Annotated in this window: 45 protein-coding genes and 1 tRNA gene (2 of these 46 running past the window's edge); 27 read left to right on the top strand and 19 right to left on the bottom strand. The window is 64.0% G+C overall.

Translation table 11 applies throughout. The annotated features are described in order from the left end of the window. The 8 genes in view from JJ896_10215 to JJ896_10180 are tightly spaced (at most 41 nt apart) and all read left to right on the top strand, a layout consistent with a single transcriptional unit that may run on beyond the window. Positions 1-1,542, top strand: the 3' end of a protein-coding gene (locus JJ896_10215) for a hypothetical protein (protein ID MBO6780014.1). 1,881 nt of this gene lie to the left of the window's left edge; 1,542 of the gene's 3,423 nt are visible here — the last part of the coding sequence; its start codon lies beyond the left edge, outside the window; it ends in the stop codon at positions 1,540-1,542. Further along, positions 1,539-2,591: a PorV/PorQ family protein gene (locus JJ896_10210; protein MBO6780013.1), complete on the top strand. Its 1,053-nt coding sequence runs from the start codon at positions 1,539-1,541 to the stop codon at positions 2,589-2,591. The genes JJ896_10215 and JJ896_10210 overlap by 4 nt, the downstream gene beginning before the upstream one ends. Further along, positions 2,557-4,533 carry a cellulase family glycosylhydrolase gene (locus JJ896_10205; protein ID MBO6780012.1) on the top strand — a complete coding sequence of 659 codons (1,977 nt, stop codon included), beginning with the start codon at positions 2,557-2,559 and terminating at the stop codon, positions 4,531-4,533. The genes JJ896_10210 and JJ896_10205 overlap by 35 nt, the downstream gene beginning before the upstream one ends. Next, positions 4,530-5,957 (top strand): peptidylprolyl isomerase, encoded by a 1,428-nt coding sequence (locus JJ896_10200; GenBank protein ID MBO6780011.1) that lies wholly within the window; start codon positions 4,530-4,532, stop codon positions 5,955-5,957. The genes JJ896_10205 and JJ896_10200 overlap by 4 nt, the downstream gene beginning before the upstream one ends. A 41-nt stretch (positions 5,958-5,998) precedes the next feature. Further along, positions 5,999-7,600 (top strand): sodium:solute symporter, encoded by a 1,602-nt coding sequence (locus JJ896_10195; GenBank protein MBO6780010.1) that lies wholly within the window; start codon positions 5,999-6,001, stop codon positions 7,598-7,600. A gap of 3 nt (positions 7,601-7,603) precedes the next feature. Further along, a complete protein-coding gene (locus JJ896_10190; protein ID MBO6780009.1) occupies positions 7,604-9,697 on the top strand; it encodes a glycoside hydrolase family 3 C-terminal domain-containing protein in 2,094 nt (697 codons plus the stop codon). Between the two features lie 5 nt (positions 9,698-9,702). Next, positions 9,703-10,548, top strand: coding sequence for a glycoside hydrolase family 16 protein (locus JJ896_10185; protein ID MBO6780008.1), 846 nt, complete (start codon positions 9,703-9,705; stop codon positions 10,546-10,548). Beyond that, positions 10,536-14,372, top strand: coding sequence for a ThuA domain-containing protein (locus JJ896_10180; protein MBO6780007.1), 3,837 nt, complete (start codon positions 10,536-10,538; stop codon positions 14,370-14,372). The genes JJ896_10185 and JJ896_10180 overlap by 13 nt, the downstream gene beginning before the upstream one ends. Here JJ896_10180 and xylB read toward each other — a convergent pair. Next, positions 14,369-15,835: a xylulokinase gene (gene xylB, locus JJ896_10175; GenBank protein ID MBO6780006.1), complete on the bottom strand. Its 1,467-nt coding sequence runs from the start codon at positions 15,833-15,835 to the stop codon at positions 14,369-14,371. The two genes, JJ896_10180 and xylB, sit on opposite strands and share 4 nt — an antisense overlap. Positions 15,836-15,907: 72 nt before the next feature. On the opposite strand from xylB, the gene JJ896_10170 reads away from it, so the two are divergent. Together JJ896_10170 and JJ896_10165 are read left to right on the top strand one after the other, a co-directional pair. Next, positions 15,908-17,317: a sugar porter family MFS transporter gene (locus tag JJ896_10170; protein MBO6780005.1), complete on the top strand. Its 1,410-nt coding sequence runs from the start codon at positions 15,908-15,910 to the stop codon at positions 17,315-17,317. Beyond that, positions 17,317-19,623 (top strand): glycoside hydrolase family 3 C-terminal domain-containing protein, encoded by a 2,307-nt coding sequence (locus tag JJ896_10165; GenBank protein MBO6780004.1) that lies wholly within the window; start codon positions 17,317-17,319, stop codon positions 19,621-19,623. The genes JJ896_10170 and JJ896_10165 overlap by 1 nt, the downstream gene beginning before the upstream one ends. On the opposite strand, the gene JJ896_10160 is transcribed toward JJ896_10165, so the two are convergent. Continuing rightward, the gene (locus tag JJ896_10160) at positions 19,617-20,123 is read right to left on the bottom strand and encodes an HmuY family protein (protein ID MBO6780003.1); all 507 of its coding nucleotides are present in this window, start codon (positions 20,121-20,123) and stop codon (positions 19,617-19,619) included. The two genes, JJ896_10165 and JJ896_10160, sit on opposite strands and share 7 nt — an antisense overlap. A gap of 62 nt (positions 20,124-20,185) precedes the next feature. Between JJ896_10160 and JJ896_10155 the strand changes: the two genes are divergently transcribed. After that, entirely contained in the window at positions 20,186-21,082 is an 897-nt protein-coding gene (locus tag JJ896_10155) for a carbohydrate kinase (GenBank protein ID MBO6780002.1), read from the top strand. On the opposite strand, the gene JJ896_10150 is transcribed toward JJ896_10155, so the two are convergent. The 6 genes from JJ896_10150 to JJ896_10125 all read right to left on the bottom strand — a co-directional run bounded on the left by JJ896_10150 (position 21,079) and on the right by JJ896_10125 (position 28,907). Continuing rightward, positions 21,079-21,534 carry a DUF1801 domain-containing protein gene (locus JJ896_10150; protein ID MBO6780001.1) on the bottom strand — a complete coding sequence of 152 codons (456 nt, stop codon included), beginning with the start codon at positions 21,532-21,534 and terminating at the stop codon, positions 21,079-21,081. The genes JJ896_10155 and JJ896_10150 overlap by 4 nt on opposite strands. Positions 21,535-21,592: 58 nt before the next feature. After that, positions 21,593-24,784: an efflux RND transporter permease subunit gene (locus tag JJ896_10145; GenBank protein ID MBO6780000.1), complete on the bottom strand. Its 3,192-nt coding sequence runs from the start codon at positions 24,782-24,784 to the stop codon at positions 21,593-21,595. Continuing rightward, positions 24,781-25,971 carry an efflux RND transporter periplasmic adaptor subunit gene (locus tag JJ896_10140; protein MBO6779999.1) on the bottom strand — a complete coding sequence of 397 codons (1,191 nt, stop codon included), beginning with the start codon at positions 25,969-25,971 and terminating at the stop codon, positions 24,781-24,783. The genes JJ896_10145 and JJ896_10140 overlap by 4 nt, the downstream gene beginning before the upstream one ends. Before the next feature lie 2 nt (positions 25,972-25,973). Then, positions 25,974-27,404 (bottom strand): efflux transporter outer membrane subunit, encoded by a 1,431-nt coding sequence (locus tag JJ896_10135; GenBank protein MBO6779998.1) that lies wholly within the window; start codon positions 27,402-27,404, stop codon positions 25,974-25,976. Further along, the gene (locus tag JJ896_10130) at positions 27,401-28,006 is read right to left on the bottom strand and encodes a TetR/AcrR family transcriptional regulator (protein MBO6779997.1); all 606 of its coding nucleotides are present in this window, start codon (positions 28,004-28,006) and stop codon (positions 27,401-27,403) included. The genes JJ896_10135 and JJ896_10130 overlap by 4 nt, the downstream gene beginning before the upstream one ends. 112 nt (positions 28,007-28,118) lie before the next feature. Next, positions 28,119-28,907 (bottom strand): SDR family oxidoreductase, encoded by a 789-nt coding sequence (locus JJ896_10125; GenBank protein MBO6779996.1) that lies wholly within the window; start codon positions 28,905-28,907, stop codon positions 28,119-28,121. A gap of 41 nt (positions 28,908-28,948) precedes the next feature. Between JJ896_10125 and mscL the strand changes: the two genes are divergently transcribed. Beyond that, complete coding sequence (gene mscL / locus JJ896_10120) at positions 28,949-29,485, top strand: large conductance mechanosensitive channel protein MscL (GenBank protein ID MBO6779995.1); 537 nt, start codon at positions 28,949-28,951, stop codon at positions 29,483-29,485. 103 nt (positions 29,486-29,588) lie between these two features. Then, a complete protein-coding gene (locus JJ896_10115; protein ID MBO6779994.1) occupies positions 29,589-30,218 on the top strand; it encodes a Uma2 family endonuclease in 630 nt (209 codons plus the stop codon). Positions 30,219-30,248: 30 nt separating this feature from the next. Here the strand turns inward: JJ896_10115 and JJ896_10110 are convergent, their stop codons facing one another. The 4 genes from JJ896_10110 to JJ896_10095 form a co-directional block, all read right to left on the bottom strand. Next, positions 30,249-31,547, bottom strand: coding sequence for a hypothetical protein (locus JJ896_10110; GenBank protein MBO6779993.1), 1,299 nt, complete (start codon positions 31,545-31,547; stop codon positions 30,249-30,251). 528 nt (positions 31,548-32,075) lie between these two features. Beyond that, the gene (locus tag JJ896_10105; GenBank protein ID MBO6779992.1) at positions 32,076-34,391 is read right to left on the bottom strand and encodes a hypothetical protein; all 2,316 of its coding nucleotides are present in this window, start codon (positions 34,389-34,391) and stop codon (positions 32,076-32,078) included. After that, entirely contained in the window at positions 34,388-34,786 is a 399-nt protein-coding gene (locus tag JJ896_10100) for a BlaI/MecI/CopY family transcriptional regulator (GenBank protein ID MBO6779991.1), read from the bottom strand. The genes JJ896_10105 and JJ896_10100 overlap by 4 nt, the downstream gene beginning before the upstream one ends. A gap of 134 nt (positions 34,787-34,920) precedes the next feature. After that, a tRNA-Asn gene (locus JJ896_10095) sits at positions 34,921-34,992 on the bottom strand. 187 nt (positions 34,993-35,179) lie between these two features. On the opposite strand from JJ896_10095, the gene JJ896_10090 reads away from it, so the two are divergent. Next, positions 35,180-36,073: a hypothetical protein gene (locus tag JJ896_10090; GenBank protein MBO6779990.1), complete on the top strand. Its 894-nt coding sequence runs from the start codon at positions 35,180-35,182 to the stop codon at positions 36,071-36,073. On the opposite strand, the gene JJ896_10085 is transcribed toward JJ896_10090, so the two are convergent. Beyond that, complete coding sequence (locus JJ896_10085; GenBank protein MBO6779989.1) at positions 36,070-36,339, bottom strand: hypothetical protein; 270 nt, start codon at positions 36,337-36,339, stop codon at positions 36,070-36,072. The genes JJ896_10090 and JJ896_10085 overlap by 4 nt on opposite strands. A gap of 69 nt (positions 36,340-36,408) precedes the next feature. Here JJ896_10085 and JJ896_10080 point away from each other — a divergent pair, with 69 nt between their 5' ends. Continuing rightward, the gene (locus JJ896_10080; GenBank protein MBO6779988.1) at positions 36,409-37,248 is read left to right on the top strand and encodes a hypothetical protein; all 840 of its coding nucleotides are present in this window, start codon (positions 36,409-36,411) and stop codon (positions 37,246-37,248) included. On the opposite strand, the gene JJ896_10075 is transcribed toward JJ896_10080, so the two are convergent. Continuing rightward, on the bottom strand, positions 37,235-38,008 hold the full coding sequence (locus JJ896_10075) for a DNA alkylation repair protein (protein ID MBO6779987.1): 774 nt from the start codon (positions 38,006-38,008) through the stop codon (positions 37,235-37,237). The two genes, JJ896_10080 and JJ896_10075, sit on opposite strands and share 14 nt — an antisense overlap. 4 nt (positions 38,009-38,012) lie before the next feature. After that, positions 38,013-38,573 carry a hypothetical protein gene (locus tag JJ896_10070; protein MBO6779986.1) on the bottom strand — a complete coding sequence of 187 codons (561 nt, stop codon included), beginning with the start codon at positions 38,571-38,573 and terminating at the stop codon, positions 38,013-38,015. Between the two features lie 118 nt (positions 38,574-38,691). Here JJ896_10070 and JJ896_10065 point away from each other — a divergent pair, with 118 nt between their 5' ends. From JJ896_10065 to JJ896_10055, 3 genes are all read left to right on the top strand, one after another. Next, a complete protein-coding gene (locus JJ896_10065) occupies positions 38,692-39,942 on the top strand; it encodes a cysteate synthase (protein MBO6779985.1) in 1,251 nt (416 codons plus the stop codon). 122 nt (positions 39,943-40,064) lie between these two features. Beyond that, positions 40,065-41,603 (top strand): DUF1800 domain-containing protein, encoded by a 1,539-nt coding sequence (locus JJ896_10060; GenBank protein MBO6779984.1) that lies wholly within the window; start codon positions 40,065-40,067, stop codon positions 41,601-41,603. A 2-nt stretch (positions 41,604-41,605) separates the two neighbouring features. After that, positions 41,606-43,192 carry a DUF1501 domain-containing protein gene (locus JJ896_10055; GenBank protein ID MBO6779983.1) on the top strand — a complete coding sequence of 529 codons (1,587 nt, stop codon included), beginning with the start codon at positions 41,606-41,608 and terminating at the stop codon, positions 43,190-43,192. Positions 43,193-43,206: 14 nt separating this feature from the next. On the opposite strand, the gene JJ896_10050 is transcribed toward JJ896_10055, so the two are convergent. Next, positions 43,207-43,860 carry a CDGSH iron-sulfur domain-containing protein gene (locus JJ896_10050; protein ID MBO6779982.1) on the bottom strand — a complete coding sequence of 218 codons (654 nt, stop codon included), beginning with the start codon at positions 43,858-43,860 and terminating at the stop codon, positions 43,207-43,209. A 58-nt stretch (positions 43,861-43,918) separates the two neighbouring features. Here JJ896_10050 and JJ896_10045 point away from each other — a divergent pair, with 58 nt between their 5' ends. From JJ896_10045 to JJ896_10035, 3 genes are read left to right on the top strand one after another with little or no spacing between them, the layout of a single operon-like run. Continuing rightward, positions 43,919-44,185, top strand: coding sequence for a DUF4212 domain-containing protein (locus JJ896_10045; protein MBO6779981.1), 267 nt, complete (start codon positions 43,919-43,921; stop codon positions 44,183-44,185). Further along, positions 44,182-46,002 carry a cation acetate symporter gene (locus tag JJ896_10040; GenBank protein MBO6779980.1) on the top strand — a complete coding sequence of 607 codons (1,821 nt, stop codon included), beginning with the start codon at positions 44,182-44,184 and terminating at the stop codon, positions 46,000-46,002. Before JJ896_10045 ends, JJ896_10040 begins: the two co-directional genes overlap by 4 nt. After that, positions 46,002-47,417 (top strand): DASS family sodium-coupled anion symporter, encoded by a 1,416-nt coding sequence (locus tag JJ896_10035; protein MBO6779979.1) that lies wholly within the window; start codon positions 46,002-46,004, stop codon positions 47,415-47,417. Before JJ896_10040 ends, JJ896_10035 begins: the two co-directional genes overlap by 1 nt. 23 nt (positions 47,418-47,440) lie before the next feature. Here JJ896_10035 and JJ896_10030 read toward each other — a convergent pair whose 3' ends face one another. The 3 genes from JJ896_10030 to JJ896_10020 form a co-directional block, all read right to left on the bottom strand. Next, complete coding sequence (locus tag JJ896_10030; protein ID MBO6779978.1) at positions 47,441-48,700, bottom strand: Gfo/Idh/MocA family oxidoreductase; 1,260 nt, start codon at positions 48,698-48,700, stop codon at positions 47,441-47,443. Continuing rightward, positions 48,697-49,608 (bottom strand): FAD:protein FMN transferase, encoded by a 912-nt coding sequence (locus JJ896_10025; GenBank protein ID MBO6779977.1) that lies wholly within the window; start codon positions 49,606-49,608, stop codon positions 48,697-48,699. Before JJ896_10025 ends, JJ896_10030 begins: the two co-directional genes overlap by 4 nt. A 133-nt stretch (positions 49,609-49,741) precedes the next feature. Further along, positions 49,742-49,900 (bottom strand): hypothetical protein, encoded by a 159-nt coding sequence (locus tag JJ896_10020; protein MBO6779976.1) that lies wholly within the window; start codon positions 49,898-49,900, stop codon positions 49,742-49,744. Between the two features lie 161 nt (positions 49,901-50,061). Here JJ896_10020 and JJ896_10015 point away from each other — a divergent pair, with 161 nt between their 5' ends. The 6 genes from JJ896_10015 to JJ896_09990 form a co-directional block, all read left to right on the top strand. Then, positions 50,062-53,373, top strand: coding sequence for a PD40 domain-containing protein (locus JJ896_10015; protein MBO6779975.1), 3,312 nt, complete (start codon positions 50,062-50,064; stop codon positions 53,371-53,373). Continuing rightward, the gene (locus JJ896_10010) at positions 53,370-54,653 is read left to right on the top strand and encodes a Zn-dependent hydrolase (GenBank protein ID MBO6779974.1); all 1,284 of its coding nucleotides are present in this window, start codon (positions 53,370-53,372) and stop codon (positions 54,651-54,653) included. Before JJ896_10015 ends, JJ896_10010 begins: the two co-directional genes overlap by 4 nt. Before the next feature lie 112 nt (positions 54,654-54,765). Then, positions 54,766-55,584 carry a mechanosensitive ion channel gene (locus JJ896_10005; protein ID MBO6779973.1) on the top strand — a complete coding sequence of 273 codons (819 nt, stop codon included), beginning with the start codon at positions 54,766-54,768 and terminating at the stop codon, positions 55,582-55,584. A gap of 82 nt (positions 55,585-55,666) precedes the next feature. Continuing rightward, positions 55,667-56,710, top strand: coding sequence for a hypothetical protein (locus JJ896_10000; GenBank protein MBO6779972.1), 1,044 nt, complete (start codon positions 55,667-55,669; stop codon positions 56,708-56,710). Further along, positions 56,710-57,465 (top strand): polyphosphate polymerase domain-containing protein, encoded by a 756-nt coding sequence (locus tag JJ896_09995; protein MBO6779971.1) that lies wholly within the window; start codon positions 56,710-56,712, stop codon positions 57,463-57,465. The genes JJ896_10000 and JJ896_09995 overlap by 1 nt, the downstream gene beginning before the upstream one ends. After that, positions 57,465-57,671 carry the 5' end (the start) of a DUF4956 domain-containing protein gene (locus tag JJ896_09990; GenBank protein MBO6779970.1) on the top strand. 474 nt of this gene lie beyond the right edge of the window, so only the first 207 of its 681 coding nucleotides appear in the window; its start codon is at positions 57,465-57,467; its stop codon lies off the right edge, out of view. Before JJ896_09995 ends, JJ896_09990 begins: the two co-directional genes overlap by 1 nt.

Raw genomic sequence — 57,671 nt, 5'->3', positions numbered from 1 at the left:
GAGGGCTATCGTTTGTACAAGGGCACAGACCCGCTGCTTTCGGACTCGCGCCTGATTTCCGACCTGAACGGTACGCCGACCTTCTACAAGCCCATCGCCCAGTGGGACCTGGACAACGGCCTGCGCGGCCCGGTCACGGTGCTGGGCGGGGAATCGGTGTACAACCTGGGCTCCGACTCGGGACTCAGCTACTTCTACATCGACGAAGACGTCACCAACGGTCTGACGTATTACTACGCGCTGGTCGCCTACGACCGCGGCGTGTATGCGGATGACGGCACCACCGAATTCGATCCGCAGGAGAACGTGTTCAACATCTCGGTGGACCTGGCAGGAAACGTGGTCGGCGTGTCCCAGAACGCGGCCATTGTGATTCCGAGATCGCGGCCGGCCGGACTGGTGGATGCAGCGACCAACGAAGACCTGTCCAAGCCCACAGAGGGCATTGGCTCGGGGAGCATTGATGTACGCATCGTGGTGCCGGACCTCGTCAAGCCGGAGAATCCGTACCAGATGCGGTTCTTCTCAGGCCCGTCTGACGTGCCCGGCAACGACCTCTACGACACGGTGGCCTACGAGTTGTATGACGCGGGCACCGGTCAAACGGTGATCTCGCGCAGCCCGCTGGTAGGGGTGACGCCGATGATCGATGGCTTTGTGGTCGAGATCAACAACTTCGAGGTCATCCCGAACCAGATCACGTATGACCTGGACCGTACCGGCTTCCTGGCCAACCCCGGTACCGCAAACGAGATCTATGGGCTGGATCCGCGCAGCCTGGACGGCTACGACTCGAACTGGGTGGTGGATGTCAAACGGGACTCGACCACGCTGTTCACCCACTCGCCGTTCGACTACGAGCTAGTCTGGGTGAATCCTGCCGACTCGGTCTACACGCCGCCGCGCTTCGGATTCACGTTCCTGCGGGACGACTATCCCTTCTTTGCCCGCAACGCGACGACGGGGGAGACCATCGATCTCTTTGTCGAGGACAAGAACCGGAGCCAGGATTTCGATTCAGGCGATGAGATCATCATCGTGGAGAGCGAAGGCCGCACGCGGAAATTCCGCTATCGCGTCAAGGTGAACATTCCCGAGGGGGAGAACTCCAACCCACCCGAGCCCGGGCAGAGTCTGCGCATCACCACGCTCAAAGAGTTCTTTGACGGGGACATGTTCCAGTTCACGATCCGGGACTCGTTCATTGATCCGGAGATCGCCAAGTCCGAGCTGGACGACATCGCCGTGGTGCCGAATCCCTACGTGGGTGCATCCGGCTACGAGCAGCGCTCGCAAATCTCCGGAAGGGGTGATCGTCTGATCAGGTTCACGAACCTGCCCCGGACCTGCACCATCAGCATCTTCAACATCCGCGGTGAACTGGTGAAGACCCTGCGCCATGACGGTGTCGGCTCCGACGGTGCGCTGTTCTGGGACATGAAGACCGAGGGTCTGCAGGACATCGCCTACGGCGTGTACATCTACCACGTGAAAGCTGAGGGCATCGGCGAGCATGTGGGCAAGTTTGCGGTGATCAAATGACGAACGCTCGATTCAACTTCCGGCCGGCGCTTCTCATTGCTGCGCTCCTGCTGATGGCCGCTCACGACGCGACGGCACAGAGTCGTGTCGGTACGACGGCGGCTCCTTTCCTGACGCTCGGAACCGGGGCTCGCGGACAGGCCCTTGGTCACGCGTACACCGCGCTGGCCCGCGGACCGGACGCCCTGTTCTGGAACCCCGGCGCGGCCTCCCGTCGCCTTTCCTCAGGTCAGCTGGGCGGTGCCTACTTCACCCACCATGACTGGATCGCAGGCATCAGCTATGACGGTGCCGGTGTGGTCGTTCCGGCGTTCGGATCATCCGTTCTGGGGCTCTCGATGGCCGTCGTGAACTACGGCGACATGGAGGTGCGCACGGTCGCAAGCCCCGAGGGCACGGGCGCCACGTTCTCCGCGGCCGACCTCAGCCTGGGACTGACGTATTCCGCACCGCTTACCGACGCCTTCCACTTCGGGAGCACGGTGAAGTATGTGCACCAGCGCATCCGTGACATGCGCGCCAGCACCATCGCTTTCGACTTCGGCTTCCTGCTCGTGACGGAGTACTTCCGCGGCTTGCAGGTGGCGGCTTCCATCAGCAACTTCGGCGGCAAGATGCAGATGGACGGCATCAATTCGGAGCGCAACATCGACATCGACGAGAACAATACGGGCTCCTCCGAGAGCATCCCGGCCCGCCTCCGCATGGATCGGTGGGATCTGCCGCTCTCGTTCCGATTTGGAGTCGCCATGCCCGTCGTGCAAACCGGGCCTGTCTCCGTGATGGCAGTCGCAGACGCACACCAGACCAACGACAACAACCTGAACTCGGACGTGGGCGCCGAACTGCGCTATCAGACTCGCACCGTCACGTTTGACGCCCGCGCGGGCTATCGCGACGGCTTCCTGGACAACGTGGACAGCCACCTGTCGCTGGGAACGGGCATTGAGGTGCAGGTGGCCCAGGTAAGGTTCGGCTTTGACTTCGCCTATGTCCCGCACGACCTGCTTGACGATGTGCGGATGTTCGATTTCCGCATCCATTTCTAGGGCGCTTGCCATCGGCCTCTTGCTGAGCCTCGGGGCTGTCCCCGGGGCCAGCGGCCAGTTGACGCCGCAGGAAGCGGCGTCGGCCATGTTGCGTGGCATCAACATGGGCAACACGCTGGAGCCGCCGCTGGAAGGCGGGTGGAATAACCCACCGGCGGAGGAGTACTACTTCGACGACTACCTCGCAGAAGGCTATGCCACGGTGAGGGTGCCTGTGCGCTGGGATCAGCATACCGCCACCTCCGCCCCGTATGATGTCGATGCGGCCTGGATGGACCGGGTGGAGCAGGTGGTCGACTGGGGACTGTCTCGTGGCCTGTTCGTGATCATCAATGCCCATCACGACGACTGGATCAAGCAGAATTACGCGGATGCTTCGCAGCGAGCCCGGTTCGACGCCATCTGGACGCAGATCAGCGAACGTTTCCGGTTGAAGTCGGATAGCCTCTTCTTCGAGATCATCAACGAGCCGAAGGGACTGACGCGCGAAGAGGTGGACGACCTCAATGACAGGGTGCTGCGTATCATTCGGCGCACGAACCCCACGCGCATCGTCATTTTCTCCGGAAACGAGTGGTCAAACGCCGCAGAGCTGGTGGCGGCCGCCGTGCCAAGTGATCCCTGGCTGATGGGCTACTTCCACTCGTACGATCCCTGGGCATTCGCGGGTCAGGCGACCGGGACCTGGGGCACCGAGTCCGACAAGGCAGAGCTCGGCGCCCGCTTCCAGATGGTAGCTGACTGGTCGGCCACTCATGGCATTCCGGTCTTGATCTCGGAGTTCGGTGCGCTGCGCATTGCCGACTACAACAGTCGCATGGCTTTTTACTCAGCGTATGTGGAGCAGGCCATCCGTCATGGCATGCCGTTCCAGGCGTGGGACGACGGGGGCGACTTCCGCATCTACGAGCGCCAGGATCGCATCTGGCCTGAGGTGAGCGACATCCTGCTTCATGGACACCCTGAGGCGCCGACCAACCTGGCGGCCACGCAGCAGGACAGCCTGATCCACCTCTCCTGGACCCACCGAAGCACCATGCTGTCCGAGGTGCGTGTCGAGAGGCGCCGGCGGGACGGTTCGTTTTCGACCATCGCCACCCTCGACGGCAGCGCCGACACGGTGACCGACTCGACCGCCGTGGGCGGCTACGCCTACGACTACCGACTGTGGGTTCGCCATGCCCTGGGTGGCGAAGAGTACGTCACGTATCCGATTCGGGTAGACATCGCGCCAACGGCCCGCGCTCCGTTCTTTGGGACTCCGCACGTCATCCCCGGCGTGATTGAGGCCGAAGACTATGATGAGGGTGGTCAGGGGCTCACGTACTTCGACACGACCCCGGACAACATCCCCGGCGGTTACCGGGAAGGCGGCGTGGACATTGAGCCGGCCACCGGTGGCGGGTGGCATGTGGCCTACGTCGAGAGCGGGGAGTGGCTGGAGTACACGGTCGATGTGCAGCAGGGCGGTCCGTACGATATCACTGCCAGGTCTGCTTCCCTGAGTGGTCGAGGCCGGTTTCGGGTTCAGGTCGGCGACAGTGTCAGTACCCTCATCCGAGCTCCTCGCACGAATGACTGGCAGGTATTCGAAGACGTTCAGGCTACCATCAACCTGGTGCCTGGAGAGCAGGTGATGCGGCTGGAAATGCTGCTTGCGCAGCCTTTCAATGTGGATCGGCTGACCTTTACCCCGGCCGGTGCTACCAGTGTGGAAGACGGGCCGCGCGAACAACCATGGCAGCTCTATCCCAACCCGACCAGTGGGCGGGTGCACATGGGTGCGGGCGCATACACCGTCTGGGATCTGTTGGGCCGAGAGGTGGCTCGCAGCGAGTCTTCGGCTCCCACAACCCTTGACCTTTCCCACCTGGCGCCCGGCGTGTATTTCGTTCGGGAGGCGCAGAGGTCGGAGAGTTTGGCCCTGGTTGTCACCCAATGAGGGTACTTCTGCTCCCGGCCCTGATCTCCCTGGGGGTGCTGACCGCCGCTTGTGGCCCCGAGCCCGAGCAAACCCGCTTTGATCAGCGTCCGGTTGCGGTCGCCAACGAGGATTCGGTGACCGCCGCGGAGTTCACGAGCAGCTTCGTCACGTTCCTGATCGGCACCGGGCTGAACGACGACCTGCAGACGCGTCGCATCCACCTGGAAAACATGATCGACGCCGAACTGCTTGCCCAGGAGGCGCGGCGCCGTGGTCTGGCCGGAGATTCCCTTGGCCTGCTGCGAGCAGACCTGGAGCGCAGACGGGCGGTGGGCGCGCGCTTTTTCGAGGAGGCGTTTGTCGAAACACTCCCTCCGCCTACCGAGGAGGAAATCCGGCAGACGTTCGCGCGTTACAAGGCTCAGGTCGTCGTTCGACATCTGTACTTCACCGACCCGGACGAAGCCCGGGCCTCCTGGGAACGGCTGGAAGAGGGGGAGGACTTTCTCGTGGAGGCCGCCCGTGTCTACGGACTGGCGGACGTCGACTCGGCCGCCGGATTCCTGGGCCCGATTCGATACTTCCAGATGGATGACGCCTTTGCCGAAGCGGCGTTCGAACTGGAGCCGGGAGCCTACTCGACGCCGGTGCGCTCCCGGTTCGGCTGGCACATCATCCGCGCCGAGGACATCTGGCAGAGTCCGCTCTTGACCGAGTCCGAGTTCCAGGTGCGGCAGGGCGGCCTGTCGAGCCAGTTCCGATTGCGCCGCCGGCGTCTGGAGGGCGACCGCTTTGTGCGCGGCTTCATGGAATCCCTGGAAGTGCAGGCGGAAGGCCCGGCCATTACAGCCCTCGGATCCATGCTGCGCGACCTGTCTCCGGACCCCGGCCCGGTTGCCGGCCCTGTGCTTGCGCCCGAGGTCGGAGATCGCATTCCAGCCTCGGAGCTGCGCGCCATGATTGAGCCTTCGACTCCACTGGCCACCTACCGATACCGCGGGGCAGAACGCGCATTCACGGCCGCCGACTATCTGGCTTGGCTGCCTTTCCTGCCGTTTCAGGAGGCGCGCAACCGGACGGCCGCGTCCGTAGGCCGCGCGCTGCGCAACGAAGTGTTCTACCTGGAGGGCCTGCGCCGCGGGCTCAACGATCAGGAAGCGTCAATCATAGTCGACGACGCGCTGACCAAGTGGCTTGCCTCCCGCATGCGAGACTCCCTGCGCGCAAATCCCATCGACCCGACTGCGGAGCAGCTGCGCATGGCCCTCGAGCGACTTGCTCCGCGTGCCGACTACAGCGTCTTGCCAGAGGATTCGCTCCGTCTGTTGGTCGCCCCGGCGGTGGCCGAGGTGGACTTGCTGACCCGTTTGCGGCAGGACGCGTCGATTCGGGTGGATGAGGCCCTGTTTGATTCCCTGGCGTGCTGGCATGGGGACTGCTGAGACCCATATCCTCCGCCCACCCTTCATCTGAGCCCACTTTCATGTCTGGCTTCCAACTATCCGGCCTCGACCTCTTCATGGTCGCGGCCTATACGGTCCTGATCATTGTGATCGGGGTCTGGGTTGGGCGCAAGACGGAGACATCCGAGGACTACTTTCTCGCTGGCCGATCACTGATCTGGCCGATTGTCGGATTCTCTCTGTTCGCGTCCAATATCTCGTCGAGCACGCTCATCGGTCTGTCCGGTGCAGCCTACTCCACCGGCATCGCAGTCTACAACTACGAGTGGATGGCGGTGATCGTACTGATCCTGTTCATCTTCGTCTTCCTGCCGTTCTACCTGCGCAGTAAGGTGTACACGATGCCGGAATTCCTGGAGCGTCGCTTCGACCAGCGCTCCCGGTACTACATGGCCTCGATCGTCATCGTCGGCAACGTGCTCCTGGAGACTGCAGGCGGATTGTATGCAGCCGCGCTGGTAGTCCAGCTCGCGTACCCGGGCATCGAACTCTGGCAATCCATCGTGGTGCTGGCGGTTCTTGCCGGTGCCTACACGGCGGTCGGCGGACTCAAGGCGGTTGTGTACACGGATACCATTCAGGCGGTGCTGCTGCTGATCGGCTCGGTGGTGATTTCCGTCATCGCGTTCAACCAAATCGGATCATGGGCCGAAGTCACAGCCGCGGTGCCTGCGGAGAAGCTGAGCCTCGTGCGTCCGCTTGACGATCCGAACCTGCCCTGGCTCGGCCTCATCACGGGCGTGCCGCTCCTCGGCATCTATTTCTGGTGCAACAACCAGTTTATGGTGCAGCGAACGCTGGGCTCAAAGTCCCTGGATCACGGGCGATGGGGTGGTCTCTTTGCAGGCCTGCTCAAGGTGCCGGTGCTGTTCATCATGGTGCTGCCCGGCACGTTTGCCATCCTGCTGTACCCGACGCTCGACAATCCGGATCTGGTCTTCCCGACGCTGCTCTTTGACCTGCTACCCACCGGGATCCGCGGACTGATGCTGGTCGCCCTGGTGGCGGCCATCATGTCGAGTATCGACTCGACGCTCAACGCAGTGTCCACCATGGTCACCATCGACTTCGTCAAGAAGCTTCGGCCCGAGACTCCGGACGCGCGCCTGGTACGAGTCGGCCAGATTGCCACGATCGTCGTGATGGTGCTCGGTGTGCTCTGGGCACCCCAGATCGCTCGATTCGAGAACCTCTGGGACTACCTCCAGGAGGTGCTGGCCTATATCTCGCCGCCCATTGTAGCCTGTTTCCTCATCGGTATCTTCTGGAAACGTGCCAACGGCACCGGGGCGTTTGCGGGTTTGCTGTTCGGCTTCTTCGTAGGCATGCCGGCGTTCGCCTTCCGGGTCATGACCCGCCTGGACATGAACCCGATTATCGAGGTGACCATGCCGTTCCTGTACGTGGCACCGCTGCTGTTCCTCGCGTGCTCGGCCGTCATCATCGTGGTCTCGCTGATGACTGCTCCACCATCGGCTGAGGCTCAGGAGCTGGTCTGGACCACCGACGTGTACCGTCAGGACACCGAGGCGCTGAAGGGCGTGGCCTGGTACAAGAACTACCGGATCCTGTCCGTCATGCTGCTTGTGCTCACCCTGGCTGTCGTGTTCTGGTTCCGGTAGAGGGTGATCGCAACGGAGCACAGCACACGGGTTGAGGATCTCCTCCAGCGTATGACGCTGGAGGAGAAGGTGGGGCAGATGACGCAGATGTCCCTGCACGTACTCTGTGACCCGGATCAGACTACGGACGATGGGCCCCAGCTCGATCAGATGCTGCTTCGGCAGGTTCTGGTGGAGGTGGGAGTGGGCTCGCTGTTCAACGTGGCCAAGGGGCCGCTGTTGCCTGGAGCCTGGCGCGACCTGATTGCGGGCATCCAGGACATAGCCACGAGCGAGACCCGTCTCGGTATCCCCATCGTATTCGGTCTGGATGCCGTGCACGGTTCCGGCTACACCGCCGGCGGCACGCTATTCCCGCACAATCTGACACTGGCAGCCTCCTGGCAGCCTGAACTGGCCCGCGAAGCGGGTCGAATAACCGCAGCCGAACTCGCTGCGTGCGGGGTATCCTGGAATTTCGCGCCGGTGCTCGACGTGGGGCGACAGCCTATCTGGTCCCGATTCTTCGAGACGTTCGGCGAGGACGTAGTGTTGGCTTCCACGTTCGGAGAAGCCGCGGTGCGCGGCCATCATGATGTGCCTGGTATCGCAGCCTGCGGGAAACACTTCGTAGGCTACTCGGCCCCCGCCAGCGGTCGGGATCGCACCACGGCCTGGATCCCCGATACGCTGCTCAGGGACGTGTACCTGCCCCCCTTCCAGGCAGCCATCCGGGCCGGGCTCGCTACCGTGATGGTCAATTCGGGCGATGTGAATCGTGAGCCCGTGCACGCGAGTCGATTCCTGCTTACCGAGGTGCTGCGGGACGAACTCGGATTCCGGGGCGTGGTCGTGTCTGACTGGGAAGACGTGGTCAAGCTGCATACCGTGCATCGAGCGGCGCCTTCCCTGCGAGACGCCGTGCGCGTGGCCGTGGAGGCAGGCGTCGACATGAGCATGACGCCCTATGACACGGACTTCGCGCCGCTTCTGGTGGACCTGGTAAAGGCGGGCGACGTCGGGGAGGATCTGGTGGACCGGTCTGTGCGCAGGATCCTGACCCTGAAGGAAGATCTGGGCCTGTTCGCGAATCCGCTGCCTCCGCAACCCCTGGAGAGCGCATCGCAAGAATCCATCATGGTCTCAGGAGACGCTGCCGCCGCCGGGCTGGTGCTCCTCGAAAATGACGGCGTGCTCCCCCTGGCCGAAGACGCGCGCGTCCGGGTGACCGGCCAGGGAGGTGACTCGCGGGCAGCGCTGTGCGGATCATGGAGCTACACGTGGCAGGGTGCCGATGAAGGGACCTTTCCCGATGACATCATCACGCTCAAGGGGGCGCTGGCAGACCTGATTTCGGAGGAGCGGCCGGATGTCGAGGTGGTGGTTCTGACAGAGACCCCATCGGTGGAGAAGCCTGGAGACATCGATGACCTGCACCTGTCTGCCGCCGAAGCGGAGGTGCTGGATGTAGCGGTGGCGACGGGAAGGCCGGTTGTCGCGGTGCTGCTGTTCGACAGACCGCGTCTGCTTCCGGCTTCCATCGATGCGTGTTCCGCCGTGGTGTGGGCGGGCAGGCCTGGCCCGCACGGGGCCGGGGCTGTTCGGCGATTGCTTTCGGGGGAGACCGAGGCTCAGGGCCGGCTCCCGTTCACGTACCCGCGGCATCACGCGGAGCTCGTGGCCTACGACCACCCGTCGACCGATCTCGTATCGCCTGACTACGGGCTGACCCGGGAATACGGCATGACCGGGCTGAACCCCCGGTGGTCGTTCGGGCACGGCCTCTCGTACACGCAGTTTGCGGTATCCGGGCTCCAGGTAGCCTGGCACCCCGGCGGCGGGGCGGCGTTGACGTGTCTCGTGAAGAATGCCGGCGAGCGGGCGGGCCGGTACGTCGTTCAGGCCTATGTCACCGACGAATACGCGCGCTACGCGCCGGCCGTGCGCAAGCTGGCCGGCTTTCTGTCTCTGGAATTGCGGCCCGGAGAAGAGAAAACCATCGACATGACACTGCCTCAACGCGCGTTTGGGTATCACACGCGGGACGGCTTCGTGGTGGAACCGGGGGACTTCCGGATTCAGGTCGGTGATTGTATCAGCACACTTACACTCGCTTGAGAGGGATGAAAGGTTTTACGAGCCGGCTGCTGCCGGCCATGCTGCTGCTTCTGGCGGCAGGGTGCGACTCCGGGGACGAATCGGTGGTCGACGATCCGGCCGACGACGGCCTGGTCTGGTCCGACGAATTCAACTATGAAGGTGCGCCGGACCCCAGCAAATGGGACTATGACACCGGGGCCGGGGGATGGGGCAACAACGAGGCCCAATTCTATACCAACAATCTGGACAACGCTCGGGTAGACGGGGAGCACCTGATTATCGAGGCCCACAAGGAGGATCTGGGCGGCTCATCCTACACCTCCGCGCGCCTGGTGAGTCGCGGCAAGGCGGCGTTCCTGTACGGCCGGGTCGAGGCCCGAGCGCGGATTCCCGCCGGCGTCGGTACATGGCCAGCCATCTGGATGCTGCCCGAGGACTGGGAGTACGGAGGATGGCCGGACAGCGGCGAGATCGACATCATGGAGCATGTGGGCAAGGACGAGGGGCGCGTGCATGCGTCCCTTCACATGGGAGAATTGAATCACCTCCGGGGCAACCCCGTGTCGGGCTCGATCTCCGTTCCCGATGCGACGACCGCCTTTCATGTGTACGCGGTTGAGTGGGAGCCGGACGAAATCCGCTTCTACATAGACGGCACGCAGGTGCCCCTGCAGACGTCGGCAGTCCCAGGTGTAGGCCGGTACCAGAATCCGGAACGGGGATCGGGCTATTGGCCCTTTGACAAACGATTTCACCTGCTCATGAACATTGCCATCGGTGGCAACTGGGGCGGTCCCGACATCGATGACACCATGTTTCCGGTGCGCATGGAGGTGGACTACGTGAGGGTGTACGCGTGGTCCGAGTAACGCTTCTCCTCCTTGCGCTCTGCACAGGAGCCGCGCCGGTGTTTGCGAGCCCCGAAGATGAGCGGACCAAGCCGGCGCAGGGCCCGGCAAAGGCGGTCTCGCCCGAGTTTGCACACGGATTCGCCGCCCTCGTGTTTTCCCGGACCACCGGTTTCCGCCACGACTCCATCGAAACCGGAATCCAGGCGATCCAGGCGCTGGCGACCGAACACGATTTTGACGTCACAGCCACCGAGGATCCGGCTGTCTTCACGGACTCGGGGCTGGCACCCTTTGATGTGGTGATTTTTCTGAACACCACAGGTGACGTGCTGAACGGCGCGCAGCAGTCCGCCCTGGAGCGGTTCATAGCCGCCGGCAACGGGTTTGTAGGCGTGCATTCGGCCGCAGATACCGAATACAACTGGCCGTGGTACGGGGGACTGGTCGGCGCCTGGTTTGCCAGCCACCCGGCCATTCAGCAGGCCACCGTGCAGGTCATGGACCGGGTGCACCCCAGTTCTGCAGGACTGAGCGAGCGCTGGGTGCGTACCGATGAGTGGTACGACTTCCGGTCCAACCCGCGCGACAGTGTGCACGTGCTGGCGACCATGGATACCGACACGTACAGCGGACATACGATGGGGCACGATCACCCCATCGCCTGGTGTCGCCCCTATCAGGGAGGCCGCAGCTGGTACACGGGCATGGGACATACGCGCGAAACGTATGCCGAGCCCGACTTCCGGGAGCACCTGGTGAACGGCATCGAATGGGCAGCCGGCGTCATTGAGGGCGACTGCTCAGCGACCATCGGTGCCTCTTTCGACTACGAAATTCTCGAGCGCACGGTGGACAGTCCCATGGATCTGGCCGTGCTTCCGGACGGATCGGTGCTATTCACCGAGCTTGAGGGGGCCCTGCGACTGTATGACGCGTCGACGCGCACCACGCAGACGGTCAACACGTTTTCTGTCTTCCGCCAGTCCGAAGACGGATTGCTCGGCATCGAACTGGACCCGGACTTCGAGACCAACAGCTGGGTGTACCTGTTCTATTCCCCATCAGGTTCGGAGGCCAAGCAGCACGTCTCCCGATTCACCTGGACGGGCGCAGCCCTGGACATGAGTTCGGAGGTGGTCCTGCTGGAGATCCCGACACAGCGGCAGGAGTGCTGCCACTCAGGCGGCAGCCTGGAGTTTGGACCGGACGGCAGCCTGTTCATTGCGACCGGCGACAATACCAATCCCTTCGCGAGTGACGGCTACGCGCCCATCGACGAGCAGCCGGGCCGGGAGCCGTGGGATGCACAGCGCTCCTCCGGCAATACGCAGGACCTGCGCGGCAAGGTCTTGCGCATCGTGCCGCAGACCGACGGCACGTACACCATACCCGAGGGCAATCTGTTCGAGGACCCCGCGGACGGGCTCCCCGAGATCTACGTGATGGGTGCGCGCAATCCCTTTCGCATTTCCGTGGATCCGGCCACCGGATGGCTGTACTTCGGCGAGGTCGGTCCCGACGCCCGGGCGGACAATGCGTCGCTGGGTCCGCGGGGCTTCGACGAGTGGAATCAAGTGCGTGCCGCGGGCAACTACGGTTGGCCATTCTGCTCGGGCCCCAACCTGCCGTACGGAGATCGTGACTTCGCCACGGGGATCGTTTCGGGCACATTCGACTGCTCCGCTCCGCGCAACACGTCCGTGAACAACACCGGAGCGGAGCTGCTGCCGCCGGCGCAACCCGCTTGGATCTGGTATCCCTACGACACGTCCAGCGAGTTTCCCGGTATCCCGGACGGTGGCGGACGCACCGCCATGGCCGGCCCTGTGTTTCAGTACGACGAGAGTCGTGTCGGGGAAGGCGGTTTGCCCGCGTATTTCCAGGATCGCGTGCTGCTCTATGAGTGGTCGCGCAGCTATATCCTGGTCGCCTCTCTGGATGCCGATGGAGACCTGCTGGCCCTGGACCGGTTGCCGGGAGAGCGGGACCTGCGACAGCCGATTTCCATGGAGCAGGGGCCGGACGGCGCGCTGTACCTGCTGGAGTGGGGCACGGGGTTCGGTACCGGGAACGATGACGCGCGACTCTCTCGCATCAGCTTCACCGGCGGCGAGCGCAAACCCGTAGCCCGGCTCGCGGCAGATCCGCAGTCCGGGCCCGTGCCTTTGGAAGTCAGCTTCAGCGCCGCGGGGTCGTTTGATCCGGACGGCGATCCGCTGACCTACGCATGGGACTTCGACGGCGACGGATCGGCGGATGCCAACACGGCTGAAGGCACGTTCACGTACACGACGCCCGGCGACTATCTGGCCCGTCTCACGGTTACCGATTCCAACGGCAATCTGACCGAGGCCACCATCACCATCACGGCCGGAAATACGCGTCCGGTCCTCGAAGTTGACAACCCCGTCGATCGCGGTCTTGTCGCCTGGGGCGCCACGGTGCCGTTCCGTGTCACGGTCAGTGACGCGGAGGACGGCTCCAGCGAAGACGGAAGCATCGACTGCTCCAACGTGGAGGTCCTGCTTTTTCTGGGACACGATGCCCATACGCACCCGCTCGGCACCACGTCCGGCTGCGAGGGTGAGTTGCGACTGGCGCCTGGTCACGGCGATTCCGGCGACAAGCTGTTCCACGTCATCGAATTCCGATACACGGATGGGGGCGCGGGCTCGGCGGGCCCGATCACCGTGACCGAAGAACGGGTGCTGCTGCCCACACTGGTTGAAGCCGAGCACTACGATGCGGAAAACGGCATTCAGACGGAGACCACTAGCGATGTGCTCGGAGGCGGGATAAACATCGGCTGGATCGATCACGGGGACTGGATCCGGTTTGATGAGATGGACCTGACCGCGCTGGACTTTGTGACATTTCGTGTGGCGTCGGCGGGCACGGGCGGCTGGCTGCGCATGCGGCGCGGGGAGCTCGACGGTCCGATTGTCGCGGAGGTCTACGTAGTGCCGACCGGAGGCTGGCAGGAATGGCGCGACCTCATTGTGCCGCTCAATGACGTGTCGCAGGAGGGCCCCCTGTACCTGGAGTTCTCGAACTCCGTGGGAGACTCGGGCCTCTTCAACATCAACTACCTGAAATTCCATGGGGCTGGTCTGGGTGATGCCCCGGACGTGCCAGAAGGCCTGGAGGCGGTTTACCTGGCGCGCTCCGGTCAGTCGCGCCTTGAGCGCCAGGAGCCCGGCGTGGCCTTCGACTGGCGGGACGGAGGTCCGGTATTCGGCGCCCCGCCGTTCACGTCCACGTGGATCGGCACATTCGATCCACCTTCTGATGGGGTATACACGGTTCACCTCCGCACGCAGGGTACCGCAGATGTCTCGTTGGGTGGCATCGTGGTGGCCGACCTCGACAGTCCGGGCTCGGAGCGGGTCACCCGGAGTCGCGGCACCAGGCTGAACCCGAGCCAGCCGGTGGACGTGGTTGTTACCTATGCGAGCGGCACCGGACGATCGGCGCTGTGGGTGGAAATGGAGGGTCCTGGCGTGCCCCGCCAGACGCTGGGCGGCGGCCTTACCACGCCAGGCAGTTCGGTCTCGTCTGCTGCCGGACCCGAGTTGCCCGCGAGCCTGGAGGTTTCGGCAGCGTACCCGAACCCAACGTCCGACCGCGCGAAGCTCGAACTCCTGATCCCATCACCGGAGCCGGTGGACATCGTAGTGCATGACCTTCTGGGCCGCGAGGTTCAGCGTCATCGCTACGAGACAGTGCGCCCCGGCGCGTGGCGGTCCGAGCTCGACCTTCGGGGGCTGGCAGCCGGCGTTTATCAGGTGGTCATTCGACAGGGTGCCTTTTGGCGCTCACAGGCAGTGCTGAAAGTGCGCTAGGCATGGAGAGCCGGATACAGGGCCCGGAATCTCGCCAACGGCTCCGCATAGTCTCCCGGTGAGTCTGGTGAGACGGTTGAGTCGGTCGAAACGGACTGTTCGACGCCGCTTTTTACATCCGGCCAGAGTCCGCCGGCCGGGCCGGCCAGAAGCGCCGCCCCCAGGGCGCCGCCCTCGAGATCCGTCATGCGGACGAGGTCCGTTTCCAGCACATCGGCCAGGATCTGGCTCCAGAGCGGGCTCTTCATGGCGCCCCCGCTGGCGCGCAACTGACTCGGACGGTCGAGGCCGACTTTGGCCAGCAAGTCAAGGTTGTCTCGTAGTCCGAACGCGACGCCCTCCAGCACGGCGCGGGTGAGGTGGCCCCTCCGGTGGCGGCGGGTAAGGCCCACGAAGGCACCCGTCGCGTCCGGATTGGCATGGGGGGTGCGCTCTCCGCTCAGGTAAGGAAGAAACGAGAGGCCCTCACATCCGGCCGGAATACCCGCAGCCTCCTCAAGCAACTGAGCGAAGGGTACATCCGCTGCCAGGGTGTCCCGATACCACGCAAGGCTGCCACCGGCGGACAGCATCACGCCCATGAGGTGCCACATTCCGGGAAGGGCGTGGGGAAACGCGTGTACGCTACCGGTCGGATCCGTGCGTGGAGTCGCCGAAGGGGCAAACACAACGCCGGAGGTGCCAATGGTCAGGGCAAAGGTCTGCGGGTCCACGGCCCCCACACCCACGGCTTGAGCGGCCTGATCCCCGGCGCCGGCCACGACCGGGATTCCTGCAGGAAGCCCGGACTCCCGAGATGCGTCTGCCTTCACAACGCCGGTCACCTCCGGGCCCTCGTGCACGGGGGGCAACCAGTCCCCAGGTACATCCAGCAGGCGGAGCAGCTCGGCGCTCCAGTTTCGGGCGGTCAGATCCAGAAACAGCGTGCCGCCCGCGCCGGCGAGGTCGGTGGCGATGCGGCCTGTGAGGCGGAAGCGGAGGTAGTCCTTCGGAAGCAGGACCCGGCGCACGCGTGCCAGGACCTCTGGTTCATGCCGTCGCACCCACAGGAGCTTGGGAGCCGAGAATCCCGCGAACGCATCGTTGCCGGTAATGGCGACAAGACGTTCCAGTCCCACGGCTTCTCTGATTTCCGCGCACTCCGCCGACGCCCGCTGATCGTTCCAGAGCATGGCGGGCCGGAGCACGTCTCCCCGCTCGTCCAGCAGAACGAGCCCGTGCATCTGGCCGGTCAATCCGACTGCCTTCACATCGCCCGGGTCAACTCCGGACTGGTCCAGCACACCGCGGATGGCCAGGCAGGATGCGGCCCACCAGTCCTCCGGGTCTTGCTCGCTCCAGAGCGGCTGCGGGGTGTGCAGTGGGTGCGGCGAGGCGCTCACTGCCAGGACGCGTTCGCTTTCGTGCAACAGGAGCGCCTTGCATGCCGTCGTGGACACGTCCAGTCCGAGAACGAAGCCCATGTTTTTCTTATCTTGTAAACGTTTTCATACCGAAGGCAACCCGACCCTCCTACGTCCTCCCAGACCCGAGCCATGAGCCAGCCCAACCAGGAGCAGAATACGCTGCTGATCACCTTGATCAGTATAGTCGCCACCATTGGCGGTTTTCTGTTTGGATTCGACAGCGGAGTCATCAACGGCACCGTTGATGGACTGCAGGCGGCATTCGACTCCGACTCCGTGGGCACCGGGTTCAACGTGGCCTCGATGCTGCTGGGCTGCGCAGTCGGCGCCTTCTTCGCAGGCAGACTCGCCGACCGGTTCGGTAGACGCTCCCTTCTGATTGTTGCGGCCGTGTTCTTTACGATCAGCGCGTGGGGCTCCGGCGTTTCGGACGGATCGCTGGAGTTCGTGATCTACCGCGTTCTGGGCGGGCTGGCGGTCGGTGCAGCGTCGGTCATGGCGCCCGCCTATATCAGTGAAATTGCACCGGCGGAGATTCGCGGGCGATTGGCCACGATCCAGCAGATCGCCATCATCACGGGCCTCTTCGCAGCGTTCGTGAGCAACTACCTGCTGGCGAACGCGGCAGGTGCATCGACGGCTGAGTTCTGGGGCGGGTATCAGGCGTGGCGCTGGATGTTCTGGATCGAGGTGGCTCCGGCCATCATCTTCTTCGGCACGCTGCTCGCGATCCCCGAAAGTCCCCGCTTCCTGGTCATGAGCGGAAAGAAGGAGCAGGCCCGCGCCGTGCTGACCAGGTTGTTTGGTGCCACGTCCGCGGATGCCAAAGTCGCCGAAATCGATGCATCCCTGGCAGCCGACCATCATCGTCCACGCCTTTCGGACATCATCGACAAGCAGTCGGGACGCATCCGCAAGATCGTCTGGGTCGGCATCGGACTCGCGACCTTCCAGCAACTCGTAGGGATCAACGTCATTTTCTACTACGGCGCCGTGCTCTGGCAGGCCGTCGGGTTTACCGAGAGCGATGCGCTCATGATCAACGTGCTGTCGGGTGCCATTTCCATTGCCGCCTGCACGTTTACCCTGCTGCTCATCGACAAGTGGGGCCGCAAGCCGTTCCTGTGGGTCGGCTCGGCCGGCATGGCCGTGACACTTGGCCTGGTCGCAGTCGCGTTTTCGACGGGCACCCTCGACGCGTCGGGCACCTTGCAATTGTCGGACGGCATGGGCGTGCTGGCGCTCATCGCGGCCAACGCCTACGTGGTCTTCTTCAATGCCTCCTGGGGCCCGGTGATGTGGGTGATGCTGGGCGAGATGTTCCCAAACCAGATTCGCGGATCCGGGCTTGCCGTTGCCGGCCTGTTCCAGTGGGGGTCAAACTTCGCCATCACCATGACCTTCCCGATTCTGCTGGCGGGAATTGGTCTGGCTGCAGCCTACAGCATCTACGCCTTCTTTGCCGTCGTGTCCGTGTGGTTCGTGCTTCGCTTTGTGCACGAGACCAAAGGGGTCGAACTGGAGGACATGCAGGGTTGATGCGGAGTATTGGTCTGTTGCTGCTTCTGGGCGTAGCTGTGGAAGCCGGCGCACAACCCTACCAGGACGCTTCATTGCCCATCGCCGAGCGGGTTGAAGACCTGCTCGCACGCATGACCCTGGAGGAGAAGGCCGCGCAGGTGGTTTGCGTGTGGCAGGGGAAGAGCGTGCTCTTTGATGCGGAAGGCGCGTTCGATGCGGGGGCCGCTCAGAAAGCCTTTCCGCACGGGGTAGGCTGCATTGCGCGGCCGTCAGACTATAGTGGCCTTGCCGGCGGGCCGTCGGACTACAAGGGTGCCTACGACACCACGGTGCTCACCAACGCGCTGCAGCGCTGGGCCATGGAGGATACACGGCTCGGCATTCCGGTCCTTTTTCACGAGGAGGGTCTGCATGGGCTGCAGGCGCGTGACGGCACTCATTTTCCGCAGGCCATCGCCCTGGCGGGCACATTCGACACCGAACTGGTGGAGCGGGTGTACCGACGCGTGGGTCGCGAAATCAGAGCCCGTGGGGTGCATCATGTCCTGTCTCCGGTGGTGGACGTGGCTCGCGACGCGCGATGGGGACGCATCGAAGAGACCTACGGCGAGGACCCGTTTCTAGTGTCCCGCATGGGCGTGGCCGCCGTTCGGGGCTTCCAGGGCACCCAACTGCCCATCGGTCCCGAGCATGTCATGGCGACGCTCAAACACATGACCGGACACGGGCAGCCAGAGTCCGGAATGAACGTGGGTCCGGCCCAGATTGCCGAGCGCACGCTGCGTGAGGTCTTTTTCCCGCCGTTTGAGACTGCTATTCGGGAGGCGGGCGCCCAGGCTGTCATGGCCTCCTACAACGAGATCGATGGGGTGCCGTCACACGCAAATCGCTGGCTGCTGACTGATGTACTGCGGCACGAGTGGGGATTTGACGGCCTGGTGGTTGCCGACTACGGTGGCATCGGCGAGTTGGTGCGTCGGCACTCGGTGGCGGCGGAAGTCGAGGATGCGGCGCGGCAGGCGCTTGCGGCTGGTGTCGACATCGAGCTGCCCGACGGCGAGGCGTACCTAACGCTTGTGGGGCAGGTGCGGCGTGGAGATCTGTCCGAAGCCGTGTTGGACGTGGCCGCGCGCCGCGTACTGGCGTTCAAGTTCCAGGCCGGCCTGTTCGAACACCCGATGGCCGACCCGGAACAGGCGGAGCGCATAACGGGCGATGCGGCCGCGCGCGAGCTGGCCCTGGAGGCCGCCCGGAAGGCCATCGTGCTTCTGAAGAATGACGGAGTGCTGCCCCTGAGTCGCAATCCCGGCCGGATTGCAGTCATCGGGCCCCATGCAGATGACGTGGTGCTGGGCGGTTACTCCCACGAGCCGAGGCAGACGGTCAGCATCCTTGAGGGTATTCGGGCCCTGGCTGACGATGTGGTCTACACAGAGGGTGCGCGCATCACCGACACCAGAGGCTGGTTTGCTGACGAAGTACGACTGCCCGACCCGGCCGAGGATGCTCGCCGTGTGGACGAGGCCGTGGCCGTCGCGGCAGAGTCCGACGTTGCTGTTCTGGTCATCGGCGAGAACGAGCAAGTCAGCCGGGAGGCGTGGGTTGAAAGCCATCTGGGCGACCGGGCGTCGTTGCAGTTGATCGGGAATCAGCAAGAGATGGTCGAACGCATTGTGGCCACCGGCACGCCCACCGTGGTGGTTCTCAACCACGGGCGTCCGCTTGCCGTTACCTGGATTGCGGAGCATGTGCCGGCCATCCTGGACACGTGGTATCTGGGGCAGGAAACTGGCACCGCGGTGGCGGAGGCGCTGTTCGGTATCGTCAATCCCGGTGCCAGACTGCCGGTGACGGTCCCTCGGGAGGTCGGGCAGCTTCCCATGTTCTACAACCACAAGCCGACCGCGCGCAGAGGGTATCTGTTCGATAGTGCCGAGCCACTCTGGCCGTTCGGCTTCGGCCTCTCGTACACCACGTTCTCCTATTCGGAGCCGTCTCTGAGCGCCGACACGATCGCCCCGGACGGTTCCGTGATTGCCAGCGTAGCCGTGACGAACACCGGAGAACGCGCCGGCGACGAGGTTGTGCAGTTGTACCTGCGGGACGACGTGTCCAGCGTCACCCGTCCGGTGCTGGAATTGCGCGGATTTGAGCGCATCACGCTCGAGGCCGGCGAAACCCGGACCGTCTCCTTCGAGCTAGGCCCCGAGGACTGGCGCTTCTACGACCGTGCCATGCAGCGCGTCGTGGAGCCCGGCACGTTCAGCATCCTGATTGGTCCGGACTCAGAAAACCTGCAGCGCGTGACGCTGACTGTTCAGTGACCGGGGCCGTCCGCACCGAATACCGGCGAGCCGTCATCGGCAATCGTATACCGGAACGTCAGGTACCGGGGGTCTTCCGTAACCCGGTGGTAGTAGCTGTCGACCACCAGCTTGGCGTAGGAGTCGTCGGCCAACATGAGCACGAAGGTGTGGCCCTCCTTGGGCGTCACGACGTGGGTACTCATGTCGTAGCTGTACCACTGCTCGCCGTCAGCGGTCTTGACGAGCCCGCGCTTCATGCCCTCGACGGGAGACTCGGCCACGTCGTCGAACGCAGCTACCAGCAGCTGTCCGCCCCGGTTGGCGTGGATCTCGACACCGTTGATGAGGATGTCCCAGTTGGTTTCCGTCTTTTCGGCAGCCGGTACGGCCTCCCCGGTGCGCAGGTTGAAGTAGACCAGGCCGTCCGCCACGAACAGGTTGTCGACGGAGCGCACGTCCTGCGCTGTTGCGGGGAGCGTGGCGGCAAGCACCATCAGGAGAAGGAGCACGAAACGCATCGCAATCGGGGATTGGTTTCCATCCCCAACCTCCGCCACTGCACCCGGATCCAACCGAGCCTGTGAACCGACAACGAAACACTGCGAACGGTGCGGCTCCGGTCGTCTGCATAGGCGAGGTCCTTTGGGACGCCCTGCCGGATGGTCTCTTTCTTGGAGGGGCCGTCTTCAATGTGTCCTATCACCTGAACCGGCTGGGCACGCCCGCGGTCATGGCCTCCCGAGTCGGGACCGACCGACTTGGAACCGAGATTCGGGCCCGCATGGCGGCGCTCGGACAATCTGACAGACTGGTGCAGTGGGACACGCGGCACGAAACGGGATTCGTCCGCGTGTTTCTTGATCGCGAGGGCGTGCCGGGATACGAAATTCTGGGACCGGTCGCCTGGGATTTCATGGAGGCGAGCCGGGACTTGCTCGATGTTGCGCAGGTGGCTCCGGCCGTGGTGTTTGGTACCCTGGCGCAGCGAAGTGTGGACAGTCGAAAGACCATCCGGAGAGTACTGGCCTCCCCCGGCATCAAGGTGCTCGACGTGAACCTGCGTCCGCCTGACGCCGATCCTGACGTGGTCGGGCACGCGCTGGAGGCTGCCGATCTCGCCAAGATGGCCTTTGAGGAGCTCAATCAGTTTGCCGCCTGGTGGCACGGCCCGGAGGACTTCAGCGCGCGCGTGGCCTGGTTGGCCGAGCGTTTCGGTATCCGTCGTGTCTGCGTGACCGCAGGCGGAGACGGCGCATGGTTGCTGGACCCGGAGGGGCTGCACCGTGCCCACGGCATCCCGATCAGGGTGGCCGACACCGTAGGCGCCGGCGATGCCTTCCTCGCCGGCCTCACGCACGCGCTACTGACAGGGAAGGAGGGTCCAGAGGCGCTGGACTATGCCAACCGACTGGGTGCCCTCGTGGCTTCACGCGACGGCGCGACCCCCGACTACGAGCCCGGCGAACTGGTCGCCTAACGTTTGACGTTGGCCTCGTAGCGGGCAACCCAGTCCCGCGGCGTGATCCTGGCCATCAGCTCGCCGATCAGGTCATAGGGGATCTGATCCAGCTTCTTGAAGCGGATGCAACTCTTGCCCATGTCGAGTTTGGTGGGCACCCGTTTGGCGTACTCCCCCCTGAACCACTCAAGCAGCTCGGGATCGGCATAGATCCCCATGTGATACAGCGCTACGAAGTTCTTCTGGCTTGCAATGCTGGCAAAAGGCAGGGGCTCGTCCGGATTGCAGTGATACCCGTCCGGGTAAAGGCTGTGGGGCACCACCCACCCGGGCATCTTGTACTGCAGCTGCTCCTGAAATCCCTCCGGCAGGTTCTCGACAATCACGGCGCGCAGCCGCATCATCGCATCCTGCCTGTCCGGAGGCAGGTTCTGAAAGTACTCGTTGACGTCTGCAGCCGGGATTTGCATGGCATTCGGGCGATGGGGACCGCGGCAAGCTAGCAGTCGCCGCGGACCGCCTCAACTGCTAGCCGTCCTGGGTCACGAAGGAGGTCCGGTTTGCGGAGCGGCTGAACCGCGCCTTGACCCATTCGCTTGCCTCGAACTGCCACATGGTCAGGGCGGGTACAAGGATGAGAATGATGCCCGTAGCGAACACGATGCCGAAGCCGAGTGCCACGGCCATCGGCACCAGGAACTGGGCCTGCACGCTGCGCTCCAGAATGAGCGGCAGCACGCCGAGGAATGTGGTGATTGTGGTCAGCAGGATGGGCCTGAATCGAGCCTTCGCGCCGATCAGAATCGCCTCCGACATGGGTTTGCCCTTGTCCCGCTCTTCGTTGATGAAGTCCACCAGGACAAGACTGTCGTTCACGACCACCCCGCTCAGGCCGACAATGCCAAACATCGAGAGCAGCCCCAGATCCAGGCCGAACAGCAGATGACCGACGAGGGCGCCGATCAGCCCGAAAGGAATCGCAGCCATGATGATGATGGGCTGGATGTACGAGCCGAACGGAATGGCCAGCAGGCAATAGATGACGAACATGGCCAGCGGGAAGAAGATGGCCAGGGCAGCCATGGTATCTGCCTGTTCGGCCTGCTCGCCCTCGAAGCTCACACGCAGTCCCGGGTGGACCCGTTGCAGGCCGGGCACGATCTCGGCCTCGAGTTGGGCGATGACCGCATCGGCCGAAACCTGCCCGGTGTTCACGTCGGCGGTCACCGTAACGATGCGGCGACCGTTCTTGCGATTGATCGCCGTGGGGGCGGCACCGGTCTCGACGGAAGCCACCTCGTAAAGCGGTACGTATCCGCCGGCCGGCGTTCGAATGCGGTAGTCCGCCACATCGCCGAGTGCGTCCCGTTCCTCCTCGGGCAGGCGAACATACACGCGCACTTCGTCGCGCCCGCGCTGCACCCGCAGCGCTTCTGCGCCGAAGTACGCGGCCTGAACCTGCTGCGCCAGATCGGCAAGGGAGAGTCCGAGCGTGGTGGCCTCGGGCTTGATGTCCAGTTGCAGCTCCTGCTTGCCGGCATCCTGATCGTCGGCTACGTCGAACACGCCGGTAAATGTGCGTAGCTCCTGCTTGAAGTCTTCCTTGGCGGCCTCCAGAACTGCGGGATCCGTGGCGGACATCTCCGCCTGGATCGGGTTGCCCAACTGGATCACCTGCGAGGAAAACGTGAGCGTCTTGGCGCCTGTGATTTCACCGACGCGCTCGCGCCAGGCGGTTTCAAAGACCGCAGACGCCAGATCACGGGTTTCGGCTTCAGGCAGCTCGATGGAGACCTCGGCCACGTGGGAGTTGAAGATACCCTGTGAACCTGCCGAGCCGGGGCCGCCCTGGAGGGAGGGCTGCTCACCCACGGAGACGAACACATTCTTGAGCAGGGCGGGATGATCATCGTCCAGCTCGCCCTGCAATTCCTCGGCGACGTCCTGAGCGGCCTGCTCCAGATAGTCGGTAACCGCCAGGGTGCGCGCAGCCGGTGTGCCCGGCTGCAGCTCCAGGCGCGCCGTCACCACATCGCCCTCAATCTGCGGGAAGAAGCTGAAGCCGATGTATCCGCCGCGAACGAATCCGATGCTGATCACGAGCAATGCGACGGCGCTCGCGGCCACCACACCATAGCGGCGCGTGGCAAAGCGCACGCTCTTCTCAAGTGGACCCTCCACGAATCGCCGCAGGCCGCGATTGACGCGGGCCTGAACCCGGTCGATGGCTTGCGCAAGTCGGCTCCGGTGCGCGCGCGGGCGGTGTCCGAGGTGGTTGGGCAGGATGAACAACACCTCCACCAGGGAGAGCAGCAGGACCAGAATCACGATTTTGGGGATATCGCCCAGCAGCTTGCCGAGCGGTCCCGGTACCAGAAGGAGCGGCGTAAAGGCCGCTACTGTGGTGAAAACGGCGAAGATCACCGGCCGTGAGACGCGCTTGGCGCCGCGCACGGCGGCATCCATGGGATTGGCGGGATCCTTCTCCTGCTCGGCGGCGACGTTCTCACCGACCACAATCGCATCGTCCACCACAATGCCGATGGCGAGAATGAAGCCGAAGAGAGAGATGACGTTGACGCTCACGTCCAGCAGGATCATGAGTCCGAAGACACCCACGAACGACATCAGAATGCCTGCGGACGTCCAGAATGCCAGGCGGGTATTCAGAAACAGCGTGAGCGCGATGATCACCAGCAAGAGGCCGATCAGGCCGTTGCGTACCAGCAATTCCAGGCGACTGGCGAGAATGCGTGATTCGTCCTGCCAGATACCCACCTCGATTCCTGCGGGAAGGGTGGTGGTGAGTTCCGTGTCGATGTAGGCCTTGGCTGCGTCGACGATGTCGAGGGCGCGCTCATCGGCCGTGCGAAAGATCTTGATGAACGCGGCCCGTTCACCGTTGAAGCGGGTGACCAGATCGACGTCCTGAAACCCGTCCCGCACGGTTGCGACTTCGCCGAGAAGGATCTTGCTGCCGTCCGGGCGCGAGAGCAGTACGATCTCCTCGAAGTCGCGACCCGTGTAGTTCTGGCCCTTCGTGCGAAGCAGGATTTCCTCGGAATCGGTCTCCAGCCTGCCGCCGGGCAAATCGAGACTGGCTCGGCGCACGACTGCCGCCACCTGCGGAAGGCTGAGCCCGTAGCTCTCGAGGGTCGCGCGGTCGATCTCGATGGAGATCTCATACGGACGCAGCCCCGAGATCTGAACGAATGAGATCTCGTCCGTCGCGGTAAGGTCATCCTTGATGCGCTCGGCGAGCTCTTTGAGCGAACGTTCCGGGGCATCGCCGTAAATGGCCACCTGGAGCACGCTGCTGAGACTCGTCAGCTCCTGTACTTCCGGTTTCTCGGCGCCATCCGGCAAGGTGGTAATGCGGTCCACCTCTGCTTTGATGTCGTCGAGCGCCCGGGAGGCATCGGTGCCCAGCTTGAGCTCGGCGGTGACGATGCCGACGTTCTCTGCGGCGACCGAGGTGACGCGTTTGACCCCTTCTACAGCCTCTATCTGCTCCTCGACGCGCTGGTTGATGGATTGTGCGATCTCTTCCGGTGCAGCGCCGAGGTAGGTTACGCGCACCTGAATCGCGTCCAGCGAGGCCTCCGGAAAGGTCTGCTGCTTGATGTTCACCAGCGATATGAAGCCGGCAAACAGGATGATCAGCATCAGGAGATTGGCCGCAACCTTGTTGCGCGCCATCCATGCTACCGCGCCCTTCATGACTGTGCTCCGGTGTCGGTTGTGCGAACTGTCATCCCGTCCGTCACGACCAGCAGTTCGGTGGTGATCAGGTCGAACGTGTCCGGCAGGCCCTGCGCCTGAATCACGGCCCGGTCCTCCCTGCGCTGTACGACGGTCACAGGCACCATGCGAAGTGTGTTGTCTTCCAGCAGCCAGATTTCGGCGGTTCCACCACCTTCGTGAACGGCACCGCGCGGCAGGTCAAAGAAGCGGGGCAGCTCGATGCCGCGGATTCCGACCTGAACGAACGTTCCCACGAACAGCGGAGGACGACCGGCGGTCTGGAAGGGATTCGGGACGCGCACGACCGCGTTCACCTGCCGTGTGGCCGGGTCCAGTGCGCCCTCGATGCGGTCCAGAAAGCCCGGCCATTGTACCTCGCGGCCGCCGACCGAGGCGGTCACTTCGGCGGGTATCGAGCCCCGCACCGTCCAGTCCGGGTCGATGAGGTTCATTTGCTCGCGCGTGAGCTGCACGACCACTTCCACCTGATCGGTGCCGTAGATACTGGCAACCGGAGTGCCGGGCGCCACGAACTGGCCGAGGTCAACGGTCTTGGCGCGCACACGACCGGGGAAGGGCGTTGTGATGTTGGTGCGTTCCAGGCGGAGGCGTGCATCGGCAAGCTGAGCTCGGGCTGCTCTCAACCCTGCCTCGGCCAGTGCCAGCTGGGGCTCCCGAAACGCGAGTCGACCGAGTTCAGTGGAATCGGGCTCGGCACCCAGATCAGAGCGGCGGGAAGCGCGCTGCCACTCGTCTCGGGCCACGGCGACCTCTTCCCGCGCCTGCAGCACCTCAAACTGGCGTTGGGTGACCTGCGCCTCGGCTACGGCGACCGCGTTCTCATAGTCGGCAGATTCGATGCGAGCCAGCGTTTGGCCGGCGCTGAAGGTGCCGCCACTTTCCAGCGACGGAGATACCCAGGTGATGCGACCCCCGACCTGCGCGGCAAGCTGAATCTCCCGGCGAGGGCGGGTGGTGCCGGTACCGGTCACTTCCAGGTAACCCTGGGCCGCCTGGATGGTCCGGGACTCGACCAGCGGGGCCCTGGAGGGGGGTACCTCCCTTGGCGGATCGGCCCTGAGGGCCGCCAGGAGGCCGGAAACGGCGAATCCAGCTACAAGAATGCCGACGACCAATGCGGCGGACTTCAGTTTCTCTTTCATGGTCACAGTTCAGTCTGTGGTTCGGCCCACGAGCCGCCCAGTGCGCGGTGCACGGCGAGGCGGGCGAGGGCTACGTCGCGGTGGGCTCCGGCAAGGGAGGTCTCCACGCGGATCATGTTGCGCTGCGCGTCGAGCAGCGAGATGTAGGTGCCGACACCGCGTCGGAAGCGGGATTCAGCCGTCTGCAGGCTGGCCGCGGCGACGCGCGCTTCATCCCCAAAGAAGGCCAGCCTCTCCCGCTGATTGGCATGGGCGATCAGTGTCACCTCCACCTCCTTGAAGGCCGTCAGCAGGGTCTGCTCGTAGGCAGCCACAGCCTGCTCCAGGCGAGCGCGGGAGGCGTGCACGCCGGCCCTGAGGGCGCCGCCCTGAAAGAGTGGGGCCGTCAGCGAAGCGACCAGATTGCTGAAATTCTGGCTGACGTCCAGCAACTCGGAGAGCTCTGCGGCCTGAAGACCGCCGGTGGCCGTCAGGGAAAGGGACGGCAGCAGGCGTGCCCGCGCGGCACCTACCCCTTGTCGTGCGGCTTCCACCCGAAGAATTGCCGCAGCAACGTCGGGCCGCTGGCCCAGGATCTCGGCGGGGATCCCTGCGGCAATGTCTCCGGCGTCGGCCGGCGTCGCAGAGCCCATCGCCAGAATGGACCGGGCCTCACCGGAGAATCCGCCGATTACGACGCCCAGCCGGCCCTCAGCGTCCGCGAGGGAGGTTTCCAGAAGCGGGATGGAGGAGCGGGTGTTTTCAAACTCCTGCCGAATCGCGTAAAGCTCGAAGCTTGGCGCGATGCCACGCTCGAAACGGTCCTGGGTGAGTTCGACCCGCTCTTCAAGCAGCCCTACGTTGCGCCGGGCGAGTTCCAGCGTGCGGGCCGTCGTACGCACTTCCAGGTAGGTGGCTACGGCCTCGGAAATCACGCCCATCCGCGCGGCGCGCAGGTCTTCCTCAGTGGCCATGAAGGAGGCCAGCGCGGCGTCTTTTTCACTGCGAACGCGGCCCCAGAAGTCCACTTCCCATGCGAGCGTACCGGTGATGGTATAGGTCTCGTTGGTGAACCGGTCCGGGAAGTCGGGAATGCCGCCGCCGATGTTGCGCGCAAATCCGGTGTTGGACGGGGTTTCGGTCCGGGCGTAGTCGGCGCCGCCGATGACGGCGGGGAGTTGTTGTCCGCGGGCGATTCGGAACTGCGCCTGCATCTCCGACACGCGAGCAGCCGCTGCTGCGAGGTTGCGATTGCCGGCGAGCGCAGAATCGACGACGGTGTTGAGCACCGGATCGTTGTAGGCGGTCCACCAGTCTCCGTGGTGGGTCTCTCGATCGACTGCCGGAGCATCGGTGTATGACTCGGGCAACGTTACCTCGGCTGCCGGACGAGTGAGTTCGGGGGTCATGCTGCATCCGGCCAGGACAAGCAGCGGGAGGAGAAGTCGTTTCATGAGGTCCCCTCCATGCCCGACAGCACGAGTTGGGTCAGCGTGCGGGCCCGATCCGAGTGGAAACGTTCCGGGTCCTCCGCGGCGGCTGGAAACATGGCAAATACGGTGGGTTCGATGACGAACGGAAAGACACAGGCCGAGAGCAGCGAGAGAAAGACATGTCCGGGCCCTTCGTCAGAGGCAAGCCGCTCTTTCAGGGCCAGAGGAAGCAGGGGAGGCCCGTCCCCGTCCCGGGATTTCTGGATATGAGCGGCGAGTGACCGCCCGCCAGACAGGTTTTCCTGCACGAAGAGACGCATCACCTCCGGCTCGACGCTCAGGAATGCGGTGTAGCGCGATACAAAGCGCTCAATGGTCACCGGTATCGGTTCGTCCGCCGGTACACTGTCGCTGACCGCAGCACAGTAGCGCGCGAAGGCATAGTCGAATACGGCTTCATACAGGCGGTCCTTGCTGCGGTAGTAGTAGTGCAGCATGGCCTTGTTGATTCCGGCACGGTCGGCAATCTCCTGCATGCGCGCTCCGTCCCGTCCTTTTCGGCCAAACACCTCCAGAGCGGCCTCAAAAATGGCCTGCTCGGTGTCGGGTTGGGGATTCTCCATGGCGCTCACACGGGGAATCTACCTGATGGTTACACCAAATAGTGTGACCAAATGGTTAATTGTTGCGACGAATAATTCTCCTTGGCGTGGGACCAATCGGCCGGACGTCGGCTCAGTCCCGGCCGCGGAAGCCGTTCATGGCGTCGTAGATGCCGAACACCTTGCCGGCTGTGAATTCAAACACCGGCCGGGGCAGCACACCCTTCAGGAACGGACCGAGTTTCACCAGCGCGGGCATGCGCAAGTAGGCGGCGTCCCGCTCGATGGCCTTCATGATGCGACGGACCGCATCGTCCGGTTTCATGATGGGAATGATGGGGGAGGTGACCCCCGAAAACATGCCGGTGTGGATGTAGAACGGCTGCACGCAGGTAACCCGGATGCCGGTGTCGTCACGCTGCATCTCCAGGCGCAGGGAGTCGGAGAAACCGACCATGGCGAACTTGGACGCCGAGTAGGCCGAAAGCTTGGGCGCGGCGACAATGCCGGCGGCAGATGCAATGTTTACGATGTGACCCGTGCCGCGGTCGAGCATGGCGGGCAGCACTGCAGAGGCCAGATGCATGGGGCCGCGGATGTTGACGCCCAGGGTCCGGTCGATGTCCTCCGCAGTGTGATCTGCGAAGTCCTTACCGACAATGATTCCCGCGTTGTTGATAAGGATGTCCAGAGACGGGAGGTGCGTGGCTGCCTCGCGAATCTGTTCGGCGGAAGACATGTCGACCACATCGCCCGAGACCCGGTCCCCGAGTTCCGACACGGTCTCATCCAGACCGGCCTTGTTAATGTCCCACAGAACGACGCGGGCGGCGCCTTTCTGTAGAGCGGAGGCGGCCATGAGGCGGCCGATGCCGGAGGCACCGCCGGTAATGAGTAGGGTCGCGTCTTGGATTCGGCTCATGCGAACGGGAGATTCGGGGCCATCAATCTAGCCCGCGAGACATGGCAGCGCTCCTGAAGCAGTTCAAGAACTTCGTGATGAGGGGCAACCTCATCGATATGGCCATCGGCTTCACCGTGGGGGCGACGTTTTCGACCGTCGTGAAGAGCCTGGTGGACGACATCATCATGCCGCCCGTCGGTCTCCTTCTGGGGGAGACCGACTTCTCGGATGCGTTTGTGGTGCTCCGCGCCGGTCCCGAGACCGAGCCGCCGTACGCCTCGCTTCAGCTGGCGCAGGCGGCTGGAGCCACGACGCTGAACTACGGCTCGTTTCTGACGAACGTTCTGGCGCTGCTGATCATAGCGATGGCCATGTTTGTTGTCATCCGGATGATCCACAAGGCCTCGGAGGCGCTGAAGGACGAGTTCGGCGGAGATGAGAAGCAGGAGGCTGCAGAGCCGACGACCAAGAAGTGCGCGTATTGCAGGGAGGTGGTGCCCTTCAAGGCCAGCCGCTGCTCGCATTGTACCAGCTTCCTGGGTGTCGAAGGCGGCCCGCTTGAGCCGGATGCGTCAGTGCTGCCGGCGGGGGCTTGAGCGGGGTCTGGCAGGCGCGGCATCCTCGCTCCTTCGTGGTCGCTGCGTGACAAGTCAGCCGGCGGGCTGCTCTAGGGGTTAGAAACCCGAGGGTCAAGCCCGCGTGAGACCAGCCAGATCGTTGCAAGACATCGTGGCCGCCAGCACCGTTTCCATACATCGTTTCACGATCGAGGATTACCTCAAGATGGGTGAGGTTGGCATCATTTCACCCGACGAGCGGGTGGAACTCATCGACGGGCAGGTGGAGCGCATGAGCCCGGTCGGGAACTGGCATTTCCGCGCCGTCGCCGTGCTCACGCGACTGCTGCCAGAGCAGCTTGGCCCGGGCCTATTGTGCAGCCCGGCCGGGGGGCTGAACGTCGGCCGGCACACGCAACTTGTCCCTGATTTCGTGATCGCCAGGGACTCTGATGACTGGGAAGTAGGACTCTCGGGGGCGGAGTGCCTGTTGGTGGTGGAAGTGTCTCATTCCTCGTTGAGCACGGACCGGACCCGCAAAAAGGCCATCTATGCCGCCGAAGACATACCCGAGTATTGGATAGTTGACCTCGCGGGACGTGCCGTGGAGGTGTACGCTGATCCCCGTGGCGGCAGCTTTCGGTCTGGCCGGCGGCTGGAGCGCGGGCAGGTGGTGGAGAGTGTCTCCGTACCGGGACTGGTCGTCCCAGTGTCGGCCATCACGCCGCCCGACGGGGCGGATTCGGCAGCCGATGAGCAGTTGCACGGCTAGTCGGCCGAATTCCACGCCTGACCGTGGCGGTCAGAAGCGGTCCCGGTTGCCGATGCCGCCGAAGCGCGTATTGACCACGTTGTTGTAGATCGAGCCGAACCGGTAGCGGAAGCCGAAGCTCAGACCCGCCTCGTAGTTGGTTTCGAGCTCGCGTCGGCGCAGGAGCACTTCTTCGAGGTCTGCATCACCCTTGGGAAGGTTGATCTGGTCGTGGATGAATTCCAGCGAGCCTCCCACCTCGACCGAAAGACCCCGGGTGATGCGCACCTCGATTTCGGCGTCGAATTGCAGACTGAAACGCTCCAGTTCATGCAGATACTGGGCGGACGTAACGCCGATCTCAACCTCGCCCCAGGGCTGGATGACCTCGTATCCCGCGTTGAGCAGGTGCTGTGGCAGCAGCTGCTCGATCTCGTTGTATATGGTCGTGTCCCGGTACGTGATATGTGAAGCGCCTACGCGATAGGCCACCGTCAACTGCCGGCGCGTGGCCTCGCGATATGGGTACAGGCTCCACTCGACGGCCGGCATGACGCGGTAGCGCCACTGCACGTTGGCAAAGGTCGAGGTGAAAATGTCGGCGAAGCCGCCGACCGACCAGTGCGGCGAGATGCTGCGGATGGCGTAGCTGGTGAAACCGTCCCGCCGCGCTGTGCTGGTGATGACGCGGTCTCCGCGTTCGAACCGATCGTAGTTGTAGTTGAAAAAAGGCCGGAGCTGCAGCTTCCAGTCTTCAGTCACGCGGCTGACGTAAACGCCGTAGCGCGTGTCGAACGAGCGCTGCTGAGACTCGAAGTCTGCGCTGCCGTCCGCATACATCTCTACGGTCCAGTAGTCCCAGGGGTCTTCCACCGGTTCGGTCTCGACCTCCGTTACTTGTTCGGTCTCGGCCACGCTAACCTGCACCCGATCCCGCATCGACGTCTGGAGCAGATAGGGGACAAGCGCAGCCTCCAGCGTGCGCAGGAATCCATCGCGCTGCTCGGCTTCCGTCGAGTTCACATTGGTGGTGTAGACCGTGGTGAAGTCGAGGCCTGCGAAGGCCCGCAGTCCGATCAGGTCAAACGTGTGAGCCGCGCCGCCTGCTCCGGTCTCCACGCGCGTGACGAGCACGTGCACGTCCGCTACCTCACGGTCCCGAACGTGATCCACGTAGCCGACCTCCTGACGAATGAACGTCTCCGGGCAGCGCTGGCAATCGAGAAACATGGCCAGGCGCGCCGGCGGCTCGGCGTCTGTCTGTTGGGCTGCGACGGGTTGGGTTGTCGTGGCCAGGACCGCGAGGGCAGTGGCGAGCGCCAGAAGCCAGGTCGGGGCGGGCTTGTGCATGAAGCTAGGGGTAGTGAGGGATCGAGCCGGCCTGGGGTGGCCAAGTATAGGCACTGCACGATGGACGGCGACTCCCTAAAACAGTGCACGCTGGGCTCAGCCCGGCTGGCATGCCGGCCGGATCGGCCATGCGCTGCCCGCCCGGCCGCGCAAGCCAGGACATGGAATAGCACCCCCGTTTTCCACGCGGACGGCAGCCGCGGCAGGCCCGATATGGAAAAGCACCCCCATTGTCGACTCCGACGGCGCCGGCGGCAGGGCAAACATGGAAAAGCACCCCCTTATCCCATGTCTGGCGGTTTTGTGGGGACTCCGGTCGGTAAGCGCACGCGCGGAGCGCCTTCGGAGGCTGATCCTGGACGGGACCGATCCGAAGCAGTGGCTGTGGGCCACGGTCGAGGCGCCCGTCGTGACCGCAGCGGCGGCGCGGCACCGGAAGAGCGACGAGTCTTCGCCTTGAACACCAAAAGCCCCGGACCCTGACGGACCCGAGGCTCCTGTTTGCCAGTCAGGCGCAAACCACGCGGTTCACCCGTCCAACCAGGTCTTCCGGAAGCCTTTTACCGTCTGATCCCAGACGGCCAATTGATACTTGACGTCGAGGTACCGCTCTCGATCGCTCACTCGGTTGGCGAACGCGTCGGCGTAGTCCGTGGAGAACCGGCATGCAAGGTGCCCCATGAGCGCCATCTCTCCCAGTGCGGGTCCCTCATTGCGGCCCTGAGCTCGAGGCATGAATTCTGACAGGGGGTGATCCAAGGCCTCTTCCAGAGAACGACACCCGGCCGCTGCCAATCTCCGAGCAGCGGAGAGAGACACCGCGTCTGGGGCGTTCTCATCGGAGTCCCCGACGAGGGCGTAGAACCCAGTAAGAGAATCCTCAATCGGTTTCATCAGCCGGGTAAACTCAGCCCGGTCATCGTCTTCCAGATACCGGGTGATCTCTCCGTCGGTGAATCGAATGCTCTCGATCATGCGGAGAAGATCACGGAAATGATGCTCCATTTCGCCCCCGGCCAGAACGAGATATCTCAGATCGCCCTGGGTCGCGTATGAGGCGTAGTAGGTCCCGCCGGCTGCTTGAACCACGACACTACCCTCCGATTTCGCCTCCGGGTCTTTGAGGATGTCTGTAATACTGGTGATCTCACGGGCGTAGGCAATGCGGTCCAGGAATTCCTGTTCGCCCCACCGCTTCTCCTGTCCGGCCGAGAAGGTCCCTGCGATGTGTGTGTCGATCTGGATGGACAGATTGCTGGAAGGGGCCTGAACCCGAAGCAGCGAGAAGCCGCGTTCACCCACGGCATGCTGGAAGACGTCCCAAGTCCCAGGTACTTCCAGCCTGACGGTGCTGGTTTCGATGGTCTTCCAGTCGGTCGGCGTGAGATCGGACTCAGGTCTGGATGACGTGCCGTCCACGGAAACCACGGAGGGATCGGCCAAGAGCTTGTCGACGACCTCCTGGCGCTTCTCCGGCGCCACATCAGGAATACGAACCCAGTTTGCGACCTTGCGCAAGTCGCATATGTCCCCGCGAACTGCGGTTTCCACCGCGCGGCGTGCGTCTTCGGCTGATGTGCCAAAGTCAAACATCACTACGACCATGAGTTCGTCGGCGGAGCGTCTGCGATTGAGGCAGACGGTATCCGATCCTCTAGCCAGGCTCACCTCAGTGACGCGTGGATTGTCATGGAGGGCCCTGGTCTCCTGCGCCGTCAGTGGGAGGTCCCGGGTGACCTCGACCCTGACTGGTCTCAGACCGCCCCAGTCGGCATCGTATGGCCGGATTCCTGCAAACCATAACGCTTCTTCAACATGTCTCCGGTCAGCATCGCCGCGAAAAAGGACGGAGATTGGCTCGGAGGAAAGGGAAGCCTGCGCCACCGGGATACCGGCCTGTCGCTCGACGTCGCACCCTGCGATGGCGATTCCAAGTAGCGTTAGCGCCAACGGGACCCGGACATTCCTGCGCATCGCGGTCGTCTGATCACTCCCGAGGGCTCGGATTCGACGACGGAGATCCGGTGTCCCGGCCATGGAAGGAGACGGTGTGTGCCCTGCAGCGGCGAAAGCGCGAAGCATGCGTGCATACGCGACCGCATCGCCGCTCCGCACGGAGGCGCTGTCGCAAGCAATCTCTCGACTTGTGGCGGCCATTCGTGCCATTATCCAGAGGAGCGGATGCGGCCAAAACACGGCACGTGTAAGGAGAGTGATACGGAGGGCCCAGGTATCCAGTGCCTCGACGTGGGCCGACTCGTGGCGAAGTACGAGGTCTTCGCAGGGGACCACCGCGGGGAGGACGATTGCGGGCCGCAGAAAGCCCGTCGCGAAAGGGACAGTGGTCTCCCTGGATCGTAGAATGGGAATGCCATTGTGCGTTCTCCCTGTCACTTCGGATCGCTTGACGAGACCTGCCAATGCTCGTGATGCGACGGATAGTCTCACAAGGCCGACCAGGGCGCCACCAGCCCAGATCAGCAGGAGCAGGTTCGTAAGGCCGAAAGGGTGAGCCGTGGCTGCAGGAGCCATCGTCTCTCGCGGAGAGAGCGCGGGTCGATCGACAGAGTGTGTCCGCGTGCCCGGCGTGGCCTGGGAAGTGAACTCAGTGACGACCGCCGCCGGCGCAGTCACGGGTACGTTTAGGACACCCTTTGGCGTGAATATCATCAGAGGTAAAAGGAGGATGGTCGCAACGAGCACATCGCTCTTGAGCCGCGCCCTACGATCGCCAACAATGGCGGCGGCCACTGTGACGACAGTTCCGAAGACAGACCAGAGAACGATGGCGGGGAGCGCAGTTTGTACCGCCCACTCTGAAACCGCCTGAAAAATCGCTGTCATTCCGATTCCTCCCTTTTTCTGAGCTCACCGATAAGGCGATCCAACTCCTCTATTTCCTCTTGCGAGAACGATTCCTCGGCCACGAGAGTCTGCACCAACTCCATCGGTGATCCACTGAATGCCCTGTGGAGGAGGCGTTGGAGGAGGTTACTCCGCACGGACTGCTCCTCAACCAAAGGGTGGTAGATGTAGGCATTGCCTTTCTTGGTGAAGCCGAGGTACCCCTTGTCTGCAAGCTTGCGCATGACGGTCATCACCGTGGTGTAGGCGACGGGTCTCTGGCCGGCGATCCGGTCATGGATCTCCGCCACGCTGGCGCGCTTGAGGTGCCAGACGAGATTGAGGACCTCCATTTCGGTGTCGCCGAGGTTAGGCGGAAGGCGCTTGTTGTTCATGCCGGACCTGTTCTACTAGGCGCATAGTAGACAAGGTTGTCTACTATTGCAATAGTAGAGCCATGGCTGAATTGCCTGAGCCTGCCCTGAACGCAAAAAGCCCCGGACCCTGACGGATCCGAGGCTTTTACATGCTCCCCGGGTAGGATTCGAACCTACAACCCTGCGGTTAACAGCCGCATGCTCTACCGTTGAGCTACCGAGGAATTAGGAGCGCGGGAAAATACCTCAGTGCCCCTAAGGTTCCAACGGTTCATACAAGCTTGGACAACAAACCCAGGACCTGCGGCTCACACATCCCCATCAACCCCGAACTCCAAAAATCGCCACCCCCGTGGCCCCCGCAGGCGCTCCAGGCCGCGTATTACACCAACGAGCCCAAGGAGCACCGCCATGAAACGCCTCACGATTCTCGCCCTCGCCTTTCTGTTGACCGCCTGCGATGCCATGCACGAGCTCGGCGGCGGCGATCACGACCACCACGGCGACAAGCAGGCGGTGACAATCCTCAAATCCACGTCGCTCGCCACGCCGGGATCACACGCAGGAAAAGTGGCCCACAAGGGCAGCTCCTCCGACTACCTCGAAACGCCGACCAACGTCACCGGAGAAATCCTGTCGGTCGTATTTCCTCTCGACCCCGCTCCCGACGACGGTATCGTCGTCTTTGGAGACAATCGCCCGGACATCGCCCTGACCACGGCAACCCTTCAGTCGTTCGATCTGAAAGATCCTTTTGCCATCAACCAGGCCATCGGCATCAAGCCGACGCTCTCTGACGGCACCGTGGAGCGCGTGCATCCCATCTTTGGATACGCGGACTTCGAGTACGAGCAGGATGACGGCACCATGCGCACCGTGCGCGTGGCATTTGCCGATGTCGACGGGATGGTTCGCGGCGACAAGCTGCTGGACATGGGCGGCGGCCAGTTCGATTGGTACGACCTCGATACGGGCAGCTTCAGCGCCACGCGTCCCGCGAACCCGGCCGTCATCGAAGTCATCCGCGACTTCTCAGACCCGATCCGGCCGAATCTGGAATACTATCCGATGACGGTCAACCTGAACGCGATGCTGACGGTCGTTGCGGCCGACTATCTCGCTGCATCCACGATCGAGTCAACGATCAATTTCAACATGGGCAACGGGATCACCCTCCTGGGTCAGACCTCGTCGAACCTCGCGGACGATGTGCTCATCCAGTCGTTCACGTTGACGCAGATGATCGTCGGATTCGGTGGCTCAACCGGCTTCAATGCCGACGCCACCCTGCAGGCGCATCCCTAGGACTTCTTGCGCTTCTTGGCCCCACCGGGCGAGATATCGGTTATGATGGCCACGACCAGCACAATGATCTGAAGCGCGCCCCACTCACCGCCATAGTGGTTCACCACGACCGAGTACCAGAGCAGGGTGAAGGGGGCAAACAGAAAACCAACCAGGGGCCAGAGGAAGCTGTCGAACGCCGCGTGCAGCCACCCCGTAAAAAACCACAGGTAGGCGATGAACAGGCGCGGGAAGAGCAGGGCGATGACGGCGACAAAACAAGGCATCGTCTTTAAGGCGGGTTCACCGTAAGCTACGGCGCACAAGGCACCCGGTTACACGACACTCCGCCACCGATGACCCGCCTCCTCCCCGCGCTCGCCCTGCTCTTGCTTGTGGCCTGCGACAGCGGCTCCGATGAGCCCGACTCCATCTCTGCGCAGACCATCCTGACCAGTTCCACGCTGGCCCCGCAAGTCGCCGCGCCCAAAACAGCCGGTATCGACTTCGAAATCACACCCAGCAACGTGACGGGCGATGCGCTCTCGGTGCTGTTCACCATCGATCCCGCACCGGACGATGGCATTGTGGTCTTCGGAGACGGTCGCCCGGACATCGCTCCATCCAGCGCCCAACTCTTTCCCTTCGACTTCGCCCAGGAGGTGCCGATCAACGCCTCGATCCAGATCAAGCCGACGCTGGCGGACGGCACGTCCAATCGCGCGGTGGTTCTCCTTGGCTACACCGACTTCGACTACATCCAGCTGGACGGCACCGAGCGCACCGTGCGCATCGCCCTTGCAGACGTCAACGGCATGACTCGCGGAGACAAGCTCCTTGCCATCGGCAGCGGATTCCAGTGGTTCGACCTCGATACCCAGTCGTTCACGAGTACACGCCCGGCCAACCCGGTCGTGATCCCGGAAATCCGGGATTTCAGTGACCCGATACGGCCGAACCTGGTGTTTTACCCGCTGATAGCGAACCTGACTACGCCCATTCCGATCACCGCGTCCGACTTCCTGTCAGCCAGCACCATAGACGCCCAACTCGACTTCACGATGTCCGGCGCGCTCACGCTGGTCGGCCACAGCACATCGGACCTGACGAGCGAGGAACTGATTCAGGCGATCACACTCACCCAGATTCTCGGCGGCGCCACCGCGGAGGCTGACGGCGAGCTCAATCCGAACTGACCAGGACGGCGCGATGGCGGTCCACCCATGACCGCAGCCGCCCTTTGTCGAGGTTCTTGAAGACGCTGCGCAGCGCCTCCGTCGAGAATTGAGCCAGGTGCGCCTCGACAAACGCGTCCACGGCCTCCGGCGCGGCCTCTCGCACGCCGCGCAGCACCCAGCCCACAGCCGTCTTCGAAAAGCGTTCCGGACGGGCGATGAGCACATCGCCCGCCTGCAGCATGCCGGCCACAAATCCGGGAAAGAGTGCGTCGCCGCGGGATGCCACGTTGGCAAAGGTGACCATCGAAGCCCGGGCTTGCCACAGTCCTTCGGCTCGGTGCCAGTCCACGATCGCGCGCGCGCAGTCCGGTCCGTCCCGGCCAACCAGTGCCCAGAGTGCCTTGACGCTGTACCAGTCCACGGCATTCCAGTCCGCCAGGTAGCCCTTCTCAAACCATGTTCCGGTCCGCGCCAGCACGTCCGGCCAGGGCAGTCTGCCGGCTGGCAGAAGCACCTCCTGTAGGAGCAGCGCCACGGCCAGCTTGTCCTCCGTATGCGCCTGGGCCATGAGGCGGTCACTGAGTCGCAGCAGGTCTGCGTCAGACAGTCGCTCCAGGTGATAGTCCGCAAACCATCCCTGTACGGCAGCGCGCACGTCGCCCATGGGCACGCCACGAAATTGGGCCTGCCCCTTCAGATACTGCTCCCACCATCGCCGCTTTTCCGGCTGTGCCCGACTCGCGAGTCGAGCCTGCAGGTCGGCGACGAGTTCAGTCACGCGTTCAGGCGCCCGGCCAGAGCCAGCCGAATGCCCCGGCCGTCAGCAGTCCGTACACCAGAGCGTCCAGCAGGTATTTGCCGGTGGAGCTCCATGAGTGCATCCACCAGATGGCGTGCGAGACGTGGGCCAGTCCGTATGCCGCGAAGGCCACGGCCCCGGTGACCTGAAACACCTGCATGTATTCCGTGCCGGCAGCCAGCGTCTCGGCACCGATGTAGGCCGCAAACACCGAAATGAAGAGGCAGTAGGCGAAGTGCTGGCCCAGCTGCTTGCCCATGCCGTCCATGCCGGGGCCTACGAATACGATGCCCATGGGCCCTTGGTTGGCTTTGGCCTGGAATTCCTCGTTCATCCAGTCCTTCGGGTCGTCGGGACGGGGGAACGCATACTGTCCGGGCCTCCAGCCCGCGGCGCGGGAGTCGGCAAGGAAGGACTCCTCGTTGGGGAGCTTGTCGAAATCGTTGTGGTGCAGCGGCAGCACGGTGTGCATGATCCAGGAAGCCAGAAAGACCAGCACGGTAGCCACCAGGATCGGCAGCCAGAGGGCGGTAAGGGATACCATGTCGGCACCTCCGAGAGATTGAGGGAGTCCGCAAAGTATCCGACAGGGAGGCCGCGGACAAGAACGGCACACCCGGGTCCCTGGCGCGTATAGCGCGCTCTTCCAGCAAACCCTCCCTATGGCTGAATACGCCCTTCGCTGCCTGGCCACCGACGCCCGGCTGACCGACCGGTATACAAACCGTTACCATCACCGGGCTCTTCTGCGTGCCGAGTATGCCTCGAGCACTCCTCGGACCGACGTCGAGTCCGGCATCTGGAAATGGGGCAAGTGGCTCCCGGCGTCCCGGGCGTCCGAACTGTCCGCCGGAACGGTCGCGTATCAGAGTGAGGGATTGGCAGAAGCGCTGGGCCTTACCAACCTCTGGATCACCTTTCACGGTTACTGGCCGGAGCGGGGAGGTGCCTGCCCCACGACCACATTCAAGGACCTGGAGGCCGTTCCAACCCTGCAGCGCCTGAAGGACCACAATATTCCAGGCCTGATCTGCGCGTCTGCCGGCAACACCGCCCGGGCCTTCGCCCATTTCGGGGGGCTCGCTGACTATCCGATCCTGCTGGTCGTTGCCGAGCAGCATCTGAAGCGCATCTGGGTTCCGGAGGACCACCCCACGGACAGCATTCGTCTGATTGGTGTGGCCGATGGGCACTACAACGATGCCATCGACGTTACCGGCGCCATCATGGAGGAGGGCGGCTGGCGTCGCGAGGGCGGCGTGCACAACGTGGCCCGCCGCGACGGCATTGCCACCCTGATGCTTGAGATGATTGAAAAGGCCGGCAGGCTGCCGCATCACTACTTCCAGGGCGTAGGCGGTGGCCCGGGGCCGATCGGAGTGCACGAGATGAATCTGCGCATCAAGAACGCAGGGCTCGTGCCCGGAGACCTGCCCGCCATCCACATCGCCCAGAATTCGGCGTTTGCGCCGATCCACCATGCCTGGCAGGCCGGACGCCGCTCGTTCATTCCGGAGGACATGCCCGATGGCGACGTGCAGGTGTTTTCGGACTACCTGGTCAACCGCACGCCGGCGTACGACGTGATCGGAGGATTGCACGACGTGTTGACGGTCAGTGACGGCAATACGTACTCGGTGTCCACCATGGAAGCCCAGGAGGCCTCCGATATGTTCGAGCGCCTTGAGGGCATCGACGTGCTGTCTCCCGCCGCGGTAGCGTTGGCGGCCCTCCGACAAGCCATTGCGGACAAGCGCGTCGCCTCGGACGAAGTGATTCTGCTCAACGTCTCCGGCGGTGGTCAGGAGCGGCTGAAGCGGGAGGTAGCCCTGCGCCAGGTGCAGCCGATGACCATCACGACGAAGGCGAAAGCCGTCGAGGCCGGATTCGCTGTGGTGCGGGGCGAGGCGTGAGGGCTGCGCAAACCAGATCACCGACCGCAAAGTCGCTGGGACATTGGCGGGATCAGGTTGCCGCGCTCGAACGGAAAGTGCCCAGACCGGCTCGGCCGGCTGCTCCACCCTCCGCGACTCCGGTGGCACCGGCTGCGCGCAAGGGCGCCTCGCTCTCGCAGGCCACGCAAGTACTCGATAAGGCCGGTGCCCGTCACTTGCTGCGACGAGCGGGCTTCGGCGCAGCGCCGGACGCCATCGCCCCTCTTGTGGGGCTCACGGGGGTGGAAGCGGCATCGAGGCTCGTAGATGAGGCAGTCGCATCGACCGGGATGGAGGAGCCCGATTGGGCCAACACCCAGCCGCCCCATCAGTACGCCTCCGAGGCGGCGTTCGAGGAGTTTTTCTCCCTGAATGAAGCCTGGTGGCTGGAATTGGCCGGCAACATCACCGAATCGCAGGTTCAGGGCGGCCTGCTGGAGCGCCTCACCGTGTTCTGGCACGACCATTTCGTGACCAGCTTCGACAGCTACTTCATTTCCGCGTTCGCCTGGCGCTATTGGAAGACCCTCGAGACCCACGCACTCGGCAACTTCCGTGATTTTGTCCGCACGATGGGGCTGCAGCCGGCGATGCTCTACTACCTGGACGGCTACCTCAACGAGAAAGCCGCGCCGAACGAGAACTACGCCCGCGAGCTGCTGGAGCTCTTCACGATGGGCCCCCGGGACAGTGCCGGAAACGTCAACTACACCGAAGAGGACATCGCCCAGATAGCCCGCGCCCTAACGGGCTGGACGGTAGACTGGCACCGTTTGGATGTCTATTTCAACCGCTTCCTCCACGACACAGGCGAAAAGACATTCCTGGGGCGAACGGGGGAGTTTGACTACGACCAGGTGGTCGACATCGTGTTCGAGACCCGCGGCCCGCAGATTGCCGAATTCATCTGCGCAAAGCTGTATCGGGAGTTTGTACACGAGGTGCCGGACCCGGGCGTGATTGCGGAGCTCGCGGACACCATGGTGCAGTCCGATTTCGAGCTGGAGCCGGTCATCCGTCAGCTGCTGACCTCGTCACAGTTGCAGGATGAGGCCTTGCGCGGGGCGCAGATCAAGATGCCGGTGCAGCTGATGGTCGGCATGGTGACGGAGTTGGGCATTCCGCTGGATGAGGACCTGCGCCTGGGACTCTACTGGGGGCCCGCCGAGCTGAATCAGTGGATCCTGTTTCCCCCCAACGTGGCCGGCTGGCCGGGATACCGGGACTGGATCAATACGAACACCCTGCCGCTTCGCTGGGATTTCGGGGGGTGGTTTATCTACCACAACCAGGAGATGACGGACGATGCGGTCCGCGCTTTCGCGACGGCGCTACACGACCCGAATGACGCTGCAGCGCCTTTCAAGCTAGCCGTCGCCATCGCCGAACATGTGATGCCGGTTCCACTGGAGCAGGCGCACATCACGGACGGCGGCAATCCGCAGTTCGCGGGTGATCTGGTGAACAACCCGATCCCTCAGGAGGTGCTGGACTGGCCGGAATATCGGCAGGTCGTGGCGCGACGTTTTCTGACCGGATTCCCCTGGTACGAGTGGGTATTGCAGCGTCAGGAGGCGCCGCAGCTCATCCGGTACTTCCTCTACAATCTCGTGCGTCAGCCCGAATACCAGCTCACCTGATCATGTGTCGCAACGACAATCGACATGGTGCGCGGCTTGAGGATGGTGCGGCGCACACTGCGGACCACGAATCGTGGACCCGCAGGCAGTTTCTTTCCGGGCTCGGGCTCGCCTCAGCCGGTGTCATGCTGCATGGCGGCTTGCCCATGCGGGCGATGGGGCAGAACTCCCTGCTCAACGCACTTGCCGGCCAGGCCGCCGGGCGCACGCTGGTGCTGATCCAGCTTGCCGGCGGCAATGATGGGCTGAATACGATCGTGCCGTTCCGGGAGGACGAGTACCACCGGCAACGGCCCCGGCTCGGGCTGCGGGAAGCCGATGTGATTCCGGTGAGCGCAGACCTTGGTTTCCACCCGGCACTGGCTCCGCTCAGTACGCGGTTCGCCGACGGCAACATGGCGGTTATCCAGGGTGTGGGCTATCCACAGCCGGATTTGAGCCATTTCAGGTCGACCGACATCTGGGTATCGGCGTCGAACTCCGACGTGTACGACCGTACCGGATGGGGAGGGCGCGCGCTGGAATCCCTGCACCCGGAGTACATCGGCAATCTCCCGAGCTCTCCGGTGGGAGTGCAACTGGGCGGTGCCTCGATGATGTTCAGGGGGCGTGATGCCAACCTGGGCATGACCGTGAGCGGGGCCGTACAGGATCTGGGTGACGGTGGGCCGACTTTCGACCCGCTGGCTGTGCCCGCCACGCCCTACGGCCTGGAAATGGCATTTATGCGGGAGGTAGCCAACTCGTCATTCCGGTATTCGGAGGCTGTCGCCGCAGCGCTGGACGGCACGCCAAACCGGGCGAACTATCCGGACGGTGAGTTCTCGGAACAGTTGGCTGCGGTGGCCCGCATGATCCGGGGCGGCCTGGGTACCCGCATCTACCATGTCAGCCTGGACGGTTTCGACACGCACAGCGAGCAGGAAAACGACCATCACGTCCTGCTGGCTCAGCTGGCCGGCGGCGTCGAGGCTTTCCTGACGGATCTGGAGGCGGGTGGCCTGGACGAGGACGTCCTTGTGATGACGTTCTCGGAGTTTGGCCGGACCATGCGCGAGAACGGATCTCGTGGAACAGACCATGCCACGGTTGCGCCCCAGTTCATTTTTGGATCGAACCTGGAAGGCGGCTTTCACGGGACGGCGCCTGACTTCACGAACCTGGACGACAATGGCGACCTCCGCTACTCGGTCGACTTCCGGGAAGTCTATGCGACCGTGCTGGCCGGCTGGTTTGAACTGCCCGCGTGGCCGGAGGTGTTGGGAGGCGTGTTCGACCGCCTGGGCTTTCTGGGTTCCAGCGTGAGCGCGGCTCGCGGCCCGGAATTGCCAGGCGCAGTGCGGATCGAGGCGCTTTTCCCATCGCCCGCTACCAGTCACGTAACGATCGAGACGCAATCGGATCGACTGTTGGCCGGGCGCCTGGCGATCTACGATGTGCGGGGCGCCCGTGTCGGTCTGCACCCGGTCACCCTGCGGCCGGGGTCAAATAGCGCCACCATATCCGTCTCGAGGCTGGCAGCAGGTACGTATTACGCCCGGCTGGAAGGAAGCACGGCGCGGGCCCGGCCGTTCACGGTGGTGCGTTAGCGCGTCCGGCGCAGCTACTCCGCCTCGAACCCGGCCCTCCGGTGGGTGCCGTCGCAGAACGGCTTGTTGGAGGACTGCCCGCAGCGACACAGTGCAGCTTTGGTGCCGGACCATGCCACACGGCCGTGGCCGGTTACGATGCGGAAATTGCCGTTGACGAGCAGTGGACCGTTCTCGGCCCGGTCGATGGCCAGCGCGCCGCCCTGCTCGGAGTTGCCGGGGTCTGGATTGCCCACCGCACCCGAATCGCGAAACCCGGCCTTCTCGTGGCTGCCGTCGCAAAAAGGTTTGCGAGACGAGGCGCCGCAGCGACACAGCGCAGCTCGAAACGCGACCCCCTCCATGTTGTCCGCCGCGCCATCAATCTTCAGATCGCCCGACAGATACAGCGGACCGTCGTGCGATACCACGACCGTATTGACGGCCGGAGCCGTTTCGGCCGGGCCGCCGTCCTTGCGCTGGTAGGTCAACGCGCCGGTCGGACAGCGCTGGCAGACTGAAGTCACCTCTTCCAGGGACTCGGCCGATTCCGGTTTGGCCCATGGCTTTCGCCCCGCTTCAAACAGGTCCCCGCGGGCGCGCACGCATTCCTCCACGTGGATGCAGAGTCGGCCGTCCCAGAAGATGTCGATGTCGTCTCCGCGAAAGGCGTGCGGTTTGTCAGCCATGAAGGTTGCGTGGTCCGGGTGGTGGCAGGTTTCTTCGGGGCGCCAAGATAGTCGCCCCATGCCTGCGTCAACAGAAAGAACCGACCGTTACTGGAAGCAGAACCTGCGCATCATGAGCGTGCTGCTCCTCATCTGGGCCGCAGTTGGCCTGGGAGCCGGCGTGCTCTTTGCCGACTACCTGAATCAGTGGAGTCTGGGGGGCTACCCGCTGGGCTTCTGGTTCGCGCAGCAGGGCAGCATCATGACGTTCGTGGTGCTCATTCTGGTCTACGCCCTCGCCATGAACCGCCTCGACAAGCGGCATCGTGAGGAGGCCGCGGCATGAGTATTCGCGCCTGGACCTTCCTGTTTGTCGGCGTCACGTTCACGCTGTACCTGGTGATCGCGTGGCTGTCTCGTGTGAAGGACACCAAAGGCTTCTACGTGGCCGGTCAGGGCATTCCGGCCGCCGCCAACGGAATGGCAACCGCAGCCGACTGGATGAGCGCGGCCTCGTTCATCTCCATGGCGGGCCTTATCTCGACGCTGGGTTACGCCGGCGGCATGTACCTCATGGGCTGGACCGGCGGCTATGTGCTGCTCGCGCTGCTTTTGGCTCCCTACCTGCGCAAGTTCGGCCACTTCACGGTGCCCGACTTTATCGGGGACCGGTACCGCTCCGAGACCGCGCGCCTGGTGGCCGTGATCTGCGCCGTGTTCGTGAGCTTCACCTACGTCGCGGGCCAGATGCGCGGTGTGGGCATCGTGTTCTCCCGCTTTCTGGAAGTGGACGTCTCCGTAGGGGTCTACGTGGGGGTGGGCATCGTATTCGTCTACGCCACGCTCGGCGGTATGAAGGGCATCACGTGGACGCAGGTGGCCCAGTACTGGGTGCTGATCACGGCTTTCCTGACGCCGGCCATTGCGATCAGCCTTGAGTTGACCGGCACGGCCATTCCGCAGGTCGGTCTGGGCAGCGCGCTGGTAGGGGAGGGTACGGCCCTTCTCGAGAAGCTGAACCAGATTCACCAGGACCTCGGCTTCTCCAGTTACACGGAGCCGTTTGTTGGGTCCTGGGACAAGCTGAACGTCTTCTGCGTAACGCTTGCCCTGATGGCGGGCACCGCCGGCCTGCCGCACGTAATCGTGCGCTTCTACACCGTGAAGTCGGTGGCGGCGGCGCGTTGGAGCGCCTTCTGGGCGCTTCTGTTTATCGCGCTCCTCTACCTGACCGCGCCCGCCATCGGTGGATTTGCCCGCTACACCATGCTGGACGGACTGCACGGCAAGTCGCAGGCCGAACTGCCGGAGTGGTTTCACACGTGGGAGGCGACCGGACTCATCCTCTGGATGGACGATGGCGATGGACGGCTGTCGTACACGGGCGATGAGCGCAACGAGGTCTTCCGCAGCGGTGCCCTGTCCACGGCACGCGTGGCCGAGATCAAGACCGAGCATGCCCGCTGGCTGACCGGCCAGGGAGGCACAGACGGCCGTGTGGTCTTGCGTCAGGCTGGACTCACCGGTCCCGACCGAGACATCATTGTGCTCGCGACGCCGGAGATGGCCGGGTTGGCGCGGTGGATCATTGCATTTGTAGCGGCGGGTGGGCTGGCGGCAGCGCTTTCGACGGCGAGCGGTTTGCTGCTGGTCATCTCATCGAGCGTGGCGCATGATCTGTACTACCGCATGCTGCGTCCGCAGGCCAGCGAGGCGCAGCGCCTGCTGGTCGGTCGGGCTGTCATCGGCGTGGCCGTGGTGGTCGCCGGACTCCTGGGCATTTATCCCCCCGGCTTTGTCAGTCAGGTGGTGGCGTTCGCTTTTGGACTGGCCGCCTCCAGCTTCTTCCCGGCTATCGTGCTGGGCATCTTCTCCCTGCGCGTGGGCACCGTGCCTGCAGTGGCGGGCATGATCGCGGGCATCACGTTTACGGCGGCCTACATCCTCGGCAGCGTGTACGGCGGCATGTCGTCCTGGGCGTTCGGCATCGGCCCGCAGGGCATCGGGGCCGTCGGCATGATCGTCAACTTTGTGGTGACGCTTGGGCTGATGCCGTTCTTCCCGGCGCCAACCAACGCCGTGCAGGATCTGATCCGCTCGATCCGTGAGCCGGAAGGTGCCGGGCCGGCTCTGGACATCGACCAGAGCGTGGAAGCGGACTGATGGAGGTGCTCGGACAACGTGGCCGTGTAGCCCTCTGGTTGGGGCCGCTGTTTTTCCTGGGCTTCCTGCTATGGCCGGCTCCGGAGGGTCTTCCTGCCGCAGCGTGGTGGACGGCCGGCGCTGCGCTGCTCATGGCCACGTGGTGGATCGGGGAGAGCATTCCGATCCCGGCGACCTCGCTGGTGCCCCTGGTGGTCTTTCCGCTGATTGGCGCGGGCACCATTCGGGAAACGGCCGCACCCTATGCGGATCCGATCATTTTCCTGTTCCTGGGAGGATTCCTGATCGCGCTCGCCATGGAGCGCTCGGGGCTGCATCGGCGGATTGCGCTCAACATCATCCAGCGATCAGGTACGGGCGGCCGTGCCCTGGTCGGCGGGTTTATGGTGGCGGCGGCCGCACTGAGCATGTGGGTCAGCAACACGGCCACCAGTCTGATGATGCTGCCTGTGGCGCTGTCAGTGGCCCAGGTGGCCGATGACGACTCGGGCAAACTGGGCCTTGCGCTGCTCCTGGGGCTTGCCTATGGCTGCAACATCGGCGGTATGGGCACGCTGGTCGGAACGCCGCCGAACGCGCTCATGGTGGGTTTCCTGGAGCAGGAGTACGGCATCGCCATCTCGTTTGTGAACTGGCTGGGTGTCGGACTGCCGGTGGTGCTCCTGGGGCTCCCTCTGACCTACTTCGTGCTCACCCGCGTTGCCGTCCGGGTCCCCAGGGGCGGGCAGGAGGAGGCGGCACGCACCGTGGCCGACGAGCTGGCCGGCATGGAGGCCATGACCAGGGGGGAGCGACGCGTGGCGATGGTGTTTGCAGGCACGGCGCTGCTCTGGATCACACGGCCCCTGCTCAGCAGCGTGATTCCGGGATTGTCCGATGCCGGGATCGCGATGACGGGCGGCCTTGCGCTGTTCCTGATTCCTCGCGGCGAAGGAGGTGCGTTGTTGGACTGGAATACGGCGAAAGGCCTTCCGTGGGGTGCCCTGATTCTGTTTGGCGGCGGTTTGAGTCTGGCCGGCGCGTTTACCCGAACCGGACTGAGTGAGGGAATCGGCCAGACGCTGGCGGCCGTCGGGGCGTTGCCGCAGATCCTGATTCTTGCCCTGCTCGTCGCGCTGGTCATATTCCTGACGGAATTGACCAGCAACGCCGCGACGACGGCCACCATGCTGCCGGTCCTGGCGGCCATGGCCATCGGCATCGGGCAAAGCCCGCTGCTGCTGGCCGTGCCCGCCGTGCTCGCCGCCAGCTGCGCATTCATGCTGCCTGTTGCGACGCCGCCGAACGCGATCGTGTTCGGCAGCGGCAAGGTGAGCGTGCCTCAGATGGCCCGCGCGGGCATCTGGCTGAACCTTGGGTTCATCGTGCTCATCACGGCGCTGACCTATGCGCTGGTGGAGCGGGTCCTGGTGTAGCGAGCGGCCACAGGCCCCCGGAATTACCGGCCGCCGCCCATCACCTCCGCGGATTCCATCACGACCGGCATCCCGGTCTGCATGGCGCGATTGCCAGCTGCCACCGCATTCCCGGAGCCCCAGCCCACATGGATGTCGGCCTCCGGACGCTTCCCGCTGCGAATGGCCTCCACGAACGCGGCTGTCGCGAGCGTGGTCGGATCCCCCTGCATCGATTCAGGCACCTCGATCGGGTGCCCTGTGCCCCGGTAGGGCATGTCGCCGTCGGTCGCGAGAGTGGGGGAGGTGTAGCGCGGATCGTTCAACAGCTCCTCGGGAATCGCCGAGTTTTCCGTGGCCTGCTCGTGGTAGATCTCGCCGTCCTGTAGCGTCAGAAGAATGGTCCCGGTCGTGCCAAATACCCGAATCTGGAAGCCGTTGAGTCGATTCCCGATCACCGAGCTGAAGAACAGCTTGCGGCCTTCGGGATAATCGTAGATGACCTGCACATTGTCGTAGGTCTCCCGCCCGTCCTGATAGAACGTGATCGCGCCGGAGCCCATCGCCCGAACCGGGAGTGCGTCAAAGATCCAGTTGGCGGTTTCGATGTGGTGGGAGCCGAGTTCGGCGAGCAGCCCGCCTGACCACTCGCGGTACAGGCGCCAGTTGATGAGGCGCTCCAGCCCCGGCTCCGGCACGTGACGCCGCCAGTTGTAGTTGCGATGCCAGAACGCGTGGATATGTGTGACACGTCCGATTTCGCCTTCTCGAATGCGCCGCACCGCTTCCTGATACCAACCCGCGTACCGGTACTGGTGCCCGACCTGAAAGAGGCGGTCGCTGTCCTGCACGGCATTGCGAATCTGATCACAGCCGGGCTGGGTCAGGGCCAGAGACTTCTCCCCGAAGACGTGCTTTCCGCCTCGAACCGCTGCCACCATATGCTCGGCGTGCAGCCCCAGTGGAGTGGCCACGACAATCGCATCCACGTCCGACTCCACCAGGCCCCGGAAATCTTCGAAGACCGGAGTGTTCTGCTCGGTGATCTGCCGCGCTTCTGCAAAGCGCGGCTCGTACACGTCACAGATGCCCCCGAATTCGACGCCGGGGCTGCGCAAGAAATGTCGCATCAGGTCCTTGCCGCGTGAGCCGGCACCCAAAATGCCCAGACGCACGGTGTCCGATGGGGCAAGTGCTGAGGCACGCCGGGTCCAGATGGCCGGACTCGCAGCGCTCTCAGCCCAGGACACTGGGCCGGCGGCGGCCGCAAGCGTGCCCGTCTTTATGAAGGTGCGTCTGTTCATGATCCTGATGGTGAAGTCCAGCGAATGGTACGGACCTCCGAGTGCTCGGTGCCCGCGTAGATCAGCCAGGCCCGAATTGTGGACAGCCCACCCAGCATCTGCTCGCCCGCGTCCGGCCCCAACACACAGAGCGCCGTGGACAGGATATCGGCATCCATGGCGTCCGGCGCGATCACGGTGGTCTGTTCGCAGCCCGTCGCCGGTTGCCCGGTGCGCGGGTCCATGATGTGTGTACGCTCCAGGTTGCCCGAGGTCGAGAGCCCCGCCTGGCTCAGCATGACGGAGGTGGCGTGGGTGCCGCCCTCTGTCGGGTCATCGACGTGGATGAGCCAGCCACGCGCGCCAGGAGGCGGGCCGAGGGCGCGGTAGGAGCTGCCGCCCATGCTCAACAGGGCGGAGGTCACACCGGCCTCGCGGAGCACCGTGGCCGCCGACTCCAGCGCATAACCCTTTCCGAATGCACCGGCGTCCAGGCGCAGACCGTCTCGAAGCCGCGACACTTCGCGAGTCAACAGGTCCACCGACACATGCTGCCAGCCAACGACCGGACTGTCGGTGGAATCCATCAGGGCGCCCACGGTAGGATCGAATGCGCCTCCGGACTGGCGGGCCCAACCCAGGGCGCGGTTGAGCAGGCGCAGCATTTCGGGATCGACCGTCACAGGTCCCGTCGCCCGATTCAGCCGCGACAATTCAGAGTCTTCCCGATAGTCACTCAGGAGTTGTTCGACGCGCTCGATTTCCGCAAAGGCTGCCTCGAGGTGGGGAGCCGCCGCTTCAGAGGAAGGGGCATACAGCAATACGGATACGGTGGTGCCCATTGCGGGCCTGCGCTCCCTGACCAACTGCTGGGCAAGGACAGTCTGCGCGCCCAGAAGGGCGATCACGAAAATCAGGAGCGTGCGCATGGCCGCGAAGGGACGAATCCCGCGGCGGAAAGGCAAGTCCATGCGGCGGCCCCAACCCGGCTTTGCGTTGCTCGGAGCGCGCCGAAGCGTGCCGGAGCGGGCAGTGCGCGAGCCCGTTCTGCCGGACCGATGCCTAGCGGCGGTCTTCCAGCTTCACCTTCGCACGCGGCCGGCGGGTCTTGCGTGTCGTCTCCTCGTCGCGCTCGGCACGGCGGAGTTCGAACAGCGCACGCCCCAGGGCACGGCGTCTGGCGACGGCCGGATCTTCCTGATATGCAATCTGGCGTTTCACATCACGTTGATGTGCAAATGCCGGGCCAGAACCGACCTGGATGAGGAATCCGGGGCTGAACCGTCCCCAGGGTCGCTGAACGGCTTGTGGTTGGAATTGCGTTGCCCAGGAGGTTTTCAGGGTTGTATAGTCCACGCTGCGCCCCACCCACACTTGTCGCCATGCGCCATACGCTACCCCTGATCGTCCTGTGCCTTGCGGTACTTCCTGCCACCGCCCAGAAAAAGGACGGAGGACTGCCGCTCGAGGCTGATCGTGCCATCACCATAGACCGGACATCCGGCAGCTGGATATCGATCGACGTCAGTCCGGACGGAGAGACCATCGCCTTCGACTACCTCGGAGATCTCTTTACGCTGCCCATCGCAGGCGGTGCGGCCACGCAGATCACGTCGGGGCTGGCGTTTGATGCACAGCCAAGGTTCTCGCCGGACGGTACCCAGCTCGTGTTCACTTCCGATCGGGACGGCGGGCAGAACATCTGGACCATGACGCTGGCCGACTCCACGTTCAAGCAGATCTCGAAAGGGGCCTCGAATCGCGCTGAGAGTCCGGAGTGGATGCCGGACGGGGAATACATCGTGGCAAGCATGGGCGGTTTTCGCGGAGGTGGGCAGCCCAAACTGAACCTCTTCCACGTGGATGGAGGGGGCGGTGCGCAGCTGGTCAGCGAACCGGCGAACCTCAAGATGCTCGGCGCGGCCCCATCGCCCGATGGAAACCACGTCTGGTATGCCCGCCGGACCGGGGATTGGCAATACAACGCGCAGTTTCCGCAGTACCAGATCGAGGCGTACGACCGGGAGACCGGGCAGCGCCACACGAAGACGAGTCGATACGGCTCCGCGATCCGACCCACGCTGTCCCCGGACGGCCGGCTTCTGGTGTTCGGAACCCGACATGACGAGCACACCGGCCTGATGGTGCGGGACCTGGACTCCGGCGAGGATCGCTGGCTGGCGTACCCCGTGCAGCATGACGACCAGGAAAGCCGGGCAACGCTGGATGTATTGCCGGGCATGTCGTTCACGCCGGACTCGCAGCACCTGGTTGCCTCGTACGGCGGGAAAATCTGGAAGCTGCCCGTGGCAGGAGGGGACGCCGAGGAGATCCCGTTCCAGGTCACGTTTGACCTGGACCTCGGGCCGAAAGTGTTCTTCGACTATCCGATAGACGACACGCCCACATTCACGGTGCGGCAAATCCGGGACGCGGTACCCAGTCCGGACGGCTCCATGCTCGCGTTCACGGCCATGGATCGTTTGTGGGTCTCGGCAGCAGACGGCAGCAACCCTCGGCGCGTGACGGACGACGACCGCTCCGAGCACTATCCCGCCTGGAGCCCGGACGGCACCCAACTGGCTTATGCCACATGGGATGGAGAGTCTGGTCACCTCTGGGCCGCCCGCACGGACGGTCGCGGCTCGGCCCGGCAACTCACCATGGATGCCGGGCTGTACTTCAGTCCGGCGTGGTCCGCAAACGGCCGGGTCGTGGCTCAGCGCGGGTTCGCCGAGACGTATGAGTCCCAGGGAGCGGAGGGGCCTCCCGGGCAGGATCTGGTCTGGGTGCCTGTTGACGGCGGCCCGAGCGCGGCGACGGTAATCATGAGCACCGGTGGTCGTCGCGGACCCCACTTTGTCCGGGGCTCGGATCGAATCTATCTGCAGCGCGGTGATGCGCTGGTCTCGATTCGCTGGGACGGCACGGATGAGAAAGAAATTGTGCGCGTGCGCGGCCCGCGACCGGCCGGATCAACCAGCGGGCTGTTTCCGTCAGTCCTGAAAATGGCGCCGCAGGGAGACCAGGCACTGGCAGAGATCCAGCGGCACATGTACACGGTCACCGTGCCGATGGTCGGAAAAACCATCACCATCAACGTGGGCAATCCCGCCAGTGCATCGTTTCCGGCCCGCAAGCTGACCGACATCGGCGGGGAATTCCCGGCATGGGGGGCGGACGGCCGCACGGTGCACTACAGCCTCGGAAACGCCCATTTCATCTACAGCCTGGATGATGCGGATGCCTACGCGGACAGCGTGAAGGCCGCGAAGAAGGCGGAGGAAGAGGCGCCGGAGGAACCGGATGAAGAGCCGGACGAGGATGCCGAAGAAGACCCCGAGGAAGAGGAGAGCGACGAGGAGGAGAAGGAGGACGAGGGCTACAAGCCCGTCGAAGTACGCATTCAGATCCAGGCCACGCGGGACATTCCGCAGGGCGCCGTGGTGCTGCGCGGTGGCCGCGTGATCACCATGAACGGCAATGAGGTGATCGGGCGAGGCGACGTGGTGATCGAGAACAATCGCATCACGGCAGTCGGTGTGACGGGCTCCGTGGCGGCCCCGGCGGACGCGACGGTTATCGATGTGACCGGAAAAACCATTGTGCCCGGATACGTGGATACCCATGCCCATCTGCGTGCCCGCGACGGGATTCATCGCACGGATGTATGGCCGTTTCTGGCCAACCTGGCTTACGGCGTCACGCTGACCCGCGACCCGCAGACGGGCAATACGGAGGTCCTGTCCTACTCGGACATGGTGCGGGCCGGCCAGGTGCTCGGCCCCCGCGTCTACTCGACCGGCCCCGGCGTCTTCTGGCAGGACGGCATCGACACGGAGGAGGAGGCCTATGACATCCTCAAGCGCTACTCCGACTACTTCGACACCAAGACCATCAAGATGTACGTGGCGGCCGCGCGCAAGGGTCGGCAGCACATCATCAAGGCGGCCAGGGAGCTCGAGCTCATGCCTACCACGGAGGGCTCGCTCAACCTGAAACAGAACATCACCGAGACGCTGGACGGGTATCCGGGCCTGGAGCATTCGCTGCCCATCTTCCCGGTGTACGAGGACTACCTGGACATCTTTGTGGCGACGAGTCGCGTGTACACACCGACGCTGCTCGTTTCGTACGGCGGCCCCTGGGCGGAGAATTACTTCTACAGCCGCGAAAACCCGCATGATGACGCCAAGACCCGGCGATTTGTGCCGCACAACTGGGTCGATCAACGCACACGCCGCCGCGGGCAGTGGTTCCACGAAGATGAGCATGTGTTTGAGCGCCACGCTGTGTTTGTCAAGGACCTTGTGGAGGCCGGCGGCTACGCAGGCGTAGGATCGCACGGTCAGTTCCAGGGCATCGGCTGGCACTGGGAATTGTGGGCGATGGCCTCCGGAGGCCTGTCCAACCATGATGCCCTCAAAGTGGCGACCATCCAGGGTGCGTTTGCCATCGGACTGGCCCAGGACCTCGGGTCGATCGAGGCGGGCAAATTGGCTGATCTCGTCATCCTCAACTCGAATCCGCTGGACGACCTGCGCAGCACTGCGGACATCGATCATGTGATGATCAACGGGCGGCTGTTCGAGGGCGATACGCTCAACGAGGTGTATCCGCGTCAACGCGATCTCGCGCCGCTATGGTGGTGGGATGACGAGCCGACCTCGGATCTGCCCGGCACGGGTCAATGAGGACCAGTCTGATAGCCGCATGCGCGGTGCTTTTGGCACTGCCGGCCTCGGCTCAGCCGCAGGCCGACGCCGACCGCGTCGCCGCACGAATCGAGACGCTGGCGACCTTCGGTACCGAACCGGAGGGGGGCGTCAGTCGCGTCGCCTTTTCCGAGCACGACGTGGCCGCCCGCGCGTGGGTTGTCGAGCAGCTGCACGCCGCCGGCATGGAGGTGCGTGTGGACGCCTCGGCTAACATCATCGGCCGCCGCGCCGGCACGGAGCCGGGACTGAAGCCCATCATGTTCGGATCGCATGTCGATTCGGTGCCGAACGGCGGCAACTATGACGGGCAGGTCGGTGTGGTGGCCGCGCTGGAGGTCGCATCGCTCGTGGAGGAGCATGGTCTGCAGACGCGGCATCCGCTGGAGGTCGTCATCTTCATCGATGAGGAGGGCGGGTTGACCGGAAGCCGCGCCATGATCGGCAAGCTGGGCGAGCGGGCGCTGACCGAGATGACCCACGCCGGCGTGACGCGTGGGGATGGCATCCGCCTCCTTGGAGGAGATCCTGACCGGCTGGAAGAGGCGGCCCTGGAGCCGGGTGACCTTGCCGCCTTCATCGAGGTGCACATCGAGCAGGGCGCCAACCTGGCCGATCGCGGCATCGACATTGGCGTCGTCGAAGGCATCGTAGGCATCGAATGGTGGGACGTGACCATCACGGGGATGGCCAATCATGCGGGCACCACGCCCATGAATGCGCGCAACGATGCGTTGCTGGCGGCCGCCCGATACGTGCAGGCCGTCAACGAGGTCATCACGTTGGAGCCAGGGGCGCAGGTTGGAACTGTGGGACGCATCAGCGCCGTGCCCGGGGCGCACAACGTGATTCCGGGTGTCGTGCACACGACCCTGGAAATCCGAGACCTGGACCGTGACAAGATCTGGCGCATGTATGAGCGCATTCGGGACCGCGTGGCCGATATCGAGGCGGACTCGGGCACGACCTTCGAATTCCATCTCCTGGATGTGTCGGCCATTCCGGCGCCCATGGACCCGCGGGTGCGTGGCGCGATCTCCGCGGCTGCTGACGAGCTCGGCCTCAGCACCCTGTCGATGCCCTCGGGTGCCGGCCACGACGCGCAGGACATGGCGCAGATCGCACCAACCGGCATGGTGTTCGTCCCCAGCCAGGGTGGCATCAGCCACTCGCCAAGAGAGTTCACGCACAACAAGGACATCGTCAACGGAGCGAACGTGCTGCTTGGTGCCGTGCTGAGGCTGGACGCCGGACTGTAGGCGCCAGGTCGGCGCGCGGGCAAAATCCCGGGGAAGAACGCCGGGGGGCGGACCGAGCCTCGACTGAGGCCGTTGGTTTGCGGGAATATTTGCAACCAACAATCAGATTTCTGTGCAGGACGCCAGCGCACTAATTGAACAGATTCTCGTCACCGTAGGCGGCTACATCCCGCGAGCGGTCGGAGCGATCCTGGTCTTGATCGCCACCTTCTGGCTCTCGAAGCGCATGGGCCGGGCCATATTCAGGTCGGTCGAGGGTCGCCTCGACGTGACGCTCGCCAAGTTCTTCGGCAGCCTCACCCGCTACGGGGTGCTGACCATAGGCATCCTGGCCTGCCTCAGAGTATTCGGGATCGAAACCACAAGCCTCGCGGCGCTGATTGGCGCGGCAGGTCTGGCTGTGGGTCTGGCCCTTCAGGGCACGCTCTCCAATTTCAGCTCCGGCATCATGCTGGTGCTGTTTCGGCCGTTCCAGGTGGGCGATGTGGTCGAGGTCGGATCGACGGTCGGCAAGGTGGCAGGCGTATCGCTGTTCAATACGGAGATCGACACGTTCGACAACAAGCGCATCATCGTGCCGAACGGGTCGGTATTCGGCAACACGATCACGAACTACAATTTCCACCCGACCCGCCGCGTGGACGTCGTGGTGGGCACTGCCTACGACGCCGACATTCGCACCGCGCGGCAGGTAATGCTGGACACGGCGTCCGCCGTCGAGGGTGTGCTGGAGGATCCTGCGCCTCAGGTGTACCTGGACGGACTCGGCGGTTCCTCCATCGACTGGAAAGTGCGGGTCTGGGTACAGACTCCGGACTTCTGGCGTGTCAAGGAAGAGGTGACTGAAAACGTGAAGTACGCGCTGGATGAAGCCGACATCGGCATTCCGTTCCCGCAGCTGGACGTACACCTGGACCGCCTTGACGTGTGAGTCGACGGGCTCCGGCCTTTGAGGTCGATTCACGCGGATTTGGGTCCTCGGACCGTACCATAGGGGACAGACCTCGCTTCGATTGGACCCCAAGCTTCGATATGCCTCGCTGGCCGCACTCGCGGTCGGCTTGATAGCCACCCTGGTGCTTCTTCTGGTCCCGATAACGGTGACCTCAGGAGGGACCGCGCCGGCCGTGCTCTTGCCGGCCGCAGAGTGGACCCTGGAGCACAGTGGCCGGGGTGAATTGATCGGGATCCATCGGGATCGGGCCGCGGGCGTGACGCGGAGCTATGAGGTGCGCTCGGTAGATCGCGGCGACGCCGCGGGATTTCGGCTTCGGGACGGGCTTGCGCTTGGCAGCGCCGTGGAAGCGGGCGATACGCTCGGTCTCATGCGCTCGGCGGAACTTTCCCGGCAGGCGGAGGCTCTGGAAGGCCTGACCAACGTCCTGGTGGCAGAGGCCGCCACTTTTTCCGAGGGAGCCAAAGCGGAGCTCGTGCGGGCTGCCGAAGGGCGCATCGCCCAGACCCGGGCCCTGCTTGGATTGCAGACCGGCATCGTAAGCCGACTGGAAACGCTGCAGGGGTCCGGAGTAGTCTCGCTGGATGAGCTGGAGCGCGCGCGGGCCGAGGTCGTGGCGCTGGAAGGTGAGGTGGCGGTTCAGGAAGCGGAGCTGGAAGTGCTGCAATCGGGCGCCCGCCCGACGGAGCGTCGTCTGGCGCTGGCCCGGGTGGACGAGGCCCGACGCAACGCGCTGGCACTCGGGGCGCGGCGCGCGGCGCAGGTCGTGGTGAGCCCCATCCGGGGTACGGTCGTGCGGTCGGCCCGAGATTCGGTATTGGTGACCGTAGCCGACCTGGAACACTACGTGGCTCTCATGGCACTCCCCGCAGACGCCACCGTGGCACGTGATCAGGAACTGCTCCTGCCGGACGGCGCAGTCTGTCGCGTGGTTCATGTCGAGCCGACCCTCGAGGCCGAGGGTGTGCGAGCGGCGACCTGTCTGACCTCCGGAACAGGCCCGGCCGGAGCTGTCATGGAGCTGCAGATCGCCTCGGAACCCGTGCTGCTCCGGGACTGGTTTCTGGACGTCCTTCGTGGGCTGCTCGTGGGGAGAGCGTGATGCGGCACGAACTGAAATACCTGATTCCACTCGAAGCACTGGACAGCCTGCGCCAGTACGTGGCCTGGCACACAGGGCGGGATCTCAATGCTCGTGACGATGGGCGCTACACCGTGCGCAGCGTGTACTTCGATACCTCTCGGGGCGCCATGTATCGCGCCAAGAAGGAAGGAGAGCGGCGGCGTATGAAGGTGCGCGTCCGGGGGTACAATACCATCCTTCCGGCTGACACGGTTACTCTCGAACTCAAGCGCAAGGAGAGTTCGACCGCCTGGAAGCGCAAGGCACGCATGCCGCTGGGCGAAGCCGAAGACTGGCTGACCGGCCTGCGCGATCTTCCGGAGACTGACGATGTCGATGCGGCCAACACGTTCCGGTATTTCGTGCTTCGGCGTTCGCTCAAGCCGGCCGTGCTCGTGGCCTACGAGCGCGAGCCGTTTGTCGGCCTGCACGATCCGACGCTTCGTGTGACCTTCGACACCGGTCTGCGGGGACGGTTCACGTCCCGACTCTCCCGGTTGGGCGCGGAAGCGCCGGTGCCGGTTCTGAGTCGCCATTTCATTCTCGAGGTCAAGTTCGATCATCATTTTCCCGGATGGCTGCGGCCGGAGCTGGCCCGGCTCGGGGCTCAGCGTCGGGCGCTCTCCAAGTATGTGATGACGCTTGACGCCTGTGCTCGTGCCACACATGGCCGGCGAGCCTCTTTTGCCGGTGGGCGACAGCTGCGCCCCGGCCTGCTGCAGACCTCATTCTGATGCTCCAGGAACTGCAACAACTGACCACGCCCACGGGGGCCAGTGCGGGCGATGCGCTGGGCAGCCTGATTGTGGCCTTGCTGTGCGGAGTGATCATTGCCTCCATCTATCGGTGGACGTATCGCGGCACCAGCTATGCGCCTTCGTTTGTGCGGTCGATGATCGTTCTGCCGATGATCACGGCGCTCGTGATGCTGGTGATCGGC

The sequence above is a fragment of the Rhodothermales bacterium genome, from assembly GCA_017643395.1.
Classification (GTDB): Bacteria; Bacteroidota; Rhodothermia; order Rhodothermales; family UBA10348; genus JABDJZ01.
This window is presented reverse-complemented; position numbering and strand designations above follow the sequence as displayed.

Bases quoted from the DNA above. Each gene is read 5' to 3' on its own strand.
- JJ896_10210 (MBO6780013.1), top strand. From the start codon at position 1,539: ATGACGAACGCTCGATTCAACTTCCGGCCGGCGCTTCTCATTGCTGCG.
- JJ896_10205 (MBO6780012.1), top strand. From the start codon at position 2,557: ATGTGCGGATGTTCGATTTCCGCATCCATTTCTAGGGCGCTTGCCATC.
- JJ896_10200 (MBO6780011.1), top strand. From the start codon at position 4,530: ATGAGGGTACTTCTGCTCCCGGCCCTGATCTCCCTGGGGGTGCTGACC.
- JJ896_10195 (MBO6780010.1), top strand. From the start codon at position 5,999: ATGTCTGGCTTCCAACTATCCGGCCTCGACCTCTTCATGGTCGCGGCC.
- JJ896_10185 (MBO6780008.1), top strand. From the start codon at position 9,703: ATGAAAGGTTTTACGAGCCGGCTGCTGCCGGCCATGCTGCTGCTTCTG.
- xylB (MBO6780006.1), bottom strand. From the start codon at position 15,835: ATGGGCTTCGTTCTCGGACTGGACGTGTCCACGACGGCATGCAAGGCG.
- JJ896_10170 (MBO6780005.1), top strand. From the start codon at position 15,908: ATGAGCCAGCCCAACCAGGAGCAGAATACGCTGCTGATCACCTTGATC.
- JJ896_10165 (MBO6780004.1), top strand. From the start codon at position 17,317: ATGCGGAGTATTGGTCTGTTGCTGCTTCTGGGCGTAGCTGTGGAAGCC.
- JJ896_10160 (MBO6780003.1), bottom strand. From the start codon at position 20,123: ATGCGTTTCGTGCTCCTTCTCCTGATGGTGCTTGCCGCCACGCTCCCC.
- JJ896_10150 (MBO6780001.1), bottom strand. From the start codon at position 21,534: ATGCAAATCCCGGCTGCAGACGTCAACGAGTACTTTCAGAACCTGCCT.
- JJ896_10145 (MBO6780000.1), bottom strand. From the start codon at position 24,784: ATGAAGGGCGCGGTAGCATGGATGGCGCGCAACAAGGTTGCGGCCAAT.
- JJ896_10140 (MBO6779999.1), bottom strand. From the start codon at position 25,971: ATGAAAGAGAAACTGAAGTCCGCCGCATTGGTCGTCGGCATTCTTGTA.
- JJ896_10135 (MBO6779998.1), bottom strand. From the start codon at position 27,404: ATGAAACGACTTCTCCTCCCGCTGCTTGTCCTGGCCGGATGCAGCATG.
- JJ896_10130 (MBO6779997.1), bottom strand. From the start codon at position 28,006: ATGGAGAATCCCCAACCCGACACCGAGCAGGCCATTTTTGAGGCCGCT.
- JJ896_10125 (MBO6779996.1), bottom strand. From the start codon at position 28,907: ATGAGCCGAATCCAAGACGCGACCCTACTCATTACCGGCGGTGCCTCC.
- mscL (MBO6779995.1), top strand. From the start codon at position 28,949: ATGGCAGCGCTCCTGAAGCAGTTCAAGAACTTCGTGATGAGGGGCAAC.
- JJ896_10110 (MBO6779993.1), bottom strand. From the start codon at position 31,547: ATGCACAAGCCCGCCCCGACCTGGCTTCTGGCGCTCGCCACTGCCCTC.
- JJ896_10105 (MBO6779992.1), bottom strand. From the start codon at position 34,391: ATGACAGCGATTTTTCAGGCGGTTTCAGAGTGGGCGGTACAAACTGCG.
- JJ896_10100 (MBO6779991.1), bottom strand. From the start codon at position 34,786: ATGAACAACAAGCGCCTTCCGCCTAACCTCGGCGACACCGAAATGGAG.
- JJ896_10090 (MBO6779990.1), top strand. From the start codon at position 35,180: ATGAAACGCCTCACGATTCTCGCCCTCGCCTTTCTGTTGACCGCCTGC.
- JJ896_10085 (MBO6779989.1), bottom strand. From the start codon at position 36,339: ATGCCTTGTTTTGTCGCCGTCATCGCCCTGCTCTTCCCGCGCCTGTTC.
- JJ896_10080 (MBO6779988.1), top strand. From the start codon at position 36,409: ATGACCCGCCTCCTCCCCGCGCTCGCCCTGCTCTTGCTTGTGGCCTGC.
- JJ896_10070 (MBO6779986.1), bottom strand. From the start codon at position 38,573: ATGGTATCCCTTACCGCCCTCTGGCTGCCGATCCTGGTGGCTACCGTG.
- JJ896_10065 (MBO6779985.1), top strand. From the start codon at position 38,692: ATGGCTGAATACGCCCTTCGCTGCCTGGCCACCGACGCCCGGCTGACC.
- JJ896_10055 (MBO6779983.1), top strand. From the start codon at position 41,606: ATGTGTCGCAACGACAATCGACATGGTGCGCGGCTTGAGGATGGTGCG.
- JJ896_10050 (MBO6779982.1), bottom strand. From the start codon at position 43,860: ATGGCTGACAAACCGCACGCCTTTCGCGGAGACGACATCGACATCTTC.
- JJ896_10045 (MBO6779981.1), top strand. From the start codon at position 43,919: ATGCCTGCGTCAACAGAAAGAACCGACCGTTACTGGAAGCAGAACCTG.
- JJ896_10040 (MBO6779980.1), top strand. From the start codon at position 44,182: ATGAGTATTCGCGCCTGGACCTTCCTGTTTGTCGGCGTCACGTTCACG.
- JJ896_10035 (MBO6779979.1), top strand. From the start codon at position 46,002: ATGGAGGTGCTCGGACAACGTGGCCGTGTAGCCCTCTGGTTGGGGCCG.
- JJ896_10030 (MBO6779978.1), bottom strand. From the start codon at position 48,700: ATGAACAGACGCACCTTCATAAAGACGGGCACGCTTGCGGCCGCCGCC.
- JJ896_10025 (MBO6779977.1), bottom strand. From the start codon at position 49,608: ATGCGCACGCTCCTGATTTTCGTGATCGCCCTTCTGGGCGCGCAGACT.
- JJ896_10015 (MBO6779975.1), top strand. From the start codon at position 50,062: ATGCGCCATACGCTACCCCTGATCGTCCTGTGCCTTGCGGTACTTCCT.
- JJ896_10010 (MBO6779974.1), top strand. From the start codon at position 53,370: ATGAGGACCAGTCTGATAGCCGCATGCGCGGTGCTTTTGGCACTGCCG.
- JJ896_09995 (MBO6779971.1), top strand. From the start codon at position 56,710: ATGCGGCACGAACTGAAATACCTGATTCCACTCGAAGCACTGGACAGC.